A 57671-nucleotide genomic window follows, 5' to 3' on the forward strand; every position below is an offset into this window, starting at 1 on the left:
TGGCCGTGGGGTGTACTTCTCAAGGTGAAAAACCTCCACTTGGGGGCGGTCTCGGCTGCGCCATTGCAACCGCTGCGAACGGGCGCAGGGCGGGGATGCGCCATCTCGCCCGGCACCCTCACGCATGTGTGAGTTCCGTCACCCTGCTTGGCTTATGCTACAGCGCGCAGGATGCCGCAAATGCCGAGGTCCAGGCCTTGTTGGTAGCGATCAGGTAACAACTCGGGCAACGCGGGCGGGCCGGACGGGAGGAACGCCTTGAGAAACCTTTGTTGAGCCACGGTATTTTCGAGGCCCGCTGGATGCAGCCCGGCAATGACAGCGGAGCCGCCTGCGTCACGGTTGCGTTGCATAGCAGCCCGTTCGGGAACTTTCAGGGGCGTATTGGCGTGGTAATTGGTAGCGTAAACCTTAAGGTTCACATCACACCCACACGGAGGAATCCAGCAATGGCACTTGGCGGCAACCCGATCTTCAACGGAAAGAATTTCCGTGGAGCCACCCAGGCACCGCCTGTCCCGCAGGCTCCCTACGGACAAGCTCCGTACGGCCAGGCACCTTACGGACAAGCTCCGTACGGCCAGGCACCTTACGGCCAGCAGGGCTGGAACACCCAGCCGCAGGGCATGACGGACGAGCAACTGCAGCAGATGTACAGCAGGCCTTCCGCCGGCCCCGCTGACACCGGACGGATGACGTTCGACGACGTCATCGTCAAGACTGCTGCCTGCCTCGGAGTGCTGCTCGCCGGTGCCGCGGTCACCATGGTGGTGGGCCTCGGCCTGGCATCCCTGCTGATGGTGGTCGGTGCGCTGGGCGGCTTCGTCCTGGCGCTCGTGAATACGTTCAAGAAGCAGCCGTCACCGGCTCTGATTCTTGCGTACGCGGGCCTCGAAGGCCTCTTCCTCGGCGGCCTCACCCGGGTCCTTGACACCATGTACCCGGGCGTTGGGCTCCAGGCTGTCCTCGGCACGCTGTCCGTCTTCACCGTGACGCTTGTCCTCTTCAAGAGCGGCAAGGTGCGCGCCACCCCCAAGGCCATGAAGTTCTTCATGATCGCCCTGATTGGCTACGCACTCTTCTCCGTGGTCAACCTCGTCATGATGCTGACCGGCCTCACCTCCGAACCCTTCGGACTGCGAAGCGGCATCATCGGCGTCGTCATTGGCATCCTGGCCATCGGCCTTGCGGCATTCTCGCTGGTCATGGACTTCACCAGCATAGAAGCCGGTGTCCGCAGCGGCGCTCCGCAGCGCTTCTCGTGGACGGCCGCGTTCGGCCTGACCGTCACCCTGGTCTGGCTGTACGTGGAGATCATCCGCCTGCTGGCTATCCTCCGCGGCGAGGAGTAACCGGCAAGGCGGTCCCACCACAGGACCGTGACAGCAACGGAGGGCCCCACCAGATTTCTGGTGGGGCCCTCCGTTTGTCTCCGTCCGGGTATCCTGCGGCTCAGGCGATGCGCATGGCCCCGGCGGCAGGCGACACGGTGAAGATGTCCGGCGCTGTGAAGCCGGCCCGGGCAAACGCGTGCACGACGGCGTCGCGCACCTTCTGTTCGCTGGCGGCGGGGGTCAGTGCGATGGCTGCACCGCCGAACCCGCCGCCGGTCATCCGGGCGCCGATGGCACCGGCCGCCCGCGAGGTATCCACGGCGAGGTCAAGTTCCGGACAGGAGATCTCGAAGTCATCGCGCATCGACGCATGGCTGGCGTCCAGCAGATGACCAATGGCAGCGGGCCCCCGGTCGGCGAGGAGTTCAACGGTCTGCAGCACCCGGTCGTTTTCGGTGACCACGTGCCGGACGCGCCGGAACGTCACCTCGTCCAGCAACCCGCCAGCCTCCTCCAGGTCACCCACCTGCACGTCGCGCAGCGCTTTGACCCCCAGCACTTCAGCGCCCAGTTCGCATGATGCCCGCCGGGAGGCGTATCCGCCGTCGGCATGCGAGTGCGACACCTTGGTGTCGATGACCAGCAGCACCAGCCCGGCGGGTTCCGTCTCGAACGGAACAAGGCTGGCGTTCTGGTCCCGGCAGTCCAGGAACACGGCGTGTCCGCGGGCGCCGCGCAGCGAGGCGGACTGGTCCATGATGCCGGTGGGGGCTCCCACAAAGTCGTTCTCCGCCTGCTGGGTGGCCAGGACCATGTCCTGTGCTTCCAGGCCGGCCCCGGTCAGGTCGTTCAGCGCCGTGATGACGGCACATTCAATAGCGTGCGACGACGACAGGCCGGCCCCCAGGGGGACGTCTGAATCCAACAGCAGATCGACTCCCGGGACGTCGATGCCGCGCCGGCGCAGGACCCACATGACGCCAAGCGGGTACTTCGTCCAGCCCTTGGCCGACCCCGGCTCAAGGGACTCAAGCGCGGTGGCTACGACGCCCTGGTCGCCGTAGGTCGATAGCAGCCGGACAGTTGAGTCCGCGCGGACTCCGACGGCCACGCGGGCTGTCCTGTCGATGGCGAAGGGCAGGACGAAGCCCTCGTTGTAGTCCGTGTGTTCACCGATGAGGTTCACGCGGCCGGGCGCCTGCCAGATGCCGTCGGGAGCGCTCCCGAACTCTTGGGTGAAACGGGCAGCCAGGTCCCCTGCCGGGGCAAGGGCCGGCGCGGTGGAGGGATCGGGTGCGGTGCTCAAGCGGGGGCTCCTTCAGACATGCCGGCCAGGGCCGGCGACGTGGGCGACCCCGGAACGGTGACCGAACGCAGGCGCTCTGCCACGCTTTCCGGGGTGGTGTCGTTGATGAACGCACCCATGGCGGCCTCGGACCCGGCAAGGTATTTCAGCTTATCCGCAGCGCGGCGGGGTGACGTCAGCTGAAGGTGCAGGTAGCCCGCGGGCCGCAGGACAGGATCCAACGGGGCCTGGTGCCAGGCGGAGATGTACGGGGTGGGGGTGGGATACAGGGCGTCCACGCGTTTGAGCAGATCCAGGTAGACCTCCGCCAGTTCGTCCTTCTCTTCGCCGCTCAGGGCCGCCAGGTCCGGAACATGGCGGTGGGGAACCAGGTGGATCTCAAGCGGCCACCGGGCAGCAAAGGGGACGTAGGCACTGAAGTTTTCACCTTCCATCACCATCCTGCCCCCGTCCTCCCGCTCAGCACGCAGCAGGGATCCGGTCAGGGTCTCCCGGCCGTCACGGGCGTCATGAAATTCCTGCGCTGCGGTGCCGATCACGGCGGCGCGGGGTGTTACGTACGGGTAGGCGTAGATCTGCCCGTGCGGATGGTGCAGGGTGACGCCGATGTCCGCGCCGCGGTTCTCGAACGGGAACACCTGCTGGATCCCGGGCAGGGCGCTGAGGGCGGCGGTCCGTTGTGCCCAGGCCTCAATAACGGTGCGGGAGCGGGTCCGGCTGAGTCCGCTGAAGGACCCGGTGTGCTCCGGAGTGAAGGACACTACCTCGCAGCGGCCGTACGCCGGACCTTTCGTTCCCCATACTGCATCCTCCGAAACGGGGCCCAGCGCCGGTCCGAGGGAGGGAAAGCGGTTCTCGAAAACCACCACATCGTAGTCCGCGGCCGGTATTTCCGAGGGGTTGCTGCCGGTGGTGGGGCAGATGGGGCACTGGTCTGCCGGCGGGAGATGGGTCCGGGTCTGGCGGTGGGCCGCGACTGCCACCCACTCGTTGGTCAGGGCATCGAACCGGACCTCGCCCGGCTCGCCCCGGGGAGGAAGGCCGCGGTGGTCCATGGTCAGTTCGGCTGCGCGCGAAACAGTAGTGCCCGCGTCGTCGAAATAGATCAGCTCCCGGCCGTCGGAGAGTCTGGTACTGGTGATCCCTGTCATGCAGAAAAGTTTGGCATACCCGATCAAAAAAGAATAGTTAAGAACAAAAGACAACATTAACCATTGGTGCCGTGAACGGCAGCCGGGGTACGGTATGCCCATGACATCGTCTTCCCAGCAGGAATCCCCGGCCGGTTCGACTCCGCAGGCCTATGCGACGGGGCGGCAATATGAGCTGCGGCGCGGCGATGCCCTGGCGGTGGTCACCGAGCTGGCGGCAGGCCTCCGCTCCTTCCACCGCGGCGGCGTACTCCTGACAGAGACATATGGCGACGACCAGATCCCGCCCGGAGCCACCGGAATCACGCTTGCCCCCTGGGCCAACCGCGTGGAGGACGGCAAGTGGTTCCTGGACGGCAAAAAGCAGCAGCTGGACATCACCGAAGTTGCCCGGAACAACGCCAGCCACGGCCTGCTGCGCAACACTGCGTACGCCCTGGTCGACGAGTCGGAGCACTCCGTCTCCCTGGAGGCCACCATCTTTCCGCAGCACGGCTATCCCTTCCTGCTGCGGCACCGCGTCCAATACCTCCTGGACCACACCCTGGGCCTGGTGGTCCGGCAGACCCTTGCCAACCATTCCAAAGCTTCGGCCCCGTTCGTCCTGGGAGCGCATCCATACCTCCGCCTGGGTGATGCGCCCATCGAGGAGCTGGTGCTCACGGTTGCCGCGGACACCCGGCTGGTGGCCGATGAACGGCTCATTCCCCGCGGCTCAGCACCGGTGGCGGGAGACACCGATTTCCAGTCCGGCCGGCGCATTGCGGACCTCAGCGTGGATGTCGCCCTCACCGGCCTCACGCGCGTGGACGGCAAAGCCCGGCATACCCTGAGTGCTGCCGACGGACGCAGTGTCAGCCTCTGGCAGGATGCAGCCTGCGAGTATGTCCACGTCTTCGTGAGCACCGAGTACCCCGGCCGCAGCCGGGCCGTCGCAGTGGAGCCAATGACCGGACCGGCAAACGCCTTCAACTCCGGCGACGGACTCCGCTGGTTGGCGCCAGGCGAGGCCTTCACCATCGAGTGGGGAATCGACTACAGCGCAGGCGGGGACCGCTAGCAGTTTCCCATTAGGGCACCGCTGCGGAATTATTAGGCTATGACGCCAACCGGGGATGCCGTACCGCCTTCAAGCCCAGCCTCCGTACAGCAAAAACCCGTTCCAGCACCACCGACGCTGCGGGTTCTCGCTGACCGGGAGCTGGACCGGGACATTCCCTACGGAATCCGTATCGCGGCGTCATGGGCATGGCGGCTGGGCCTGATCCTCCTGGTTGGCGGTGCCCTGGTGTGGCTGCTGAGCCACATCAGCTTCCTGATCATTCCCGTCCTGGTGGCCGCGCTCCTCGCAGGGCTCCTCAACCCGGTGGTGGGCTGGCTCAAGAGCTACCGGGTGCCCGCCGGACTGGCAGTGGCCATGACCGTGCTCGGCTTCATCGGACTCATCGCCGGTGCGCTGGCACTGGTGGGTAGGCAGCTCTGGGTCGGTTTCGGAGAACTCTGGTCGGAATCGCTGGCCGGGGTCAAGAAGATCCAGGACTGGCTGGCGGACGGACCGCTCCACCTGACGGCGGACCAGATGGACCAGTACCTGAAGGAAGCCACTGCGGCCCTGCAGGACAACACCAGCAGCATTGTCAGCGGCGCGCTCTCCTTCGGCAGCACTGCGGGCCACTTTGCCGCAGGCCTGGTCCTGGCCCTCTTCATCCTGATTTTCTTCCTGCTGGAGGGCGACAGGATCTGGGTATTCCTGGTGCGGCTCCTCCCCAGGAAGGCGCGGGCGGCAGCATTCGGCGCCGGACGCAAGGGCTGGACTTCCATGGTCAGCTATGCCCGGATCCAGATGTTCGTTGCGTTCGTTGACGCGGTGGGCATCGGGGTGGGAGCAGCAATCATCGGTGTTCCCCTTGCGCTGCCGCTGGCGGTGCTGGTCTTCATCGGCTCCTTCATCCCCGTGGTGGGTGCCCTGGTGACCGGCGCCATCGCCGTGCTGCTCGCGCTGGTGGCCAACGGGCCGGTCAACGCCCTCATCATGCTGGGCATCGTCCTGCTGGTCCAGCAGCTCGAAAGCCACATCCTGCAGCCCCTGGTCATGGGCAAGGCCGTGGCACTGCATCCGGTGGCCGTCATCCTCACCGTCGCTGCCGGCTCATACCTCGCCGGCATCCCGGGTGCCCTGTTCTCGGTACCCATTCTCGCCGTCGCAAATTCGGCCATTCGCTACATTGCCGCCAGAACGTGGGAACATGAACAGGTGCCGCTAACGCCGCTGGCGGCCGGTGCCCCGGCGGACAACACCATCAAGGATGTTGCCCGGCCTGCAGTGCGCTGGCACAGCAGGGACGCCGCAGCAGGCACCACAGCAGAAGATCCCGATGTCCGCAGCTTTCCCAAGCCGGGCCCCGGGGACGAATCCAGAGGAGAATAGTCCGTGAACATCCTTGAAACCCTTCCCGTCACACTGGACGATGTCCTGGAGGCGCAGAAGCTGCTTGACGGGATTATTGCGCGCACTCCTGTTGAATCGTCGCGGGCGCTGGGAACAATGGTTGGCGGCGACGTCTACTTCAAGTGCGAAAACCTCCAGCGGGCAGGATCGTTCAAGGTCCGCGGAGCCTATGTGCGGATGGCCAGGCTGTCCCCGGAAGAGAAAAAGCGCGGCGTGGTGGCCGCCTCGGCAGGCAACCACGCCCAGGGCGTGGCCGTGGCTGCCAAGAGCCTTGGAATCAAGGCCCGCATCTACATGCCGCTCGGCGTGGCGCTGCCCAAGCTGGCAGCCACCCGCAGCCACGGCGCGGAAGTTATCCTGCACGGGCACAACGTGGACGAAGCGCTCGCAGAAGCCCAGCGTTACAGCAATGAAACGGGCACCGTGTTCGTCCACCCCTTCGATAACGTCGACGTCGTTGCAGGCCAGGGCACGCTCGGCCTCGAGATCCTCGAACAGGTGCCCAACGTGGATACCGTGCTGATGGGCGTTGGAGGGGGCGGGCTTTTGGCCGGTGTTGCCGTGGCCATCAAAGCCCGGGCAAGGGAGCTGGGCCGGGAGATCCGCATTATCGGTGTGCAGGCCGAAAACGCAGCCGCCTACCCGCCGTCGCTCGCCGCCGACGCCCTGGTACCCCTGAAGAAGGTGTCCACCATGGCTGACGGCATCGCCGTGGGCCGCCCCGGCCAGTTGCCGTTCAGCATCATCCGGGAACTGGTGGATGACGTGGTCACCGTCAGCGAAGACTCGCTGGCCCGGGCCCTGATCTTCCTGCTGGAGCGGGCCAAGATGGTGGTGGAGCCCGCCGGCGCTGTGGGCGTCGCCGCGCTGATGGACGGGAAAATCGAGAACCCGGGAACCACGGCCGTGGTCCTGTCCGGCGGCAATATCGATCCCATGTTGATGCTGAAGGTGATCCAGCGCGGCCTCTCGGCGGCGGGACGCTACATGACTGTCCGGATGATGCTGGACGACAGGCCGGGCTCACTGGCCACCATCGCCAGGATCATCGCCGAAAACGATGCCAATGTGACCGGCCTGGACCACACCAGGGTGGGCGGCTCCATCAGCATGGGAGACGTCTCCATCACGGTGAACCTGGAGACCAAAGGCCACGAGCACGGCGCCCAGGTCCTCAGCGCCCTCCGCGCCGAAGGCTTCCAGCCGATCGTGGTGCACTAGGAGGTGCCGTGGAAGGGCTGACCGGGGACGGGGGCATCAGGCAGCGCCAGACCGTGGCGGCAAGGGCTAAGGGCGGCTTGCTGGTCCTTGGTGCTTTCGTGGTCCTGCTCTTTGTCATCGAGCTCTTCAACATGGTGATGCTCCGCTCGCTCAACGCGACGTTCGGGCTCCGGCCCCGCAGCGCTGACGGGCTGCTGGACATCTTCACCTTTCCGCTCCTGCACGCGAACCTGAACCATCTGCTCTCCAACAGCCTGCCGCTGATCATTTTCGGCTTCCTGGTGTTCCTCTCCGGACTCCGGGTGTTCATGACTGCCTTGGCCTTCAGCTGGCTGGGGTCCGGCCTCACGGTCTGGCTGATCGGCGACGGCGGCATCACCGTGGGCTCATCCGGCCTGGTTTTCGGCTTGTTCTCCTTCCTCCTGGTCCGGGGTTTCTTCAACCGCAGCTGGCGCCAGATCCTCCTGGCCGTGGTTCTTTTCATGGGATACGGGAGCATCCTGCTGGGGATCCTGCCCATCGTTTCCGGATTCGTCTCGTGGCAAGCACACCTGGGCGGCGCGGCCGGGGGACTGGTGGCGGCGCTGCTGCTTCGGACGCGGACGACCCGCTGACCTGACCGGCTGCGGGATAGAACGCATAAGCGCCGGCCCCCTTGCGGGTGCCGGCGCTTTTAGTGCGTCTGGAACTAGGCCACGTACGGCTTGGCGGACAGGATTTCCACCTTGATGTCCTTGCCGTTCGGTGCCGTGTAGCTGAGCGTCTCGCCTTCCTTGTGCCCGAGGATGGCAGCTCCCAGCGGAGACTTCTCACTGAACACGTCCAGGTCGGAATCGCCGGCAATTTCACGGGAACCGAGCAGGAAGGTCTCCTCGTCGCCGGCGATCCTGGCGACGACGATCATGCCGGGCTCAACGATTCCATCGTCAGCGGGAGACTCGCCCACGTGGGCATCGCGGAGCAGGACCGTGAGCTGGCGGATGCGGGCCTCAATCTTGCCCTGCTCCTCCTTGGCGGCGTGGTAGCCGCCGTTCTCCTTGAGGTCCCCCTCTTGCCGGGCTGCATCGATCTTCTGGACAATTTCCGCCCGGCCAGGGCCGGAAAGGTGGTCCAGCTCTGCCTTCAGGCGGTCAAAAGCTTCCTGGGTAAGCCAGGCTGCAGCTGCGCTGTTGGTGGTAGACACGGACTTCTCCTCTAATGGTCCTACATGCAAAAGACCCCGCCACAGTGGCCACTTGTGGAACAGTAACCAGCTCAGCGGGGTGAAGGTATTGCTCCATTGTAGTCAATCCTGTGGACTTATCCCAACAGGGGAGCGGCGCACGTCACATCCGCTAGCCCTCTTTATCCGCTATCCAGCAATCGTCCACCACGCCGGACACGGAAGGCGATTCGGTGCGGACGGCCACGCGCTGCGTTACTGTCCTGCCGCCGTCAGCCGCTCCTTCCCGGGCATCGGCCGGGATGTCCACTACTTTCCAGCCCACTATGGCGAACTTGGAATCAAGCGCCTTGACGGCACACTGCACGTTTGTCCCCGGTTCCCTGGTCACCTGGAAGTCCACCTCGGCCAGCGTGCCGTCAGGGGTGCTGTAGCCGATGTCCTTGAACGAGATATCGGTCAGGGAATTGGACGTGGAGACCCATGCAATGAAGCCGATGCCGCCGGCCAGTGCCACCCCGGCTATGGTCCGCTTGGCGGCGGCCGAAATCCCGCGCTTTTTAGCACCATAGCGATTGGCTAGGCTAGTGTCTGCGGGCGCGGATGGGGCCGGCTGGTCCGGGGAAGTCACCCGTCCAGTTTAGTGCCCATTCCGCCGGTGCCGGTCCTGCACCAGTGGGAGGCAGCGGCCCGCCGCCGTTGAAACAGCCACAACCAAAGATGAATGAGGAGCCGTCCCTCCATGACAGCGTCCAGCAACTCCCCGGCACCGCTACGGCTGCTTGCAGTCCATGCCCACCCGGATGACGAATCCAGCAAGGGCGCTGCGACGATGGCCAAGTACGCCGCCTCCGGCGTGGATGTCATGGTGGCCACGTGCACGGACGGTTCCCGCGGGGACATCCAGAACCCTGCGGTGGAAGGCGAACCGCACCCCAAGCGGGATATGGCCGGAGCCAGGCGCCTTGAAATGGAGAGCGCCGCCAAAATCCTGGGAATCAGGCAGCGGTGGGTGGGGTTCGTGGATTCCGGGCTTCCCGAGGGGGACCCACTGCCGCCGTTGCCAGCAGGCGCCTTTGCCACGCTGCCGCTGCACCGGGCCGCGGCGCCCCTGGTGCGGCTGGTGCGCTCCTTCAAGCCGCACGTCATCCTGAGCTACGACGAGAACGGCGGATACCCCCATCCGGACCACATCATGGCCCACCGGGTGGCAGTCGAAGCCTTCGAGGCTGCAGGTGACCCTTTGCGCTATCCCGATGCAGGGGAGCCCTGGGAGCCCAGCAAGCTCTACTACGACAGGGCTTTCAGCCCGGAGCGTTTCCGTGCGCTGCACTTCGCGCTGGAGGAGGCCGGCCTGCAGTCTCCGTATGCCGAGCGGTTGGCCGCCTGGCTGGAGTCCGACGCCGAGGGGCACACGCCGCCGCCGGCACCGCATCCGACCACCACGCAGATCGATTGCGGAGATTTCTTCGAGGTGCGCGACGACGCCCTGCGTGCGCACCGGACGCAGGTGGATCCGCTGGGGTTCTTTTTTGCCGTGTCTGCGGAGATGCAGCGGCGGGCCTGGCCGTGGGAGGACTACTCGCTCATCCATTCCCGGGTGCCTTCCGAGCTCCCGGAGAAGGACCTGTTCGCAGGGCTAAGATAGTAGCGGCAGGCAATTTCTATGCCGCGTAGAAGATAGGCCAGCCCTCCGGCCGCGCCGTCCGCTGCCACCCGTTCCACAGAAGGTTTAAACGTGCATCATCTGCTCCTCAGTCTGGCCACCACCCCCACGCCGCTGCCCACCCCCACGCTGCGGGAAGGCATCTCTGAGGACCAGGTGACGCCGGGCCTCCTGGGCTTCATCATGACCGCTTTCTTCGTGGTGGCCACCGCCCTGCTGATCGTGGACATGGTCCGGCGGATCCGCCGGGTCCGCTACCGCGCGCAGGTGGAAGAGGACCGCCTGGCAGCCGCCGCAGCTGCCGATGTGGCGGCGGCTGACGCGCAGGACGGGCTGGAATCCGCTCCCAGGCAGTCCGACGGCGATGGCAACGGCATTGCCCCCGGCCAGTCCCGTCCGCAGGACTAGGCGCGCAGCCTGCTCGAAGGACGTTACCCGAGGACGGCCAGGGCGATGGCCGTGAAGTGGGCCGCGAAGGCGAAGACCGTGAAAGCGTGGAACAGTTCGTGGAAGCCGAAGTGGTGGTAGCTGAAGTTCGGCTTCTTCAGGGCATAGAACACCGCCCCGGTGATGTACAGGACGCCCCCCACGCAGATCAGCACGGCGGCCGGAATGCTGGCTTGGAAGAACTGCGGCAGGTAGACGAGGGAGCCGCAGCCCAGGGCTATATAGATCGGTACATACAGCCAGCGCGGGGCATCAGTCCACAGCAGCCGGAAGAGCACCCCGAGGATGGCACCGGACCAGATGACCCATAGCAGGAGAACAGCCTGCTGCCGCTCCAGGAGGGTCCAGGCCAGCGGCGTGTAACTGCCGGCGATGACGAGCATGATGTTGGTGTGGTCGAGCCGCTTCAGCACCATCTTTACGGCCGGGGACCAGTTGCCGCGGTGGTACACAGCGCTGACACCGAATAACAGCACGCCGGTGGCTGCATAGATGGCCGAAGTGATTTTTCGGTCCGCGGTGGGTGCAAGGGCCACCAGCAGAATGCCTGCGGCTAGGGCCAGCGGAGCGGTCACGGCGTGGATCCAGCCGCGCCATTTCGGCTTGATCATTAACAGCTCTGCCAGCCGCACTGCCGCCTCGTCGAGGGCGTCCTGCCCGGCGCCTTCTGCCGCGTTTCCGCCCTGTGGTTGGGGCAGGTGCGGGGCATCGGGGGAGTCGCTGTTCATCCTCCAAGAATAATCTACGGTCCGGTAAGTTACTCGCGGGTAATACGACGGCGGGCTGCCGCCGGCACCAGCCGGACTTCCCGCCATTCAGCGGGCGGTAGCCTAGGATGTGCAAGTACGTACAGCGAGGAAGTCAGGTGAGTCGACGCGTGGAGTTGCCCGGGTTCCTTTACGGCTTCTACGAGCGGCGGCTCCTCAAGGACCTGCCCCGCGACCGCATTCCCCGCCATATCGGCGTCATGGTTGACGGCAACAGGCGCTGGGCAAAGCAGTTCAACGCCCCCACCAGCCAGGGCCACCAGGCCGGCGCAGACAAGATCCATGAGTTCCTCGGCTGGTGCCAGGAACTCGGGGTCAAGGTGGTCACCCTCTACATGCTGTCCACGGACAACATGAACCGGTCCAGCGAAGAGCTGGACCTCCTGATGGGCATCATCGCCAACACCCTGGACCGGCTGGACGAGGATGCCAACATCTCTGTCCATGCGATGGGTGCCCCGGAGCTGCTCCCCGGCTACCTCGCCGAGCGGCTCAACAAGCTGACTGCGCGGACGCCCATCCGGGAGAAGATCCACGTCAACGTGGCTGTTGGCTACGGCGGGCGGCGGGAAATCGTGGACGCGGTCCGCGAACTCCTGCATGACGCCGTGGCCAAGGGCACCGACATTTCCCGGCTCGCGGATGAACTCTGTGTGGATGACATTTCCCGCTTCCTCTACACCCGGGGCCAGCCCGACCCGGACCTGGTGATCCGCACCTCCGGCGAACAAAGGCTCTCAGGGTTCCTGATGTGGCAGAGCGCGTACAGCGAGTTCTATTTCTGCGAGGCGCTCTGGCCCGCCTTCCGCAAGGTGGACTTCCTGCGGGCCCTCCGCGATTACGCGGGCCGGCAGCGTCGCTTCGGGACCTGACATCTCCGGTTCACGGGGAGTTCATGCCGGTGCAACAGGAATCGCCGCGTAATGGTTGCGGAAATTACCTGGAGTGGATTTACGTTATATCCATCAGCAGGCAAAACCGCCGGCTGATCGGGGAGGCCAGTACATGGAGCGAAACATCGCACCGGTTGTATGGGAGGCCGGACCCGGCCTCGTGGCCGAGCCGCCTCACCAATAACAATTCCGGGCTTGCCCGGGGCTGGAGTCGATGTGGCTACTTCTGAACAACTGCCCGAGGTCCTTTTCGACCAGGGAGAGAAAGCTACCTCTCGCGCCACGCGAGCCACTACACAAACCGGCGCAGCAACGGATGCAGCGGCCGGTTTTGCCGTCTCCGGAAGGGAAGCCCTCATCCACACGTTCGTGATCGACACGTCAGTCCTCTTGTCCGACCCGCGCGCCCTGCTTCGCTTTGCCGAACACGAAGTCATCGTCCCGGTGGTGGTCATCACCGAGCTTGAAGCCAAACGGCACGACCCCGAACTTGGCTACTTCGCCCGCAAGGCCCTCCGGCTCCTCGATGACCTCCGCGTCAAACACGGCGGACTGAACCAGCCAATCCCCATCGGTGACGACGGCGGCACCCTCATGGTGGAGCTGAACCACATCTCGTCCGAGGTGCTGCCGATGGGCTTCCGCAGCGGGGACAACGACAGCCGGATCCTTGCGGTGGCGAAGAACCTCTCCAACGAAGGCCGGGACGTCACGGTGGTGTCCAAAGACCTGCCGATGCGGGTCAAGGCCTCTGCAATGGGGCTTACTGCCGACGAATACCGCAACGAGCTGGTGAAGGACTCCGGCTGGACCGGCGTCGCCGAGGTTGAAGCCAACGAGCAGGAAATCTCCACCCTTTACGGCCACGAGCCCGTCTTCATCCCCGCGGCAGCCGAGATGCCGGTCAACACCGGCCTGGTGCTGCTGTCCAACCGCGGCTCAGCGCTGGGCCGGGTAGGACCCGACAAGCAGGTCCGCCTGGTCAAGGGTGACCGTGACGTCTTCGGCCTCCACGGCAGGTCCGCCGAGCAGCGCCTGGCCATCGACATGCTGATGGATCCCGCCGTCGGCATCGTGTCCATCGGCGGCCGTGCCGGCACCGGCAAATCAGCCCTTGCCCTCTGCGCAGGCCTCGAAGCGGTGCTGGAGCGCCGCGAGCACCGCAAGGTGATCGTCTTCCGACCCCTCTATGCCGTCGGCGGCCAGGAACTTGGCTACCTGCCCGGTTCCGAGTCCGAGAAGATGAACCCATGGGCCCAGGCGGTCTTTGACACCCTCGGCGCGCTGGTCAGCCAGGAAGTGGTGGAGGAGGTCATGGACCGCGGAATGCTCGAGGTCATGCCGCTCACCCACATCCGCGGACGCTCCCTGCACGACGCCTTCGTAATTGTGGACGAAGCCCAGTCGCTCGAGAAGAACGTCCTGCTGACCGTCATGAGCCGCATCGGCCAGAACTCGAAGATTGTCCTCACCCACGACGTCGCCCAGCGCGACAACCTCCGGGTCGGGCGGCACGACGGAATCGCCGCCGTCGTCGAAACCCTGAAGGGCCACCCGCTCTTCGGCCACGTCACCCTGACCCGCTCCGAAAGATCCCCGATCGCCGCCCTGGTAACAGAACTGCTCGAGGGATAGGTCAGCCGGACCCGTAAGGTGCGTGGGGCACCCTTCCTCTTCGTGCTGGCTCCTTCGTCGCCTTTGACGCACGCTGCCGGAAGGCTGCCCCACGCACACGTCCGGTCCCAGTGCTTCGTGTAGGAGCGCATCGCCGACCAAAAGCGGTGCGCAGGTCGCCCAGCGACCGAAGCGGCGCGACGGGAGGTGTCTAAGCGACGGCGAAGCGCTGGGGCGGACGAACCCAACCACTGCCACCTACGTGACCCTCAGGAACGCCGCCGCGGTTTCGTGGCCTTCTACCTGTAGCTGCCAGTCCGGGCGCTTGAATGTGTCTGGGGTGAGGCGGACGTGTTGGACTGTTTCCACCTTGGTGCCCCAGGCCTTGCGGGTGGTTCCGTTGAGCTCGTAACCGAGGCTGCGGGAGACGCCGAGGGAGGCCTTGTTCCAGACTGCGGCCTCGGATTCGGCCACGTCGGCGCCCAACCAGTCAAAGGCCCACAGGACGACGGCGGCGCGCATCTCCTTGCCAAGGCCGCGGCCCTGGACGGACTGCTTCAGCCACGATCCGGTGGTGACGGTCTTGAGGGCGGCGAAATCCTTGGCCCCCACGTCCTGGCAGCCGACGAACTCACCCTCGTGCCAAATGCCCAGGAGAATCATCCAGGACTCGGGGCTGCACTCTGCCCGGCAGCGCCAGTACCAGCGGGCCATGTTGGAGCCCAGCTCCTCCCCGGGAATCTCGGTCCAGGGAGTGCTGAACGGACTCTTCCCGGTCTCATGGATACCGCTGCGTGCGGCGTCGACGGCCGCGGGAATGTCCCCGTCCCGGACGGGGCGGAGTTCCAGCCGCGGAGTGGTCAGCTTGAGGTCGAAAAGTGGCCAAACGGAGCCCAGCGTAGTCATCAGCGAAGCCTAGCCGATCAGCATCACGGGGCCTGTCACATCAGGCGGGAATGTCCCAGCTGATGTGCCGCCGCACGTCCGTAAGGTTCATGGATTCGGCCAGGAACAGGTCATCGAGCATGTATTCGTCCACGGCAAGGATCCGCAGCCAATGGCCGTATTCGCCGGTGGACGGTTCCAGAGATTGGCTGGCAACGCAAACTCCGGTTCCCAGGTCCATCCGGATACGGTTGCGCCCGGCAAGGCAGAGAGGCGCAGCAGGATCGGCCGGGTGGTAGGCCGGAGTGGGGGTTACCACGGCCTCCAGCGCTGGTCTGCCTTCGTGTTCAACCGCACGGTGCTCCTCAACCAGCACGGCGTTGCTGCCCGGAAACTCAAGGGGAACGGGGGAGTTGCCCGCAAGTTCAACCGGATCCAGGGCGGCGGAGAAGCGGCCGTTTCCGAATCCCGGTTCCCCATAGGCGGCTTCGGGCCGGCGTTTGACCAAGCCGGAGCCGTCGTAAACGGGCGTGACCAGCTGCGGCGGCAGCAGCCACGATTTGCGGGTGGAGCTGACGTAGAGACCGTCACGGGAATCGTTGATTCCGGTGGTGCTGTGGAGGACCAGTCCGTCCGGGCTTTCGAGGCGGAGGGCACCGGGCCGGCGGAGCCAGGCCCGCACGAGGGGAGCCGTGGGGGACGGGGCCTCCGTGAAGGGTTCGTCCCAGTACTCAAAGCGCAGGGACTGCCACTTCCAGGGCGAGGACCGGCACAGGTTGCGGAACGTGGCGATTGGGTCTGCGGATGATGCGCCGCGCTCCGGATCCGGCCGGTGCCGGGAATCCCATGTCGCCATATCCACAGTTTACGCGGGCACGGTGCGGCAGCCACGGGAATTCCAGTAGCATCCGAGGGGTGATTGGTCGTCTGGGGGATCTGTGGCAGCACATGCCGGCTGCCTTTTGGCTGGTGCTCGCGGCGTGCCTGTACTTCGCGGTGATGGCTGTCCGGCTGACAGTAATCGACGTCCGGCACCACCTGCTGCCCAACCGGATTGTCTTCCCGTCTTATGCCGTGGCCGGCATCCTGCTGCTCGCTGCCGCCATTGCCGGCGCCGCCGCCCCGGCGGGCGGCAATCTTGGTGCCGCCTTGTTTGCCGTGCCGGCGCTCCGGGTGCTGGCCGGCGCGGCCGTGCTGTGGCTCTTCTACTTTGTGCTCCGCTTTGCCTACCCGCCAGGCATGGGCTTTGGCGACGTGAAACTGGCCGGGGTGCTGGGGATGTACCTCGGCTACCTCGGCTGGGGGCATGTGTTCGCCGGGACTTTCCTGGCGTTCCTGCTCGGCGCGCTTTGGTCTGTTGCGCTCCTGGCGGCCCGGCGCGGGACACTGAAGTCGTCCATTCCGTTTGGTCCCTTCATGCTGGCCGGGACCGCCGTCGCCATGCTCCTGCCGGCGTGAAGGCGCCGCGCTGGATAGGCTGTCCGTTTCCCCCTGCCCAAGAATCTTTGTCCAGATATGGAGGGTTTAAGGGCTGCTAAGGCGCCATATCTGGACAAAAACTCCTTAGAGTACGACGGCGGCCGGTCACCTTCCGTTCGAAAGGTGACCGGCCGCCGTCGGGCGTTCGGGGGTGGTGCGGCTCTATGCCTTGTGGGCCGGGGCCGTCATGGTGGTGACGTCCAGTGCCTTGTCCAGGTCAGCCTCGGAGACCTTGCCTTCGCCGTCTCCGACGAAGCCGAGCTTCTCGGTGGCCTGGCGGATGGTCAGGCCCTCCGCGACGGCCGTCTTGGCGATTTTGGCGGCGTTCTCGTAGCCGATGTACTTGTTCAGCGGGGTGACGATGGACGGCGAGGCCTCCGCCAGGAAGCGGGCGCGTTCCACGTTGGCGGTGATGCCGTCAATCATCTTGTCCGCCATGACGCGGCTGGTGTTGGCCAGCAGGCGGATGGACTCCAGCAGGTTGGCGGCCATGACCGGGATGCCGACGTTCAGCTCGAAGGCTCCGTTGGTGCCGGACCAGGCGATGGCGGTGTCATTGCCGATGACCTGCGCGGCCACCATGATGGACGCCTCGCAGATGACCGGGTTGACCTTGCCGGGCATGATCGAGGAACCGGGCTGCAGGTCGGGGATGGCGATCTCGCCCAGGCCGGTGTTGGGGCCGGAGCCCATCCAGCGCAGGTCGTTGTTGATCTTCATGAACGAGATGGCGATGTTGCGCAGCTGGCTGGACGCCTCGATCAGGCCGTCGCGGTTGGCCTGTGCCTCGAAGTGGTCGCGTGCCTCCGTGAGGGGCAGCCCCGTGTCCGTAGCGAGCAGTTCAATGACCCGCTCCGGGAACCCGGCGGGGGTGTTGATGCCGGTGCCCACGGCGGTGCCGCCCAGCGGAACCTCGGCAACGCGGGGGAGGGCGGCGTTGATGCGCTCGATGCCGTAGCGGACCTGTGCCGCGTAGCCGCCGAACTCCTGTCCCAGGGTTACGGGCGTGGCGTCCATGAGGTGCGTGCGGCCGGACTTCACCACGTCCTTGAACTCAACGGCCTTGCGCTCCAGCGACTCGGCCAGGTAACCCAGCGCGGGGATCAGGTCATTGATCAGCGCGGAGGTAGCTGCAACGTGCACGGAAGTGGGGAACACGTCGTTGGAGGACTGCGAGGCGTTGACGTGGTCGTTCGGGTGGACAACCTTGTCGCTGCCGGCGGCCTTCAGGGCGCGGGTGGCCAGTTCGGCGAGGACCTCGTTCGTGTTCATGTTCGAGGAGGTGCCGGAACCGGTCTGGAAAACATCGATGGGGAAGTCGCCGTCGTACTTGCCGGCAGCAACCTCGTCAGCGGCGCCTGCGATTGCCTTGGCCAGCTCGCCGTCGAGCACACCCAGTTCAGCGTTGGCCTGGGCGGCAGCCTTCTTGACCCGGGCCAACGCCTCGATGTGGGTGCGTTCCAGGGTCTTGCCGGAAATCGGGAAGTTCTCCACTGCCCGCTGCGTCTGCGCGCGGTACAGTGCGTTCACGGGGACGCGGACTTCGCCCATCGTGTCATGTTCAATGCGGAACTCTTCAGTGGAAGTCATGGGGCTAGCTTATGGCGACCAGCCACCCATCGAAAACCGTGAAGAGCATGCTACGGAGCCCTTGCCGGGCCCCGTGCGGAGGCCTTCTAGAGCTCGCCAATTCCCGAAACTAGGTTCGCACGGCCCTCTGCCAGGCTGTACGAAAGACCGATGACTGCCGTCCGGCCTTCCTCGATTGCGTCCGAAATCACACGCGAGCTGTCCGCCAGCCGCTGCGAGGTCTGCTTGACGTGCTCCACCACCATGTCATTGACCTCGGTTTCGTCGTTCCGGAGGGAGGTCAGCACGGAAGGCGTGATGCGCTCCACCAGGTCGCGGATGAAGCCGGCGGGCATCTGGCCCGTCTCCACGGCCGACTTGGTGGCGCTGACGGCGCCGCAGCTGTCATGGCCGAGGATGACGATCAGCGGCACTCCCAGCACCCCCACGCTGTACTCGAGGGAGCCCAGGACGGCATCATCGATCACCTGGCCGGCCGTGCGCACCACGAAAACGTCACCGAGTCCGACGTCGAAGATGATCTCGGCCGCGAGGCGGGAATCGGAGCAGCCAAAGATTACCGCAAAGGGGTGCTGGTTCTCCACGAGGGAGGAGCGGCGCGACGCGTCCTGGTTGGGATGGGACGTCTCGCCGCTGACAAAGCGTTCGTTTCCTTCGCGCAGACGGCGCCAGGCAAGTGCAGGAGTCAGGTAAGTAGCCACGCGACTACGTTACGGTGCAGGAGTGGCCAAGGGTGAAACTGTGACGGCCGGGCTGCTTTCCATGGACTTCACGACGGCGTCCGCCAGGATGGCGAACTCGTCCAGCTGGGCGGCGCCGGACAGGATGACGGTGGTCCCGCGGTAGTCCAGGACCAGGGATTTCTCGCCCTTGCCGGTGTCGCGGATTTCCCATTCCTGGCCTCCGGCGTTCCGGGAACCGGTCACCGGTGCGTTCCGCGTCTGCTGGAGCAGCCAGGTGGGGTTCGCCTTGCTGGTCTGCACCAGGGCGATGAATGAGTCCTTGGGCGTCAGGAAGCCGACCTCCCAGGTGGGGACCCCGCTGCCCGTGCCTGCCTCCCAGCGCGCGTAGTTGGGGCGGAAGGCGCCGCCGGTCTCGGGCGCCGCGGGTGTGAATCCTGCCACATCCGTGGCATTGCGCGAGACGGCCGCCACATCGATGTCGGGGCGGTAGCCGTCGGTCTTGGGCAGCGGATTCATGAGGATGATCGGCAGGAAGGCTGCGATGCTGACCACCAGTGCAATGATCATGCCGATGGCTGAAGCATTCGCCCGCTTGGCGGCAGCAGCCGGAATGACAGGCTTTACCGGAGCTTCGCCAGCCGGACCGGCTGCCTGCCGGCCGCCCGCAGGCTCCGCTGGCTCGGGGCTGGGACTGGTCTTCTCCTGCATGTCATTCACCCTTCTATAGTCGCCCATGCCGGCGGGCAACTTCCATTCGGCCGGCTCGCGCCGCAGAACGTCCCCTGCAGGCACATTGCGCCGCCACGTCATCCGCCGCCCGGCAGGCGGCCCCGCGACTATGATCGGAAGTAGAGGAATCACCGTCCACCTGTTCCGGCGGGCGGGTTCAATGATCGCCACTCGAAGAAGAGGTTCACGTGTCACCAGCGTCCATGACCCAGAAGTACTCCACGATCTCACCGTCCCTGGCGGTGGGCAACGACGAACCGGACCGCAACCTTGCCCTCGAGCTTGTCCGCGTTACCGAGGCGGCAGCGATCGCCGGTGGCCACTGGGTGGGTTTCGGCGACAAGAACACGGCGGACGGTGCCGCCGTGGACGCCATGCGCTCGTTCCTGCAGACTGTCCACTTCAACGGCGTGGTGGTGATCGGCGAAGGCGAGAAGGACGAAGCGCCCATGCTCTTCAACGGTGAGCGCGTTGGTGACGGCACCGGCCCCGAGGTGGACGTCGCCGTCGACCCCATCGACGGAACCCGCCTGACCGCACTCGGCATCAACAACGCCCTCGCCGTGCTGGCCGTCGCCGAACGCGGCTCCATGTTCGACCCCTCCGCCGTCTTCTACATGGAGAAACTCGTCACCGGCCCCGAAGCCGCTGACATGGTGGACTTGCGCCTGCCGGTGAAGCAGAACCTGCACCTGATTGCCAAGGCCAAGGGCGTGAAGGTCAACCAGCTCAACGTGATGATCCTTGACCGTGACCGGCACCGTCCGCTGGTGGAGGAAATCCGCGAGGCCGGGGCGCGCACCAAGTTCATCATGGACGGTGACGTGGCCGGTGCCATCGCCGCGGCCCGCTCAGGCACCGGCGTGGACGCCCTGATGGGCATCGGCGGTACCCCCGAAGGCATCGTGGCCGCCTGCGCCATCAAGTCCCTGGGCGGCGTCATCCAGGGCCGGCTGTGGCCCACCAGCGACGAAGAGAAGCAGAAGGCGATCGACGCCGGCCACGACCTGGAACGCGTCCTCTCCACCAACGACCTCGTCTCCAGCGACAACTGCTACTTCGCCGCGACGGGAATCACCGATGGCGACCTCCTCAAGGGTGTCCGCTACTCCAAGGACAAGGTCCTGACCCAGTCCATCGTGATGCGCTCCAAGTCCGGAACCATCCGGTTCGTGGACGGCGAGCACCGCGCAGACAAGTGGGAAGGCTACGCCCGCAAGAGCTGAGCCACCCAGCTGGACCGCCGGAGTCCCGGAGCACTGTGCTCCGGGACTCCGGCGTTAAAGCCTTGGTATAGGGTTTAAGCCATGATTCCAGCTGTTGTTCCCTGTACTGACCGCGCCCTTTGGGATGACCATGTAGACCGGTTCCAGGGACATCCGCAACAGCTCTGGGGCTGGGGCGAGACCAAGGCAATGCACGGCTGGTCCGTCGACCGCGTGCTCCTTGAAGCCGGCGGCACCACCATCGGCTGTGCCCAGCTGCTGGTCCGGCGCCTCCCGGTTCCCTTCCGCGCCCTGGTCTACATTCCCCGCGGCCCGATGTGTTCCGTGGAAGACACTCCGGCCGTGCTTCGCAGCCTGGCCGACCACGCTGCGTCGCGCCACCACGGCGTTGCCTTGAGCATCGAACCCGACTGGGACCGGGATTCCCCCTATGCGGAGGCCGTTGCCGGAGCAGGCTTCCGAGAGACCACCAACACCGTCCTCATCCCGCGCACCCTCATCCTCGATCTCACCAAGTCTGATGACGAGCTGATGGCGGACATGTCCAAGACCACCCGCGCAAACATCCGCAAGGCCATGCGCAGCGAGGTGGAGTTCCGGAAAGTCAAGAACGAATCCGAGCTCGAACAGGTGCTGGGCATCTACCACGAGACGGCTGTGCGGGCCGGCTTCGGTATCCACGAGGACCAGTACTACCGGGATATTTTCCGCAACCTGGGGGAGGGCTCACCCATCATTGGTGCGTTCGACGGCGAGCAGCTGCTGGCCTTTGTCTGGCTGGCACGCAGCGGTGCCACTGCGTTCGAGCTCTACGGCGGCGTTTCCGCGGAGGGCCAGAAGAAGCGAGTGAACTACGGCGTCAAGTGGGCAGCACTGCAGGCCATGCGCGAGGACGGGTGCTCACGGTACGACTTCAACGGGCTGCTCAACGATGGCATCTCGGACTTCAAGAAGCAGTTCGGCAAGCATGAAAACATGCTCCTGGGAACCTGGGAAAAGCCGCTGTCGCCGTTCTACCCGGCCTACTCCCGGGCAATGCCGCTGGCGCGGAAGGGCATCCAGGCGGCGCGCCGGCTGGCGAAAACCGCAGCCGGCCGCGCCCGTGCTCTGCTCCGCCGCTAAAGGCCCGTAGTCACCGCGAACGCCAGGGCAGGCTCCGCGCTGCCCGCCACCGGGTGGACGTTCACAGGCGCTTCGGCGGCAGCGAGGAATGCGCTGCCGCCACGCGCGAGCTGCAGGTCGCCCTTCGGCGAGTCCAAGTACACTTGGCCCGCAACCACGATCACCACCGCGGCACCTGACTGGGCCAGCGGGACGGGGGCGGCGTCTGGCTGCAGTTCGATGCGCTGAAGCTGGAACTCTGCGAAAGGCGGGCGGTAGAGCTCCTGGTCAAGGACACTCTTCTCGGCATCGAGCATCGGCACGGCCACCGGGTGGAAATCGATGGTGCGCAGGAGCTCGGGCACGTCGACGAACTTGGGTGTCAGCCCGCCGCGCAGCACGTTGTCCGATGATGCCATCACCTCCACGCCCAGGCCATGGAGGTAGGCGTGGACGTTACCGGCGGGCAGGTAGACGGACTGGCCCGGCTGCAGCGAAATCCGGTTGAGGAGCAGCGAAATCAGCACCCCGGGGTCGCCCGGATACTTCTCGTTGAGGCTGATGACCGTTCCCAGCTCGGCCTCGTAGGGTGCAAGGGATCCGCCGGCCAGAAGCGATGCCACCACCTGGGCGGTGGCATCGGACACGGACTGTCCGCCGGTGATGAGGCGTTCAAAGGCCTTCCGGAGGCCCGTCCCCTCATCGGCCTCGTCCAGGTCCACCAGCAGAGCAGGCAGCAGGGCGGGAACCTGCCCCTCCACTGCCTCAAAGGCCGACGCAACGCGCTGCAGTACGTTCCGGGTCTCGGCTACCGGGCGGAAACCGCACAAGGCCTCAAAGGGCGTCAGCGCGAAGATCATCTCCGGCTTGTGGTTGTCATCGCGGTAGTTGCGGTGGGGCGCATCGGGGGCCACGCCGTCGGCGTTTTCGCGGGCAAAACCGGCCTTGGCCTGTTCCAGGCTGGGGTGGACCTGCAGCGACAGCGGCTGGGCTGCGGCGAGGATTTTTGCCAGGAAGGGCAGCCGGGGGCCAAACCGCGACACGGACCCGGCGCCCAGGAAGTGTTCCGGATCCTTGGCGATCAAGGCGTCCAGCGGGGTGGAACTGCCGTCTTCAGGCACATGGGCTACGGACGGCGAATCGGGGTGGGCACCGATCCAGAGTTCCGCTTCGGGCCTGCCGGATTCGGGCCGGCCCAGGAGCGCCGCGATGGCCGTTGTGGAACCCCAGGCGTAATCCCGGAGGACGTTGTCAATCTCGTACAAAACCGGTTCCGTTTCTTTAGGTCTGATTGCGGGGGCTAGAGCGCCGCGCACATGCCGTTGCTGGCCACGAGTTCGCGGATGGCCTGCTCGTTGCCCTCACGCTTGAGCTGGTTCAGCATCTCTTCGGTGATCGGCTCGCCGTCGGGCGTGGTGGTCACCGGGGTGAAGTCCGACGGCGTGGGCTGCCGTACGGCGCTGCCCGCAGCCAGCGGGATGGCCGGGAAGGCTCCTGCCGCCTGGATGGAACCGGCGCCAGAGGCCGGGACAACCATGACGTCGTCGGCAGCTCCTGCCGACTGGGCGTCCTGCGCCGAGGCCGAGGCCAGCAGCTCGTCCACGCGATCGTGGATCTGGTCGAAGTCCGGCACGGTGGAGAAGGAAGCGTCGAAGTCGGGCGGGCCGATGGTGAGCCGCTTAATATCCTGGCCCTTCGCCTTCATGGCGAGGTCCACGAAGCTGCCCAGCTGGGAGGAGGAGATGTTGGAATCGACCACCTTGGTTCCCGCGTTGGCGATGTCCTCGAACTTGGACAGCAGTGTGGCAGGGTCAAGCTGTTTGAGCATTGCCTGCTGGACGCACTGCTGGCGCTGGATCCGGGCGTAGTCGTCCACGAATTCCCTCGAGCGGCCGTACCAGAGGGCGAGGTCGCCGTTGAGCCGGTGTTCGCCGGCCGGGATCCAGCCGAGGGGCATGCCGTGGATGCCGTTTGCCTCGTCGATGACGTCGCCGCTGATGGGGACCCAGCCGCCGGCCTTGATCCTGATGCCGCCCATGGCGTCGATCAGCTTTGCGAAGCCTTCCATGTCCACCAGGACGTAGGCCTGCACGGTAATGCCCAGGGTTCCGGAGACGGCCTCCAGCGTTGCCTGGGCACCCGGATCGGCCACTCCCGGGTAGAGGTCCGCGTACTCGTTCGTAACCTCGGTGTTGATGGCGTTGATCAGGCATTGGTCGCCGCAGTTGTACCCGTCAGGGTAAATGGACCGCATCGGTGAATCCTCGCTGAACTGAGCGTTCTGGAGGTTGCGGGGCACTGAGATGATGGCTGTCTGGCCGGTTTCGGCGTCCACGCTCAGCACGGAGAGGCTGTCCGGGCGCCTTCCGGTGCGGTCGTCGCCGGCGTCGCCGCCCATCATCAGGAAGTTGTAGCGGCCGTCCACGGGATCGATTGCCGGGCCGGAGGAGAAGATGCTGCCGATGGCATTGCGGCTGACGTTGAGCAGGTATGCTGCGTAGCCGAGTGAGCCGCTGCCGGCCACCAGGGCCAGGACCAGGGTCACGACGACGGCCGGCCGGGTCCGCGGCGCCAGCAGCACGGGACGGATGAGCCGCAGGGTGTTGATGAACAGGACGGCCCAGCCCGCCGCGAGGGCCACCAGTGCGATGACGATCACCAGCGAGGCAAACGGGTTCGTGACAATGGTCACCAGCGCTGTCCGGTTGGCAACGAGCAGGAGGACCGCCAGCAGCAGGGCAGCCCAAACGCAGAGCGTTACGCGGAGGGCAGCCCGGCCCAGCTTGCGGTCGCCCGCCACCAGTTGCGCACTGCCCGGGACCAGGAGCGTCAGCAGGATCAGGACGAATGCACGCTTGGTCCGGACCGGAGCGGAAGCGCTGACCGGGTAGCGGACCGGGTCCGTCAACGCGGTGTCGGACGGCGACTGCGGAACTTTGCTGCTGGACATGCCGGCGGTCCTAACGGCTGCCCCGCTGGGAGCTGTTGCCTTCAGCGAAGACTTCGCTGACTTTCTGCCGGAGGCTGGCCCCCTTACGGCTGGCCACGGCGTTCAGGTCGGAAGCGAAGTCCAAAAGGTCGGTGCGGAGGGACACGGCAAACTCGTCCGTTCCCGCGGCAAGCATCCGGACAGCCAGGAGTCCGGCGTTGCGCGCGCCGGCGATGGACACCGTGGCTACTGGCACGCCGGCAGGCATCTGGACAATGGAGAGCAGTGAGTCCATGCCGTCCAGCGTTTTCAGGGGAACCGGAACACCGATGACCGGCAGGGGAGTGACGCTGGCCAGCATTCCCGGCAAGTGCGCGGCGCCGCCGGCTCCGGCGATGATCACCCGCAGTCCGCGCTCATGGGCTGTCTGCCCGTACCGGATCATTTCGGTCGGCATCCGGTGGGCGGAGACTACGTCCGCTTCAAAAGGGATCCCGAATTCGGCCAGGGCGTCGGCAGCGGCCTCCATCACCGGCCAGTCGGAGTCGGAGCCCATGACCAGGCCCACCAGGGGGCTTGCGGCGGCACCGGCGGCGGGGTTTGCTGGGGTGCTCATGCAGTCTCCTCGAAAGTGTGTGGCGCTTCATCCGCCGCTGCCCGCCCGTCGCGGATGATGTTGGCCACCATGGCGGCGCGGCGCCGGACAGAATCGACGTCGGCTGTGGACGTGCCTACGAGGTTCACGTGGCCGATCTTGCGGCCCGGACGCACCGACTTGCCGTAGCAGTGCACCTTGGCGGCCGGTTCGCTGGCCAGCGCGAGCGGAAACGCGGAATACAGGTCCTGGTTCTCGCCGCCAAGGAAGTTCTTCATGACCGTCACCGGGGCCAGGGCATCGGTTGCACCGAGGGGCAGGTTCAGGACGGCGCGCAGGTGCTGCTCGAACTGGCTCGTCACGGCCCCGTCCTGGGTCCAGTGTCCGGTGTTGTGGGGGCGCATGGCCAGTTCATTGATCAGGAAGCCCGCACCGACCCCAGGGGTTTCGAACATCTCCACGGCCAGCACTCCGGTCACCCCCAGTTCGCCGGCGATCCGCAGGGCTGCGTCCTCGGCTGCCGCGGCAACCTCCACGGGGATGTCCAGGGCAGGGGCAATCACTTCGTCACAGACACCGTCCACCTGGATGGTGTGCACTACCGGCCATGCGCGTGCCTCGCCATCGGGAGTCCGGGCGACCAGCGCTGACAGTTCCCGGGTGAACTCAACCTTGGCTTCGGCCAGGAGGGGCCTCATCGCCTGGAACCAGTCCTCGGTGCCGGCTGCTTCCTCTGCCGAATTGATGACCCGGACGCCCTTGCCGTCGTAGCCGCCGCGCGGCGTTTTCAGGACCACCGGCCAGCCGGTGGCGTCACCGAAACTGACGAGGGCGGCCACATCGTCCACCGGGGCCCAGGCAGGGTTGGGCAGTTCGAGCCGGTCGATCGCGGCGCGCATCACCAGCTTGTCCTGTGCGTGCACCAGGGCGTCGGGCCCCGGCTGGACGTTCACTCCTGCTTCCTGCAGGGCCCGAAGGTGGTCCGTGGGCACGTGTTCGTGGTCGAACGTCAGCACGTCCAGGCCCTGGGCGAAGTCAACCAGGGTCTGCAGATCCTTGTAGTCGCCCACCGGGGAAGTGGAAACCGCGGCTACTGCCGACACGTCGTCGCCTTCAGCCAGGACACGGAGTTCGAAGCCGAGTGCAGTTGCGGCTGGGGCCATCATTCGCGCAAGTTGGCCGCCGCCAACCACACCTATTACTGGAAAAGTCACATGGGCCAGCCTACCGAAGACCGCCCGGTATCCCGGCCTCCGGCAGCGGTGGTGGAGGCGATTTTGTGTAACGTGGGGCTGCCCCGTGCATCCTTGGGAGGCTGGCTCCATGTTTTGGGGGCTAAAATAGGCCTCTGGCCAGGTGGCCCATAGTTGAACGGCCATGGAGGGTCATGTATACCGCAGTAGCAGATCGTATCCGGGGACTGGCCTCGCTTTTTTGGCGCGAAGTGGCCAAGTTCGGCGCAGTCGGCGGTGTGGCGTTCGTCATCGACAACGGCATGACCTACTACCTGATGCATGGCCCGATGTCGGACAGCGAAGCCAAGGCCCGCTTTGTGGGTGCATCAATAGCCACGGTCTTTTCCTGGATTGCCAACCGGTTCTGGACGTTCCGGCACCGCCGCCAGGACAATGTCCTGCGCGAATTCCTCATGTTCATCCTGATCAACGGCATCGGCATCGGCATCTCCACGGGCTTCACTGCGGTGGCCAAGTACGGCCTGGGGATCACGGACAAAAACCTGCTGTTCTTCGCCGGCGTGTTCGGCATCATGGTCGCCACAGTGGTGCGCTTCTTTGCCTACCGCTTCCTGGTCTTCAACAAAGAGCTGGACCAGGAGCCTGAGTTCTCGCACGACCACGAACTCATCGAAATCCTCCACCACCACAAGGAATCCGCGGCCGCCGCCGAGCGCGAGCCTTCGCCGGACAGGTCAACCCAGCCGTAGGGATCCCGGGACTGCCCTGGAGCGCCCTGGACGAACAGCTGTCAGCTGCCGTGGATGCGTTCCGCTGCCAGCAGCTTGTCCGTCAGTTCCACATCAGGATGGGTCAGCACGACGGAACCTCCCCGCTTCCAGGCGCCGAGGGCATGGGCCAGGGCTTTTTCCAGTCCGTCCGAGGCAGGGATGTGCAGCCGCACGCCCTCCTCGTGGGCCAGGGCGAAGGTATCGAACAGCTCCCCGTGCAGGTGTCCCCGGCCCTCGCTGTCCACGATGGCACAGGCGCCGGGGTCGGCATCGGCGTGGGACATGAAGACGTCGCCGTGGCTGCGGACTTCTGCCGCGTAGTCAATGCAGCCGGGCGCGAGTTCTCCCGACCAGCGCATGGCCAGGGCGGGGAGCGCAACGGCGATGACGGCGTCGTAGTTCCCATCTGCTGACTGGGGATCGGCGGTGACCAGGAAATCGGCGTCGGGTCCCGCGATTACCGCCTCAAGGCCAAGCTGCCACGCGGAAAGCGCCCAGACCAGTGCCTTCCAGTGGGCCGGCAGCTCCAGCCGCAGCCGCATCCCCGGTTCTGCGTCGAGTTCGTCCTGCAGCAGGTTGCTGGTCTTGGCCACCCAGTTGTCCAGGACCCGGCCGGAGAGTTCCACGCGTTCGGCGTCCGGGCCGTACCACGTGAGGCGGGGAGCCGTGGAATTTCCTGAGCGAAGGTTCGCCATCAAATCGAGCGCGGGTGTAGTCATGGCACCATCCTGCCACTGCTTCGGCACACGGTCATCGGGTGCTGATGCTATGGAAACGCTCAGGCTCCCGAAGTGATATTTATCACAAGTAAAGGTAAGCGTGCTTGCTATTTATCCCTTTACGGGGTATTTTTCGCGCAACTACGGGTTTTTTCGGCCATTTTCCGCAAGCAAAGAGGTGCCTGGCGGGCTGTTCCCGTGATGGGGAGGAAAAAATCCCGGGCGTGGCGTGACCATCGTTGGGGAAGTTCACTGATTATTATCCCGGCAGCGGCTTGACTCGCCCTAGTTACACACGTGTAATTAGGTATCTAAAGCGACTGCGTAAATACCGGCACACAACCGAGTGCCTGCGTATCCAGGCATGGGCTGCAACATCAGGAGGGTCGCCGTGGGGCATGTAGAGCGTATCCAGGAAGATGCCGTCGTGGCCGGTCAGGCAACGGCAAAGTACCGTGCACGGGGGGTGCCAGGTGACTGGTTCGTGGACCCTGCGGATCCTGGGGCCGCGGAGCGGTATAACCGCGATGCCGGCGGCCTCCTGGAGGACCAGGCCACGGCATTCCTTGCGGCGCATGAGGCCCTTCTGGCCGGGGGACAGGACGCCGAAGACGAACTTGATCCACCCATGGAGCTGCGCGCCCCTGACTCCGTCCAGCCGGTATGGATAGGACTGCCGTTCCAGCAGGACTTCGACGACGAAGGCGAACTTGGTTGGCAGACTGACGCCTTGTGCGCCCAGACGGATCCGGAGGCGTTCTTCCCCGAAAAGGGCGGTTCCACCCGTGACGCCAAGAAGGTGTGCGGTGCCTGCAATGTACGGTCGCAGTGCCTCGAGTATGCCCTGGCCAACGACGAACGGTTTGGCATTTGGGGAGGCCTTTCCGAGCGTGAGCGCCGGCGGCTGAGGAAGCGAGCAATCTAATTCACCAGGATGTCCTTGTCACTGCCGTTGTGGTCGCCCACAACGGCAATGACTACCTGCCCAGAACCCTGTCAGCTTTGGCGGACCAGACCCGGCCCGTGGACCGTACCATTGGTGTGGACGCAGGCTCCCGCGACAACTCCCGCGCCCTCCTTGAGCGGGCTTTGGGCGCGGCCAGCGTGGTCAGCCATGACCGCGGCAAAGGCGGCATGGGGGCAGCGGTTTCCGCGGGACTGGCGGCGCCGGCCGCTCGGAAGGGCAGCGCCCAAGACAGCAGGCAGGAATGGATCTGGCTGCTGCATGACGACGCCGCCCCCGCCCCCGAAGCACTTGCCGAGCTGTTGGGTGCCGTGGAGCGGGCACCCTCCGTGACCGTCGCAGGCTGCAAACAGCTGGACTGGCACTCGGAACGCCGGCTGATCGACGTCGGCCTTTCCACCAGCCGCTGGGCCGAGCGGCTCACCCTGATTGACGCCGACGAACTCGACCAGGGGCAGTACGACGGCCGCAGCGATACTTTCGCCGTCAACTCCGCAGGCATGCTGGTCCGCCGCGACATCTGGGAACAGCTCGGCGGCTTCGACCCCGCACTCCCCGGCAGCGGTGACGACGTCGACTTCTGCTGGCGCAACCGCCTGGCCGGCCACCGCGTGGTGGTAGTTCCTGCGGCGCGGATGTTCCACGTCAGCCACAGGCCGCACGCTTTGGGGAACCCGGCAGCGGCACGGAAGGCGCAGGTCCACCTGCGGCTCAAGCACGCCCCGGCATGGATGGTTCCCGTGCACGCCGTCGGCGCTCTCCTTGGCTGCCTCTTCAGGCTGGTCGTGAGTATTGCGCTGAAGGACCCGGGCCACGGTATTACCCAGTTCCTTGCCACCGTCGCTGCCCTGGCCCGTCCGCGGGCTGTGCTGCGCGCCAGGCGGACGGCCCGGCAGACGCGCCGGATCCGGCGGTCTGTCATCCGGAAGCTTCAAACTCCCCGCCGCGAAGTCTGGAGCCACCGGCGGTCCCTGATGGAAGCCATCGGCTCGGACGGCAGCCAGGCTGACGACCTCGAGCAGGACCCGCTGGCACACCAGCCCAGCGGTGATGCTTCCGACGATTTCGCTGCCCTGGCAACCACCAAACGGGGCTGGGTGGGCAACGGCGCCCTCGCGGCGGTCATCATTGCTTCCGTAGCAGCCCTGCTCGGCCTGGCCGGCCTCTTCAGGGCAGACGCGGTGGCCGGCGGTGCCCTGATCCCCGTTTCCTCCGGGCTCGGGGACATCTGGAACCATGCCTCCAACTGGTGGATCACCCTCGGCGCAGGTCTTCCTGGCAAGGGAGACCCGTTCGGCTATGTCCTGTGGCTCCTCGGCGTCCTCGGCGGCGGTGACGCCAACGCGGCCATGGCCTGGCTGCTGCTCCTCGGCACGCCCCTGTCCGCCCTCACTGCCTGGTTCGCGGCCGGAGGACTGACGGTCCGGCGCCGGCTCCGCCTCGCGGCGGCCCTGTTCTGGGCGGCCGCCCCTGCCCTGCAGGTAGCCCTGAACCAGGGGCGGGTTGGCGCCCTGGTGGCCCATGTGATGATCCCGCTTTTTGTCCTCGCGTTGTTGCGTGCCACCGGGTCGGCGGTGGGCCATGGGCGCTTTTCGCTTCCTGCCCCGGCCGAACGGCGTGGCGAGAAACCCCCGGTCCGGCCTGGAATCAACGGCATGCCATCATGGACGGCTGCCGCGGCAGCCGGCCTGGCCATGGCCATCGTTACCGCCGCTGCCCCCTCACTCCTGGTCCCCGCCGCGGCAGTGATTGTGTTCTGCGGGCTCGTGCTGGGCCGCCGCGGCCGCACCGTCTGGTGGGCACTGCTGCCAAGTGCCGCGCTTTTCATCCCGTTCGGTCTGTCCGTGCTGGACAAGCCGCGGGCGCTCCTGGCCGACCCCGGCCTGCCGCTCGGCTTTGATGCTGCACCGCTTTGGCAGCAGCTCCTGGGCCAGCCGTTGGAGTTTGCGCCGGACAAGGGCCTGGATGGACTGCCCTACTTCCAGGACGGGACCCTGCCATGGGCCCTGCTGATGGCCCTCCTCCTGGCCGTCCCGGTCCTGGCCCTTGCCGTGGCGGGGCTGTTCAGCGGCCACCGCGCCGCGAAGGCGAAGTTGCTGTGGGCTGTTGCCCTGGTTGCCCTGGCAGGTGGCTGGCTCGGTTCACACGTCGCCGTCGCCATGGACGCTGACACCCTGGTGGTGCCTTTTACTGGTCCCGTGGTCTCCGCCGCATCGTTCGCCCTCCTGGGCGCCGGACTCCTCGGCGCCGAACAACTCCTCAGCGTGGCGGACAAAGCGGTTGCCGGCCCGGCCAGGCAGAAGACGGCCGTACGCTCGGCCGTGGCTTTCGGCATGGTGCTGCTCCTTGTTGGCCCGTTGGCCGGGATGGCCGCCTGGTCCGCCCGGAACCTGCTTCGTCCGGCAGCTGTTTCGGCCGCCGGTTCCCCGGTAGAACCGGCCACGGTGGCGGACGCCTCCGAATCAGGAGGTTCCGGATGGGGTACCCACCGGCTTGTCGAGGCTGCCAGCCCGCGCACCCTTCCGGCCACAGCCATTGACCGTGGAACGGGGCCGGAGCAGACGCGCACGCTCCTTATCGAAACGGGCGAAAACGGCACGTTTGACGCCGCCCTGATGCGTGGCGCCGGCACCACGCTGGACAGCCTTTCGGCCGTGGCAGCTGCGCGCAACATCCTGGGTGCCCCCGGGGCCGAAACGGTCCGCGATGATGACGACGTCACCACATCAGTCCGCCGGGCGGTCGCAACGCTGGTGGCCGGGCAGGGAGTGGACCCCCGCAGCGACCTCGAACAGCTCGGCGTGGGCTTTGTGGTACTCCGCTCCGCTGACACGGCAGCCCAGTTGACCGCAAGCAGGATGGACGCCGTGCCGGGCCTGGTGGCTGTGGGGCAGACCGACGTTGGATGGCTTTGGCGGGTCGCCCCCCTCAACCAGCCGGTGCTGCAACCCGCGGACATTGCCCACCGGGTCCGGATCGTGGACGCCCAGGGCTCCACGGTGTCGCTGGTCCCGTCCGCGTTCGACGGCGTCGACGCCCCGGTCCCGGCAGGACCCGAGGACCGCCTGGTGGTCCTCGCGGAACGGGCCGATCCCGGCTGGAGCGCCTGGCTCGACGGCCGGAAGCTGACCTCCACCACGTCGGATTGGTCGCAGGCCTTCACGCTGCCCGCTTCCGGCGGCCAGCTGACAGTCCGATATGAAAACCCCTGGGCCCCCTGGGCGGGAATTGCGCAGGGCGTCGTGTTCGGGCTGACCATCATGCTGGCCATACCCATGCCCGCCCGGAGGCCGAGAACCGGCCTTTCCCGTGGCGAGGGCTCCCTGCGTAAGGAACAGCAGAATGCGTGAGCACACCATGTCAGCCGACACCACCGGGGCTGAACAGATCCCCGGCCGGCCGGACGCAGGACGTCCCGGCCGGAAACGCCGTCCTGGTACCGTGGCCGGCGCCGCCACGGCAGCACTCGTCCTTGCTGGTACCGGCGCAGTGGTGGCAGCCGGATCACTGCTCCCCGCTCCCCAATCCGCACGGAGCGTGCCTGCTGCCGTGGCAGCCGTTCCCGCAGGTGAAAGCGTTGGGGTATGCCCCGGACCGGCCCGGCTGCTGGAAGGCACGGAGGCAGGAACCGATTCGCAATTCAGCCCGGTATCGGCCACGGCCGCAACCAGTGTGACTGCTGCCGTCCTTGGCGCCTCCGGTGTGCTGCCGGCCAGCCGGTTGTCGCAGCTGGACGGGACAACCGCCGTCGACATCGCCAAAGACAACGGACAGCCACCGGCCGAAGGCGCCCGCCAGGAGTTGCTGGCAGGGGCCGTGGCCAACCGGCCGGTAGACCAGGTGACAGTGCTTAGCGCCGATGCCCTGGCCAACCAGCAGGCTTCCGCCGCTGGTGCCATGAAGTTCAGTGCCACCGACGGCGACCTGCAGGGATCCGCTGCGGCCAACTGCCAGCAGCCCTCCACCGACCAGTGGCTGGCCGGAGCCAGCACCACCGTGGGGCGCGCCTCGGTGTTGCTCCTCACCAACGCCTCCACCACACCGGCCACCGTCAGCCTGGAACTCTTCGGCGGCGGCGGACAGATCCAGGCCCCCGGCAGCCGCGGGCTACTGGTGGCTCCCGGCACCACAAGATCCGTGGTGCTGGCCGGCCTGGCCCCGGGAGAGGAACAGCTCAGCGTCCGGGTGCGGAGCGCCGGGGGTCCCGTGGCGGCTGCCATCCAGCAAAGCGTCCTGCGCGGCCTGACACCGGGAGGCGTGGATTTCATTGCGCCCGGTGCCGCTCCGGCCGTGCGTCAGGTCATGACCGGCGTGGATATCCAGGACCCGGCGGGAATTTCCGCCCTCACAGGAAAATCGGGCTACGAGGACGCCGGGCCCGCCCTGCACGTCACTGTTCCCGGTGCCTCTGATGCGGTAGTGGAAGTGAAACTGTACGGCCGCGACGGCCAAAAGACACTCCCCTCCGGCGGGGTGATCACCGCCAAAGCCGGATCCGTCACCGAAGTTTCCCTGGCGGGCATACCGGCGGGCCACTACACGGTGTCGGCGGAATCGGACGTCTCCTTCGTCGCCTCCACGCGCATCAGCCGTGGCCTCCAGGCGGACCAGCCGGCCGACGTCGCCTGGGCCGCCTCCGGAGTACGGCTTGGCAGCCAGCACGTGGTGCCGGTCCCGCGGGCCGGGAGCCGCCAGTTGGTTTTTGGCGTCCTTGGCACCCGGGCCACCATCAGCTACTCGGCCATCACGGCGGACGGGAAGGTCCGCGCACCGGCCACCGCCGATATCGCCGGCGGAACCACCGCGTCCATCGCCGTCCCGGACAAGGCAGACGAAGCCGACGTGGTGGGCTATGTCGTGTCGGCGTCGGGTGACGCCGCTTACGGCGCAGTGCTGGTCCAGCAGGACGGCCGGAACGACGTCTCCACCCTCGCTTTCCAGCCGGCAGCCGCCGGGCAGGAAACCGTCCCGGTGACCATCAACTATTAGAAGGCTGCCGTCCGGCCCGGCCGACGTGCGGCGGCGGCGGACCACCCAAAGGGAGAGGGGCGTCAGTAGCGGCGCCGGTACACCGGATCCAGGGTCTCGGGGGCCACGCCCAGCATTTCGGCGGTGTGCTCCACCACCACGTCATGGACCAGGTCCTGCAATTCTTCAACTCCAGGACACGCCTGCTCCACCACCCGGCGATACACGGTGATCATCGGTCCATCCTCATCCGTCGCGGGCGAGTAGGACCCCATGGGGACCGGCGCTGAACTGGCGGCCAGGAGTTCCAGGTCCGGGGGAATCTCGTCGACGCCAAACCTGACACCGTCCAGGGTCTTTCCCCAGATATCGTGCAGCCGCTGGGCGGAATCCAGGACCATGTCATCAAAACGGTCCGAGCGGGTGCGGTACCCGGGATGCGTGGGCAGCATCACTTCACCGCGAAGCCCGCGCCCGTGGCGGTTCCGCCGGCGCTGCATGAAGCTCCTGCCAGTGGACTCTCCGCCCTGGTCCGCGCGGGCGTCCGGGTCAGCCAACCGGACCGTAAAGCCTGATTTCTGGTTCGATGACTGCATACATCGACTGTAAACCCGGGAAATGATTAACGCGATAGATTCCCCTTGAGGCGAAGACGCGTCCCGTACCGGGCGACAATGCGGCGTTTTGGCGGCAACAGCGAGTAGTCTGGGATGTCGTGGGAGCTATCCGTCAGTGTTCAAGATCTGCCTGCCGCCAGTCGGCGGTGGCCACCCTGACGTACGTGTATGCAGACTCCACCGCTGTCCTCGGCCCCTTGGCCACCTACGCTGAACCGCATTGCTACGATCTCTGCGAGCAGCACGCCGATTCCCTCACCGTGCCCCGGGGCTGGGAGGTGCTGAGGCTGGCCATGCCGTCCACGCCCCAGCAGCCCGGCCCTGATGACTTGCTCGCCCTGGCGAACGCGGTCAGGGACGCGGGGGCACTGCCCGTCCGGGCGCAGCAGCAGCCTGCGCAGCGGGGCCCCCACGCAGCACTGGAAGCCCCGGCGGGTACCGAAGGGACCCGCCGGGGCCACCTGCGGGTCCTGCGCGAGCCTTCCTGAACCCCGTCTGGCGGTACGCTGGAACCTGCACACAAGTCCGCTACCGGCGCCACCGCGCCCGCCAGGGAGCATGAACCCAATGCCAAAGATCAGTCCTGAGCTGCTGTCCGTCCTGCGTTGCCCCGTGACGGGTTCACCCCTGGTCCAGGACGGCGACGAACTGGTGGCCACCGCCGCCGCGGAAAGCGGCGCAAAGCCCCGCTACGCCATCGAGGACGGCATCCCCCTCCTCCTGCCACCGGAGTTGCTGGCCGCGGCAACATCGGCCGGCTCAGACCAGCACGATTCCGCCCGGCACCAGCCTGGGCAGGGAACCGGTTCCCCCGCCTAGCGCCAACACGGCTTTCCTCCACTCTCCCTAACCGGCGCCGCAAGCGCCAGCACACAGCGCCGTCCAGCACGGACACAGCAGCACCGGATACAGCAAAGGACCACCCATGACTTTCGACTACAAAGTTGCCGACATCTCCCTGGCTGAAGCAGGGCGCCACCAGATCCGCCTGGCCGAGCACGAAATGCCCGGCCTCATGTCCTTGCGCGAGGAATTCGGCGCCAGCCAGCCGCTGAAGGGTGCCCGGATCGCCGGCTCGCTCCATATGACGGTGCAGACCGCCGTCCTGATCGAAACACTGACCGCGCTGGGTGCGGAGGTCCGCTGGGCCTCATGCAACATCTTCTCCACCCAGGATGAAGCCGCGGCGGCCGTCGTCGTGGGCAACGGCACCCCGGAGGACCCTCAGGGCGTGCCGGTCTTCGCCTGGAAGGGCGAAACGCTTGAGGAATACTGGTGGACCGCGGAACAGATCCTCACTTGGCCAGGCGCGGAATCCAACCCAGAACTGGGACCCAACATGATCCTTGACGACGGCGGCGACGCCACCATGCTGGTGCACAAGGGTGTGGAATTCGAAGCGGTGGGCAACGTCCCGTCCGCGGGTCCCACGGACTCGGAGGAATACGGCATCTTCCTCGAGGTCATCCGCCGTTCCATCGCAGCAGACCCACAGAAGTGGACCCGCACCGCCTCCACCATCAAGGGCGTCAGCGAGGAAACCACCACCGGTGTCCACCGCCTGTACCAGCTCGCTGAGCAGGGCAAGCTGCTGTTCCCCGCCATCAACGTCAATGACTCCGTCACCAAGAGCAAGTTCGACAACAAGTACGGAATCCGGCACTCCCTGCCCGACGGCATCAACCGGGCCACGGATGTGCTCATGGGCGGCAAGGTCGCCGTCGTCTGCGGCTACGGCGACGTCGGAAAGGGAGCCGCTGAGGCGCTGCGCGGCCAGGGCTCTCGCGTGATCGTCACCGAAATCGATCCCATCTGCGCCCTGCAGGCGGCGATGGACGGCTACCAGGTGGCCAGGCTGGAATCCGTCCTCGCCCAGGGCGACATCTTCGTCACCACCACGGGCAACAAGGATGTCATCATGGCCGAGCACATGGCCGGGATGAAGAACAAAGCCATCGTCGGCAACATCGGGCACTTCGACAATGAGATCGACATGGCCGGGCTCGCAAGGATCCCCGGCATCAAGAAGGTGGAGATCAAGCCCCAGGTCCACGAATGGGTGTTCGAGTCCGGAACCGACGCGGAGCGTTCCATCATCGTGCTGTCCGAAGGCCGCCTGCTTAACCTGGGCAACGCCACGGGGCACCCGTCCTTCGTGATGAGCAACTCGTTCGCCAACCAGGTCATCGCCCAGGTTGAACTGTGGACCAAGAAGGACCAGGACGCCGGCCAGCGGGAGTATGAGAACCAGGTGTACGTCCTGCCCAAGGTCCTTGACGAGAAGGTTGCCCGCCTGCACCTCGATGCCCTCGGCGTGGAGCTGACCGAACTGACCAAGGACCAGGCCGAATACCTGGACATCGACGTCGCCGGTCCGTACAAGCCCGAGCACTATCGTTACTAAGAAGTGAAGCACCCGGGTGCCCCGAGCACCCGGGTTGTTACTTCCAAGCCCTAGGATCGGAACATGGAGCCCGAAGCCCAGCCGCGCCGCGCGCGGACAGCAAAAAAGATTCTCATCGTCGCCGTCGTCTGCCTCCTGGCAGCTGCCGGCGGTGTTTTCGCTGCCGTCGCACCCGGACTCGCCGGCGCGGCGCTGGAATCCGAAGCCGGCTCCGCCGTCCGGACCTCCCCGGGCCTCGCCGCGCCCGTCATCGCCCCGGTGAAGTCGGACGCAGCACCCGCTAACGGTGCCAAGCAGGTCAATCCCGCGGCCCCAGTGTCGCTCAAGGTCAGCAACGGCACCATCGAGCGTGTGACGCTCACCAGTACCTCTGGTGAAACGGTGGAAGGAAGCATCGACGCCGCCGGCACCGGCTGGACGGCTTCCGGCCCGCTTAAGTTCAACACCGACTACAGCTACACGTACGTCGTGAAGGATGGCGCCGGACGGGAAACAAGCACCACGCAGTCCTTCAGCACCGTGTCCAGTTCACATGAGGCCGACGCCGCCATCTATCCGCTGGACGGCATGAAGGTGGGCGTGGGGCAGCCGCTGCAGATCATTTTCAGCGAACCCGTCCTCAACCGTGACGCCGTGGAAAAGGCGATCAGGATCACCAGCAGCGCCGGCCAGGTGGGTGCTTTCCACTGGCACAGCGACAAGATGGTCCGGTACCGTGCGGAGGGGTTCTGGGTTGCCAACTCCACGATCTCGATGGACATGCAGCTGTTCGGTGTGGACCTTGGCAATGGGCAGATCGCAAACTTCAACAAGAAGGTAAACATCGCCATCGGCGACAAGAAGGTGGCCGTCGCGGACGCCGCAGCCCACACCTTCACCCTCAGCATCAACGACCAGCCGGTCAAGACGCTGCCGGTAAGCATGGGTGACAAGCGCTTCCCGTCGGCACGGGGCTACGGGGTGCTGATGGAGAAGAAGCGCTACGACCATTTCCGCGCCTCAAGTATCGGCTTGAAACCGGACGATCCTGCCTACTACGGGGACGTGGATGTGGAGTACACCATCCGCCTCACGCTCAGCGGCGCGTACATCCACCAGGCCCTCGAGTCGGCCTACCCCTTCATCGGCAACGCAAACGTTTCACACGGCTGCATCGGGTTTGCTCCCGACGGCGCCGCCTGGGTCTTTGACAACATGGGCACCGGGGACGTGGTGCATATCGTAAACACCGAGGGCGACTACGCGGCGCACGACGACGGCTTTGGGGACTGGAACATCCCCTGGAACGAGTACGACAACTGACCTCAGCCGCTGAACGGCAGCCGCTGCAGCCGCTCGCCCACTTCCGTGTTGCGCCTCCGCTGCTGCGTCAACCTGGCGAGTTCCCGGGTACGGCGTTCGGCAACGACGGCAGCAAGGAAATCGTCCGCGCTGGTCCCCGCAGGCGGGGGAGGGGCCACATGGGCAGCGAGCTCCGTGGCAATTGCTGCCGCCATTCCGGCCCGTGACAGCGGTGCCATCCGCTGTGCCTGGCGGATGAACTGGGAGGCCCGGCGGGCGGTTGCGTCCGGAATTCTTCCAATGTCCGCGTGGGCAGCCCACGCGTGCAGCCGCGGGGGGACGAAGACGGGAACTGCTTCTTCCACCGGCACCCGGCTGCGGATGGCATAGGTTCCCGCCAGCAAGTCACCGAGCCGGCGCGATTTGTCGTTGAAGAGAGCCACCGCCAGCGCGAGTCCGCCCAGGGTCAGGTAGATTTCCAGGAACCCGGTCAGTCCCCGGATCAGGGCATGCCGGAAACGGATGGCACCGCCATCGTCCCGGACCACCCGCAACCCTGCTGCCAGCTTGCCCAGCGACAGGCCCCGGCTCAGCGTTTCCACCGCTACCGGGAGGACTACCAGGCAGAAGACAACGCTGGACAGGACCAGCGCACGCATGGCTGCCTCATCGAGGTCTTCGCCGGCCGCAGCCAGGCCAATCAGGATCACCACCAGCAGCACGGCGTGGAAGAGGACGTCGAGGACCAGCCCAAGCGCACGCGCCGCAAACGACGCGGGGCGCAGTTCCAGGACAACTGCCTCGCCGGTGACGATCGAACCCACAGCAGGTACCCCCTCGCGGCTGATGGTGCGGACGGTCAAAGTCTAGTGCCGTGCCGTTAGGCTGGTCCCGTGGATATGGACGCCTTCTCCGCGGTGAATGCGGACAAGTGGGCACGGCTGAACGAACTCGCCGCCAAGGGCAGGCTCAGCGGACGCGAAGCCGACGAGCTGCTTGCCCTCTACCAGTCCGCGTCCTCGCACCTGTCCCTGATCCGTTCGGTTGCCCCCGAGAGCGGTCTGTCCGCCTCGCTTTCCGCCACGCTTGCGTTGGCCAGGACCAGGTTCACCGGCGCGCGGTCCAATCCGATGGCCGACCTGGCACGGTTCTTCGTGGTGGCGCTCCCGGCCGCCTTTTACCGGCTCACCTGGCTCACCCTTGCCTGCGGACTGGCGTTCGTTGCCATTGGTGCCGCCTTCGCGCTGTGGATTGGAACGTCCCCCGAAGCCCTGCGGGCGGTGGCTTCAGAGGCCGCCGCCAGGCAGTACGTGGAGGAGGACTTCATCGACTACTACTCCGAGAACCCGGCAGCTTCCTTCGCCGGCGCCGTGTGGACAAACAACGCCTGGATCAGCGCCCAGGCGGTGGCGCTGGGCATCACTGGCATCTGGGTACCCATGATTCTATTCAGCAACGCGCAGGGCGTGGGGGTCGCGGCAGGAGTCTTCGCCGCGGCCGGAAAGTCCGACGTCTTCTTCAGCTACATCCTGCCGCACGGCCTGATGGAACTCACCGCCGTCTTCATTGCCTGCGCTGCCGGCCTGCGGATCTTCTGGGCCATGGTCTCGCCTGGTCCGCGGACCAGGGGACGGGCGGTGGCCGAGGAAGGCAGGTCGCTGATCACGGTGGCGCTGGGCCTGGTCCTGGTGCTCTTTGCGTCCGGCCTCGTGGAAGCGTATGTCACGCCCAGCCCGCTCCCGGTGTGGGCCAAGATCGGCATCGGCGCCGGCGTACTGGCGGCCTACTGGGTGTACGTCCTGGTGTGGGGACGGCGCGCCTACCTGGCCGGGGAACGCGGCGACCTCCGCCGCGAAGATGCCGGGTATGCGGAAATCGCTGCCTGAATCGTTGTAATCCGGCCGGGGTGGTTCCTCGCTCCGTGTTACCCCCGGACTGTAGGCTCGTCAACAGATAAAACGTGCGCCAGCAGACCCTGGCGCAGCGTGTCAACCCTACGGAAGTGACGCTGCTGTGAAAGACGAAACACCGGCCCGCGCCAAGAGCACCGCGCCGCAGCCGGAACCGTTCCTGGATACGTCCGGCGACTCCGACGAACCCGCCTTTTCCTGGCTGACCCCGGCCGTCACCGACACCGCCCGGTCCGCAGACGGGAGCGGCACCGCCGGGAACCCGTCCGCTGCTGCCGGTTCATCAGCTGTGCCGGGGAATTCCGGCGGGCCGGAGGCCGGAAATTCCCAGCCGGACAGCAGGGCCGGCCGAAAAGCGGCGGAGGCAGCAGCCCTGCCTTCCGACGGGACTGCTCCTTCCCACGGGAGGGAACCTTCTGCGACTGCACCTTCCGACGACGCTGACGCATCCGGCCGTGAAAGCACACCCGTCTTCCGGGAAACCCTCGAAACCTCGGCCCTGCAGGTGCGTCCACCGCAGGAAGAGGTGGAGCGGCGCAACGCGGAGCGGGAGAGTGCTGCCAATGCAAAACCGGTTGCACCACGTGTCATGCAGGTCGTGCTGGCCATCATCTTCCCGGTGGTGCTCCTGGTCCTCGCCGTCCGGGCGGTGACCAGCCCGCTGTTCCTGTGGGTGGAATACAACCGTCCGGGTTTCCCCGGCGACGGGTACGGCTTCAGCACGGATGACCGGATGACCTACGGCTCCTATGCCGTCGACTACCTGAGTAACTGGTCAGGCCCCCGGTATCTTGGTGACCTGGTGCACCGCAACGGGGACAAGCTGTTCAAGGATGGCGAAGTCAGCCACATGGCGGACGTCAAGCTGGTCATCCTGTCCACTTTCGGCGCAGGGGTTCTCCTGCTCGTCCTTGGCCTGGTCGCTGTCCTCTACCTCCGAAAGCGCAGCACCGGGGGAGTCCGCCGCGGCCTGTTCGCGGGTTCCATCGCTACCCTGGTCCTCATCCTGGGCCTCGGAACCCTGGCCTTCCTGGGCTGGCAGCAGTTCTTCACCGAGTTCCACCGGATCTTCTTTGCGGATGGCTCCTGGACCTTCAGCCTGGACGACACCCTGATCCGGCTGTTCCCCGGCCAGTTCTGGATCGACGCCGGCATCGTCATCGCCGGGCTGGTTCTGCTGACGGCGCTGGTGACGCTCATCCTCACCTGGCCGACGCGCCGCCGCCGCGGCCTGCCAGCCAGGGACGCGGCGGCCGATCAGGCGTAGAGCCTGTCGATTTCCGCCTGGAAGTCCTGCACGACGGCGGACCGCTTAAGTTTCAGTGACGGTGTCAAATGGCCTGATTCAACGGTGAACTCCGCGTCCAGCAGTGAAAAGGAACGGATGGATTCGGCCTTGGACACCAGCTGGTTGGCCTGATCCACTGCATGCTGCACTGCCTCCAGCACGCCGGGATCGCACGTTGCGTCCCGGACCGCGAGGGGCGGAAGCCCCCGTTCGGAGCGCCAGTTCTCGAGTCCTTCAGGGTCCAGTGTCACCAGCGCCGAAATGAAGGGCTTGCCGTCTCCGACAACCACCGCATGGCCCACCAGTGGATGGGACCGGATCACTTCCTCCAGGGGCCCCGGAGCCACATTCTTGCCGCCCGCTGTGACCAGCAGGTCCTTTTTCCGCCCGGTCACCGTGAGGAATCCGTCGGCGTCCAGCACCCCAAGGTCCCCGGTGCGGAAGAAGCCGTCCACGAAGGCTTCGGCGTTGGCGGCCTCGTTCCCGTGGTAGCCCTTGAAAACCCCGATTCCCTTGACCAGGATCTCCCCGTCTTCGGCCACTCGGATAGTGGTGCCGGGAATGGGGATACCCACCGAACCCACCCGTGTACGGGAGGGGGTGTTGGCCGTGCACGGCGCGGTGGTCTCGGTCAGGCCGTAGCCCTCCAGCACCGGGATGCCCGCGCCGCGGAAAAAGTGCGCGTCCTCATGTGCCAGCGGGCTCGCCCCGGACACGGTGTATCCCACCTGGCCGCCGAAGGCCTGCCTGAGCCGGGGATACAGGAGCCGGTCGAACATTCCGTGCCAGACCCTGGACACCAGTCCGGGGCCGGTACCCTCGCCGCGGCTCTGCCGGTCCAGCTCGCGGGAGTAGGCGATGGCAGCGGCCGAGGCGGCCTGGAACAGCTTGCCCTTGCCCGCCACCACTGCCTTATGGGCCGCCGTCGCCCGGACCTTTTCAAAGATCCGCGGAACCACCAGCAGGAAGGTGGGCTTGAAGGTCCCCAGATCCTCCAGGAGCCGGGCGGCGCCCGGGGTATGCCCCAGCGTTGCGCCCGCGGTCAGGCACACCACCTGGACGGCCCGCGCCAAAACATGGGCCAGAGGCAGGAACATGAGCGTGCGCGCCTGGTCCTGGATCAGCAGTTCCGGAAGGAACGCGACGATATTCTTGGCCACCAAGGCAAAGTTCCCATGGGTGATCTCGCAGCCCTTGGGATTGCCCGTGGTACCCGACGTGTAGACGAGGGACGCAACGTCGTCCAGGCCGGCGCGGCTGCGGTGCCGCTCGAGCTCGGCGTCACTTACCCCGGCCCCTGCAGCGGCGAGGCTGGCGAGGTTGGGGGCCGGGCCGTCGTTGTCCATCCGCACCACGTTCACCAGCCGGTCCCGGAGCGGGGGTGAGCCGGCAACAACGCCGGTGACCAGGTCCGCCACCGCCAGGTCCTGGGCGAAAACGCGCCGGACGCCGGCATCCCGGATGATCCACTCAACCTGGCGGGCGGATGACGTTTCATAAATGGGGACGGTCACGCCGCCCGCGAACCAGATGGCGAAGTCCACCAGCGTCCATTCATAGGACGTGGCGGACATGACGGCCACGGTGTCGCCGGGCTCAAGTCCGCCGGCAATCAGCCCTTTGGCCAGTGCGCTGACATCCTGCAGGAACTTTGCCGCCGGAACATCCACCCAGCCGTTGGGGCCCTTGCGCCGGTAGAGGGCGTGGGCGGGGTTGGCGGCGTGCTGCTCCAGCAGCAGGTCCGTGACGTTGCTGCCGGCGTCGAGCCCCACCAGCAGTTCCGTGCTTGCTTCTCTCACAGCAGGTCTCCGTTCCGCTGCCAGGCCGCGGCAGCGGCTTCGATCGGGTCTGATTGCAATCCTGCCCTAGATCCAGGACGGCATCCACATCCGTACCCGCCAGGCGTCGTAGGGGATGACCTCGGCTGCCCAGACGGGGTAGAAGAAGGCCGAGAGCAGGACGGCCGCCGCCACGAACAGGGCCACGAGGTAGAGGCCCGCGCGGCGCCGCCATGGAGGGTCCGCCGCCCGCCCCAGGACCAGTCCCAGGCAGTACACGAGGGCCAGGACCAGGAACGGCTCGAAGGAGACCGCGTAGAAGTAGAACATGGTCCGCTCCGGGTAGAGAAACCACGGAAGGTACCCGGCGCCGACGCCGGCGAGGACCGCCCCGGCCCGCCAGTCCCGCCGCCCCGCCCACCAGAACAGCAGGACCACCAGGGATATGACGGCGCCCCACCAGATGAGCGGGTTGCCCACGGACAGGATGGCCGATGTACATTTCGCCACGGCACATCCCGGCGTGCCCTGCTCCGGGGATTCATAGAAGAACGACGTCGGCCTGCCGAGTACCAGCCAGCTCCAGGCAGTTGCCTCGTACGGGTGGTCGGAGCCGAGGCCTTGGTGGAATGTGTAGGCCTCGCGGTGGTAGTGGGCGAGGGACCTGATGGAGTCCGGCAGCCAGCCCCATTCAGCGGACGGGTTGCCCTCCGCCCAGCGGCGGAAGTAGGCGTCCTCCGAGCGGAACCAGCCTGTCCAGGTTGCCGCGTACGCCAGGCATGCCACGGGAACGGTGCTGAGGAACGCCGGGATGCCGTCTTTGATGGCGCCGCCGCTGATCCAGCCGCGGATTCCTGCCACGCGCCGGGCACTGAGGTCCCAGATAACTGTGAGGAGGCCAAAACCGGCCAGGAAGAACAGCCCGGACCATTTGGTGCCGACCGCGAGTCCCAGGCAGATTCCTGCCGCCACCCGCCACCAGCGGATCCCGAGCCAGGGACCGGACAGCAGCATTTCCGCCGGCGGCTGTCCGCCGTTCCGGGCCGCCGCCTGTGCCAGGCGTGCTGCGAGCCGGCGCCGCCCGTCGTCCCGGTCCAGCAGCAGGGCGCCGAAAGCCGCGAGGATCCAGAACATCAGGAAGATGTCCAGCAGGGAGGTCCGGGACATCACCAGGTGGTGCCCGTCCACGGCCAGGAGCAGGCCGGCGGCGCCGGCCAGCGGCAACGACCGGAACAGTTTCAGGGCTATCAGGGCAAGGAGCAGGATGGAGAGGGTTCCGGTGAAGGCTGCAGCGAAGCGCCAGCCAAAGGAATTGTCCACGCCGAACAGAGCCATCCCGGCGGCGATCATCCACTTGCCCACCGGCGGATGGACCACGTACTCGGGGGAGGGGAGCAGGACCGATGGATCGCCGGCGTTGAAGGAATCGTTCGCTTTGTCCGGCCAGTTGCGCTCATAGCCGCTGACCAGGAACGAGTACGCGTCCTTGACGTAGTACGTTTCGTCAAAGACCAACTTGTGGGGAGCGTCCAGCCGGACGAACCGGAGGATCCCGCCGGCCACGGCTGTCAGGACCGGAACCAGCAGCATCCACAGCCGCAGCGACGGCGGGTAGTCCCGCCAGGAGCGCACTCCTCCGAGAAGCCGTGCGTGCAGCGCTTCACGCGTGAAGGCCTCGGCCGGGCGGCTGATCCATGGCCGGGCCGCCCTGCCGCCTGTCCGGGAGTCCCCGCCGCTGCCTGGCGCCTTCTTGGCGTCCTGGCCGGGGGTGGGGGGAGCTGGTTGTCCGGCTCCGGGCGGCCGCGTGGAGGTCTGCGTCACGAGCCCCATGCTACCTTTTTGCGGCCGGCAGTCCCCCCGGCAGTAGGCTTGAGGCGTGGACCCTTCCCCCAGCACCCCGCCAGAATCCGGCCCGGCAGCGGCAGGACGCATCATCCTTGCCGCCACTCCGATCGGGAATACGGGTGACGCCTCCGCCAGGCTGGTGGAACTGCTGGCAACAGCGGACATCGTTGCCGCGGAGGATACCCGCCGCCTGCACCGGCTGGTGCAAAGCCTGGGCATCACGGTGGCGGGGCGGATCATCAGCTACCACGAGCACAACGAGGCGGCCAAGACATCGGAGCTGCTGGACCAGGTCAGGGCCGGCAGCACGCTGGTGATGGTCACTGACGCCGGCATGCCGTCAGTGTCCGATCCCGGTTTCCGGCTGGTGGAGGGCGCCGTGGCTGCCGGCATGACCGTAACGGCGGTTCCCGGCCCTTCCGCTGTCCTGACAGCGCTGGCCCTCTCGGGCCTGCCCACGGACCGTTTCTGCTTCGAAGGTTTCCTCCCCCGGAAAACGGGCGAACGGGCATCCCGGCTGGCCGAGCTTGCCGGGGAACGCCGCACCATGGTGTTTTTTGAGGCGCCGCACCGGCTTGAGGCCATGCTCCGGGCGCTGAAGGAACGTTTCGGCCCGGACCGGCGGGTGGCCGTCTGCCGCGAACTGACCAAGACCTATGAGGAAGTACTCCGGGGACCGCTCGGCGAGCTTCTGCAATGGGCGGAAAGCTCCGAGGTCAGGGGTGAGATCGCCGTCGTGGTGGCAGGTGCGCCCGAACAGGCGGCAGGCACCCCCGAGGACCACGTTGCGGCGGTGAACGATCTGGTGGCCCAGGGCATCCGGCTCAAGGAAGCTGTGGCCGCTGTCGCCGAGGACGTCAGGGTAAGCAAGAGGGAGCTCTATTCCGCCGTGCTGGCGGCCCGCTGACAGCCGCCCGCAGGCCTTCAAGGACTGCTGTGCAGCTGCACAGCAGAAGGCGGGTTCGGCAGTGCGCAGCGGCGTAGACCCCGGGCGAACCCCGGCAGTAGTCTGGCACTTAATCAGCCTGATGGGCCCGGTCGTTCCGGCCGCAGCGAAGGGCTGCCAACAACCCTACTGACGAGGGAGTCATCGTGACTGTCACCGCACAGCCGGCCGTAACCGCGGACCGCGAAAGCCAGCTTCTGGCCTCTGTCCCCACCGGATTGCTGATCAATGGCGAGTGGCGGGTCGCCGCTTCCGGCAAGACGTTCGACGTCGAGGATCCCGCCACCGGCAAAGTCCTGTTGAGCATCGCCGACGCCGGCGCGGAGGATGGTGCCGCAGCACTGGACGCTGCCGTGGCCGCACAGGAATCCTGGGCGAAGGTGCCCCCGCGCGAACGCGGCGAAATCCTGCGCCGTGCTTTTGAAATGGTGACCGAGCGGGCCGAGGACTTCGCGCTCCTGATGACCATGGAAATGGGCAAGCCGCTGGCCGAAGCCAGGGGTGAAGTGACCTACGGCGCCGAATTCCTGCGCTGGTTCTCCGAGGAAGCCGTCCGCGCCTTCGGACGCTACTCCGTCTCCCCGGACGGCAAGTCCCGCCTGCTGGTCACCAAGAAGCCGGTGGGCCCCTGCCTGCTGATCACGCCGTGGAACTTCCCGCTCGCCATGGCCACCCGCAAGATCGCGCCCGCCGTGGCCGCAGGCTGCACCATGGTGCTGAAGTCCGCGAACCTCACGCCGCTGACCTCGCAGTTGTTTGCCGCCGTCATGCAGGAGGCGGGCCTGCCCGCCGGAGTCCTGAATGTCATCCCCACCTCCACGGCAGGGGCCACCACCGGTCCGCTGATCAAGGACGCCCGGCTGCGCAAGCTCTCCTTCACCGGTTCCACCGAGGTAGGCCGCCGCCTGCTGTCCGATGCTTCGGAGACCGTCCTGCGGACCTCCATGGAGCTGGGCGGCAACGCACCGTTCGTCGTTTTCGAGGACGCGGACCTGGACGCCGCCGTCGCCGGGGCGATGCTGGCGAAGCTGCGCAACATGGGCGAGGCCTGCACCGCGGCCAACCGGTTCATCGTGCACGAGTCCGTGGCAGCCGAGTTCGCGGAGAAGTTCGCCGCGAAGATGAAGGAAATGACCACCGCCCGCGGCACCGAACCCGAGTCCAAGGTGGGCCCGCTGATCGATGCCAAGAGCCGGGACAAGGTCCACGAACTGGTCTCGGACGCCGTCGCCTCCGGCGCCAAGGCGGTCCTGGGCGGCGCTCCGGTGGACGGGCCGGGCTACTTCTACCAGCCCACCATCCTGGCGGGCGTTACCGAGGGAACCCGCATCCTTTCGGAGGAAATCTTCGGACCCGTCGCCCCGATCATCACCTTCTCCTCCGAGGATGACGCCGTGCGGCTGGCCAACAACACCGAATACGGGCTGGTAGCCTACGTCTTCACCAAGGATCTGAACCGCGGCATCCGGATGGGCGAACGCCTTGAGACCGGCATGCTGGGCTTGAACGCCGGCGTCATCTCCAATGCCGCAGCACCCTTTGGCGGTGTCAAGCAGTCCGGACTGGGCCGCGAGGGCGGCCTGGAAGGCATCGAGGAGTACCTCTACACCCAGTACATCGGCATCGCCGACCCCTACGCGGGATAAGCACCCGGGTACTTTGGCCCGGGCAGTCGCGCCCGGGCCGCCGGCCGCCGCCCGCCCTTACCGTGAACGCACGGGCAGGGTGCGGGTGGCGGCCTTTGCCGTTGCGGCGAGGAGCCGGCGTGCCGCGTTGAAGGGTGCCGCAAGCATCCGTCTTAGCCGCCCCATGACCGACGGCGGAAGCCAGGCGGCACGGAATCGTTGCCACCGGGTGGCGTTGGCGCGCAAGGCGAGCTCCAGGGCTTCGATGCGTGCCGCAGCGCCGGTGCCGCCCGCATCCTGCCGCTCCCGTCCGGCGTCGCCCGCCTTAGGGCCAGTCGGGGGCCGGCCGTACCTGTGCCGCTCGAAATCCGCGGTGATCACGCCCGCGGCCTGGTGCGCCGCTGCGTCCATCCCGCCGGGTTCCCCGAAGCGGGCGCGAAGCCGCCCGGCATAGGCCCGCGGGGTCTCGCTGGGGTCCGGGGACACCCCAAAGTCGGTGCCCAGGTCCAGCAGTTCGCTCCAGGCCAGCGGGACGGCTTCACCCGGGTCCCTGGGCCGGAGGCGCCGGGCCCGGGTAGTCGCCCGGACCAGGTGCGGTGACGCGGCCAGCAGGACCGCGCCCAGGACTGCGCCGGCAACGATCAGGAACGGCAGGAGCTGCAGGCCGGACTCCGTGCCGCCACCTGTGCCGGGAGCCGGAATCGGGGCAGCGCTGGGCGCAGGGGCCGGCGCCGGAGTAGCGTCGGGAACCAGGTCAGCATTATTTTCGACTGCACCGGGGGCGGACGGGGACGAGGACTCGCTCGCGTAACCAGGAACCACGCCGCGGGAGGGAGTGGGCTCGAAAGGCACCCAGCCCACGCCCTGGAAGTACAGTTCCGGCCAGGCATGGGCGTCGCGCGCATCCACCTCGAACTCGGGAAGCGCGCCCTGCCCGGCCACGGTGACAGTGGCCCCGGTCAGCCTTCCCGGAGCGTAGCCCACCGCAATCCGGCTGGGAATACCTTCCAGCCGTGCCATGACGGCCATTGCCGATGCGTAGTGAATGCAGTAGCCGCTCTTCTGCTCCAGGAAGTCAGCCAGCACGGAGAGTCCGTTCCCGTCGTATCCGCCCTGCACAGGCGATTGCAGGGAGTAGGTGAACTCGGCCGAGCGGAGGTACCGCTGGATGGCCATCGCCTTCTGGTACGGGGTATTGCTGGCGCCTGCCACGGTCCCGGCAGTGGTCCTCACGATCTCCGGGACGTTGCCGGGGATCCTGGTGAACTCCTCGGGAATGTTGTTCCGCAGCGGGGCCGAGGACTGTGCCAGGAGGCCGGCGGAAAGGTTCGGCACCGATGACGTGACCACGTACTCCTGCCGCCGGGAGGTGGTGTCCGAGCCCTTGATGCTGAGGGTGGCCGGATCCCAGGTCCACCGGCCGTCCAGCCCGCGCACCGATTCAGGAGCGTAGGGTGCCGGAAGGTAGGGGCTGCTGAAGGAGCCGGTATCAATGGCAGTCACCTGCTGCACCTGGTCGCTTGCCGGGGCGGCGTAGCCGGGGTCAAGCTGCCCCACGAGCGGAAGCCGGGAGGCGTTGCGGTCGTCCGGGCCCCAGGATTCGCCGTCGAAGTTGTCCACCGTTACGGACCGCAGGTAGAGCGGGCTGGCCGCATTGGTGGCGTAGGTGATCCTGCCGCTGCCGTCAGGGGTCCGCAGGCTGTTTCCCAGGGTGATCATGGGGTTCAGCCCCGTGGAGGTACCCCAGGGATTGAGCCGGGAGCCCTGCGGAAATGTTCCCTGGTCGAATCCGGGGATGGCCAGGGCAACCAGCTGGGTGGCCAGCAGCGCAGCGGCGCCGGTCAAGGCGGCCCGCCTGATCTGTCCGGGGGTCCGGACGGAATCGGCCTGGGTCCGTGGGTCAGGGGCGAACCATTGGCTGCAAGCGAGGATCATCAGGTAGCCGGCAACGGCACCGGTGAAGCCCCAGAAGCCGACGCTTTGCGGCTTGATCACGGCCGGCACCACCAGGATGGCGAACAGTCCCACTCCGGTAGCGGCGGGCATGCCCAGGGGTACGGCAAGTGCGTCCACGAGGATAACGGCCAAGCCGAGGAGGGCACACATCACCATGACGATTCCGACGTTCGGCGCCACCGGCGCAGTTTCGGAAAGAACGGTTTCGCTGGCACGCCGGATGAGCCGGCCCAGGTCGGTGAAAGTGGCAGGGGTGGGGATGAACCCCAGGATGCTCGACCCCCGGAAGAACGTGAGGGTAAGGATGGCGGCAAGGGACAGGAACCCGCCGGCAGTCACCAGCAGCGGCTGGGCCCGGACGGCCCGCAGCGAAGCCAGGGTGAAGCTCACCACCAGCACAGTGGTGAACACGGGCCAGTACCAGCCCCAGCCCCGCAGTACACCGTTCAGCGAGAGGGCAGCACCGCAGACCGCCACGGATACCGCAGCCGCCATCGCCCATGGAAAGGGACCAACACGGGACCGGGCCGGGGATATTCCCACAGCCGACTGGTGCTGCCCGGTCTCCGGCGGCCGGGCCGGGGCGATGGTCACCGGACCACCCCCGCCCCGCGCCGGACTTCCGCGGCCGGTGCCGGAAGCTCCACGTCCTGGTCAAATTGTCCCCACGCCGAGGCCACCGGAACCGACGGCGGTACGGCCACCGCACGCCACCCTCCCTGGCGCAGCGCTTCGAGGACAGGGCCGAAGTCGGCGGGCCTGTCCGCCACCAGGATGGCAAAGGCATTCGTGCCGTAACCGGCGGCAGGGGCGAGGGCCAGCGCCTCCTCGGGTGAGATCCTCCCGAGCACGGCAATCAGGGGCCCCCGCATGCGGTGGGCTGACAGCTTGTCCATCAGCCGGTCGTCGAAGGGGGGAGGCCCGGAATCCTGGCCCGTGCGGTTGCGGGGGCCGGAAAGGGGGATATCGCGGGCCACGGCGTCCAGGAGCCGGCTGTCACGGTGATGGTGGTGTGGGCCGGTGAGCTGGATCGCGGCAAGGCTTTCGCCGATGGACTGGAGCCCGGAGGTGCCGCTGTATTCCTCCGACTCCGGGTTGGGCGCGGACGGGGAATGGAGGAACGCCGGTTCCCCGCGGACATCCAGCAGCCGCAGGCCGTAGTTGCGCTCGGACAGATGCGTGCTGATGGACATCGCCGCCACCACGGCCCACTCGAAGGTGCCGCTGGTGGCCATCGCGGGCCCGTCCTGTCCCGAGAGCCCGGCAGGCACCGCCGTGGAGCCGGCGGAAAACGCCGGAAAGCGGTGGTCCAGGATGATGGTTGCCTCGGGCGTGGTGACGGATTCCTCCTGCCTGACCATGAGGGCACCGTGCCGGGCGGTGGCGGCCCAGTGGACCCGGCGCATGGGGTCGCCGTGGCGGTATTCGCGGGTCATGACGTCGTCGTCGCTCGGGTTGGCCCGGATCCTGGTCGCTGTGACCCCGTCGTTGCCGCGTGCCCCGGCGAGCCCCGTCAGGGGAAGAACGACGGCGGCAGGCGTCACGGTCAGGATGTCGCCGTCGTCAATGGCCTGGCGGTGCAGGGAAAGCCCGAACGGATCCGTGAACTCAGCAGTGACCGGCCCAATGCGGAACTGGCCCCGCCGGGCAGAGCGCAGGGTGTACTCGTAGCGGCTGGTTCCGCCTGTGGCTGAGCGGGAAGGGAACCGGAAAGCAGGGGATTCACCGAACCGGGACGGCAGGCGCTCCTCCATGGTGGCCCGGCCGCTCCCGTTTCCGGTCCGGGAAACGGCCAGCCGCACGGTGGTGGGGGCCGACGTTTCCACGGGGGAGGGGTTGAACTCGCGGTAGACGCGGAAGCGGGGCTTGACCAGGCGGATGCCTGCCAGCGAAACCATGGGAAGGACCAGCAACAGGACGCTGAGCGTAAGCAGGTCGCGCCGGCCCATGATGTAGGCCGCGGCCATGGCGGCGGCGCCGGCACCCAGCATCCCCCAGCCGCGCTGGGTGAAGAGATGCCGCGGAAGCCTGTCCAACAGCGCCATGGTTCCGCCTAGCGGTTCCTGCCGAGGCCGGCCACGGATGCGGTGCTCCTGCCGGCAGGAGCTGGGTTGGGATCCGATGGCGCATGCGGAACCGGCAACCGCGACAGGATGCCCCGCAGCACGCTGTGGGGAGTCTCGCCCGAGCCTGCTGCCTTCCGGTCCAGGATGATCCGGTGCGCCAGGACTGCCTCCGCGACGTGGACCACATCATCCGGCAGGACGAAATCGCGGCCGTCAAGGGCGGCCGTGGCCTTGGCAGCACGCAGCAGCTGCAGCATGGAACGCGGACTCGCGCCCAGCCTGAGGAGGGGGCTTTCCCGCGTGGCCCTGCCCACCGAAACCGTGTACTCCTTGACTGCCTGGGACACGTACACCTGCTGGACCGTGGAAATCATGGCCGCCACTTCGGCCGTGCTGACCACTGCCGTCACCGTGGCCAGCGGTGACGCCGCCTGGTGCGTTTCAAGCATCTCGATCTCGGCGTCCTTGTCCGGATAGCCCATGGAGATCCGCGCCATGAAGCGGTCCCGCTGGGCCTCGGGCAGCGGATATGTCCCCTCCATCTCAATGGGGTTCTGGGTTGCCACCACCATGAACGGCTCGCCCAGGCGGTACGAGTTCCCGTCCACCGTCACCTGGTGTTCTTCCATGCACTCCAGCAGGGCCGACTGGGTTTTGGCGGAGGCGCGGTTGATTTCGTCGCCGATGACGATGTTGGCAAAGACCGCGCCCGGCCGGAACTCGAACAGCCGGGAGGCCTGGTTGTAAATGGACACCCCTGTGACATCGGAGGGCAGCAGGTCGGGGGTGAACTGGATGCGGTTGACGGTGCAGTCGATGGTCCGCGCCAGCGTCTTCGCCAGGAGCGTCTTTCCGACGCCGGGCACGTCCTCAAGCAGCAGGTGGCCCTGCGCCAGCAGGACGGTCAGCGCGAGCTTGGCGGCATCAGATTTCCCGTCGATCACGGTATTGACTGTGGTCAGGATGCGCTGGCTGGCGGCGTGGAAAGACTCACCGTCCATCGCGGCCGCCTGCCGGTGGCCGTTCAGCCGGCTGACGGGCTCTGCGACGCCCGCAAAACCACCCGCGGCAGCGCTTCCCTCGGTGGCAATACGTCGGTGGGGTTCCATCGGCAACCTTTCAGCCCGGGTTTCACCTGGACGTGACAGCAAGCCTGCCTTCGCCCCTCGGTGGGCGTTCGCATCTGTTCGTACCAGACTACTAACACAACTGCACCGGCAGACAGAGAGTTCCGACAAATATGGGGCACCCGGCCGCGGTTAGGCTGGATGGATGTGCACTTCGCTGATTCCCGATGCCTACCGCACCACCGCCGCCGGGGAAGCCCCGGATGACGAGGGCGGCCGGACGCGGGATTTCCCGCCTGCACCGGAACCGCTGCCGGTGCCGGTGATGGACAACCACACCCATCTCGATTTCCCGGACGGGAAAGCGCCGGTTGGAATCCGGGCGGCCCTTGACGCCGCCGCCGCGGTGGGAGTCCAGGGAGCCGTCCAGGTGGGATGCGACCTGGAATCCTCCCGTTTCACCGTCCAGGCGGTGGAGCAGGACGAACGGCTACTCGGAGCCGTTGCCCTGCACCCCAATGACGCACCCCGTTATGCGGCCAGGGGTCAACTGGAGGAGGCGCTTGACGAGATCGAGGAGTTGGCTGCCCATCCCCGGATCCGTGCCATCGGCGAAACCGGGCTCGACTTCTACCGGACCCGGGGCGAGGGCCTGGCCCACCAGAAGTACTCGTTCCGGCGCCACATCGATATCGCAAAGCGCCTGGACCTGACTTTGCAGATCCACGACCGGGATGCGCATAACGAGGTGGTGCAGGTCCTGCATGAGGAAGGCGCACCGGAAAGGGTGGTGTTCCATTGCTTTTCGGGAGACGAAGAGTTGGCGGAGATCTGCAACCGGGAGGGCTGGTGGATGTCCTTTGCCGGCACGCTGACTTTCAAGAATGCGGCGAACCTGCGCGCTGCCCTCACGGTAGCGGATCCCGCCCTGGTCCTGGTGGAAACTGATGCGCCGTTCCTCACCCCCCATCCGCACCGGGGGCGTCCGAACGCCAGTTATATGGTGCCCTACACCGTACGTGCCATGGCCGAATTGACAGGATCCGACCTTGGCGTATTGTGCGGCCGAATCAGCGAGAATACCCTGCGGGCATACGGATCCTGGGCTTAATGCCATCGCGACCTTGGAGCCCGGTCTGAATACCTGGTATGTAGAATTCTTGGCCGCTTTATAACGCTACGGTTACAGTGGACAACTGTTAGCCGGGGTCGGGGAAGGCCATCGGGTAATTCACTCAACCTGCAACATGTTCTGACGGGGCCTGGTCCCGCCCAGGCCGTTGCGCAGAGTGTGGCGGCGCAACGGTGCCCGGACTGCTGTTACCACAGTGGTGCCGGGCATTTTATTGCGCAATCCCCGTGCCCGGAAGAACCTAAAGTTACGGGCAAACGTGGTCAAGTTCTTCACAACGGACGGCAAGATCAGCTTTTTCAAGGTTGGTGCCCAGATGCTGGTGCTCTGCGCGCTGGTGGTGGGGCTCGTAGCCTTCGTCGGCAATAACAAAACCGTCACGGTGAACGTGGACGGCAAAGTCACGTCCGTGCAGACCTTCGGCGGAACGGTCGGCCAGGTGGTCAAGAGCGCCAACCTTGAGCTCAAGCCGACGGACCGCGTTTCCCCCGCGATTGACGCCTCCGTCCGGAACGGCACCGTCATTAACGTGAACCAGGCCAAGGAAGTCACCGTGAGCCTGGACGGGGCGGAGAGGACTGTCAACACCACCGCCCAGGACGTGGAAGACCTGGTGACGGAACTCGGAGTTGCCAGTGCCTCGTCGGTATCCGCTCCCAAGGACGCGCAACTCGCCGTTGAAGGTTCCTTCGTGTCCATTTCCACGCCCAAAACCGTCAGCATCGTCGCCGACGGCAAGGTGGACACCACCACCACCACGGCTGCCACTGTGGGCAACGTCCTGGAAGATGCCGGCCTGGCCCTTGGCGCCAATGACCGCACCTCCCAGCCCGCCAACGCGCACGTGGTGAACAACATGGTGATCAAGGTTTCCCGCGTCGATAACGGCCAGACCGCCGTGGCCACCGAGGACATCGATTTTGACACGGTGACCACCGAAAGCGCCGAACTGCTGAAGGGTGAAAAGGAAGTCACCCAGGCAGGTTCCGCCGGCAAGTTGGAGAAGACCTACAAACTGGTCCTGGTGGATGGCCGCGAAGCCTCCCGCACCCTGGTGTCCGAGACGGTCACGGTGCAGCCGGTGGCGGAAAAGATCACCGTGGGCACCAAGCCCAAGCCCGTCGCCCAGGCAGCCCCGGCAACTTCGACGGGCAGCAACGCCGGTGCTTCCGCACCGACCATGATGAACGAGGCCATGTGGGACAAGATTGCCCAGTGTGAGTCCGGTGGAAACTGGAGCATCAACTCGGGCAACGGCTATTACGGCGGCCTGCAGTTCGATATCCAGACCTGGATTGGAGCCGGCGGCGGTGCCTATGCCCCCAACGCCAGCCTCGCCACCAAAGCCCAGCAGATCGACATTGCCAACCGCGTCTACGCACAGCGTGGCCTGCAGCCCTGGGGCTGCGGCTGGGCAGCCAGCAGCTGACTTTCACCTGCGCCACCCCTTGGCGCCCGCGGCCGGGTCCGGACTTTCCGGGCCCGGCCGCAGCCGTTAACCGGCCGGCGCGGTTCTTTCAGGGCAGGTTGGCGTGCAGAGCTGTCCCGGACGGATTCCCCGCGCGGGATAGGATACCTAGGTGACTGAACCCATCCCCGCCGCGCCCGCACCGCTGTTTGGTGCCTCCGATATACGCCGGCTGGCGGAGGAAATAGGGGTCCGGCCCACCAAGACCCTGGGCCAGAACTTCGTCATCGACGGCAACACCATTCGCCGGATCGTGGCCGCCGCGGACGTGCAACCGGACGAGACCGTACTGGAGGTGGGCCCCGGCCTCGGGTCCCTGACGCTTGGGCTGCTGGACGCCGCTGCCGCCGTGGTCGCCGTCGAAATTGATCCCGTTCTCGCGGCGAAGCTGCCCGAAACCGTGAAGGAATGGCGTCCCTCCGCCGCAGCTGCCTTCCACCTGGTGCACGCCGACGCCATGAAGGTCACCGGGCTTCCGGTCCAGCCCACGGCACTCGTGGCCAACCTGCCCTACAACGTGGCGGTGCCCGTGGTTCTCCACCTGCTGGAGCAATTTCCCAGCCTGCGACACGGGCTGGTCATGGTGCAGGACGAAGTGGCGGACCGCCTCGCGGCCGGCCCCGGCTCTAAGACCTACGGTGTTCCATCGGTGAAGGCCGCCTGGTACAGCCATATGCGCAAGGCCGGCGTCATCGGCATGAACGTCTTCTGGCCCGCGCCAAAGATCCACTCCGGCCTGGTCGCCTTCACCCGCCGCGAGCCGCCGGCCACCACGGCAACCCGGGAACAGGTGTTCGCGGTCGTGGACGCCGCCTTTGCGCAGCGCCGCAAAACCCTGCGTGCCGCGCTTGCCGGTTGGGCCGGGGGAGCGCCGGAAGCTGAACGTTGCCTGGTGGCAGCCGGAGTGGACCCCACGGCCCGCGGTGAAGTCATTGACATCGCCGCGTTCGCCCGGATCGCCGAGGCCAAGGACACCGGGGCGTGACCGCCGCGCGCCCGGGCCGGTTCACCGCCAGGACCGTCAGGGTGAAGGCACCCGGCAAAGTCAACGTGTCCCTCGACGTCGGGCCCCTCCGCCCCGACGGGTACCACTCCGTAGCCAGCGTTTACCTCGCGGTCTCCCTGTATGAGGAAGTGGCCGCCACCAGCAAGGAGACGCCCGGCATCACGGTCAGCATCAGCCCGGAGAGCACCTTGGACCTGGACGCCGTTGACATTCCCCTGGACGGCAACAACCTGGCGTACAAAGCCGCCGCGATCATGGCGGACGTTTCCGAACATGCCACCGGCGTGCACTTGGAGATCACCAAGCGGGTTCCGGTGGCCGGCGGCATGGGCGGCGGGTCCGCCGACGCGGCGGCTACGCTCCTTGCCTGCGACGCACTCTGGAACAGTGGCCTCTCCCGGGAAGAACTGGCCCACTTGGCCGCCGAGCTCGGCGCCGATGTCCCGTTCTCCCTCCTGGGCGGCACCGCCGTCGGCCTGGGCCTGGGCGATAAACTGTCCCCGGCCCTGGCGAAGGCACAAACCCATTGGGTCCTGGTGACAGCCGACTACGGCCTGTCCACCCCGGAGGTGTACCGGACCCTGGACCGGCTGCGTGAAGCTGAAGGGGTGCAAGCGGCCGAGCCCACCGGCGTCGACCCGCAGATCCTCACGGCCTTGCGCGGTGGCGACGCTGAAGCGCTGAGCCGGGTCCTGGTCAACGACCTCCAGCGGGCGTCCATTGAACTTGCCCCGTCGCTGCGCGATACGCTGGGCATCGGCGAATCCCACGGCGCCATTGCCGGCATCGTGTCCGGCTCCGGTCCCACGGTGGCCCTGCTCGCGGACGATTCCGTGGCCGCGGAGGCCCTGGCAGAGGCCCTGCAGCGCTACGGCTTGTCCGCCCTGGCCGTGCACGGTCCGGTTCCGGGGGCGCGCATCGTCTCCGACACCCTGATCTGACACCCTTTATCAATCCCACCCGAGCAGCAGAAAGCAGTTCCCTTTGGCACACCTTCTTGGCGGCGAAAACCTGACGGTTTCCTACGCAACCCGCACCGTCCTTGACGGCGTCACCCTGGGACTTGAGGAGGGCGACAGGATCGGCATGGTGGGCCGCAATGGCGATGGCAAGTCCACCCTGATGAGGCTGCTCGCCCTGCGTTCCACGCCGGATTCCGGCCGGGTCACCAAGCGCGGCGACGTCAACATCGGCTACCTGGACCAAAGCGACGTGCTCGACGGCGACCTGACAGTGGGCGCGGCAATCGTGGGGGACCAGGCCGACTACGAGTGGGCACGCAACCCCCGGATCCGCGAGATCATGGGCGGTCTTGTGTCCGACGTCGACTGGCACGCCAACGTCCATGCCCTTTCCGGCGGCCAGAAACGGCGCGTGGCCCTCGCCAAGCTGCTCATCGAGGACCACGACGTCATCATGCTGGACGAGCCCACCAACC

General features: G+C 66.5%; 52 protein-coding genes (1 of these 52 only partly in view). 29 read left to right on the forward strand and 23 right to left on the reverse strand.

Going from position 1 to position 57671, the window contains the following annotated elements; all coding sequences use genetic code 11:
• Positions 1-152: 152 nt before the first annotated feature.
• The gene (locus tag AC5RU7_RS05280) at positions 153-422 is read right to left on the reverse strand and encodes a hypothetical protein (protein ID WP_494051410.1); all 270 of its coding nucleotides are present in this window, start codon (positions 420-422) and stop codon (positions 153-155) included.
• Positions 423-449: 27 nt separating this feature from the next.
• On the opposite strand from AC5RU7_RS05280, the gene AC5RU7_RS05285 reads away from it, so the two are divergent.
• The gene (locus tag AC5RU7_RS05285) at positions 450-1352 is read left to right on the forward strand and encodes a Bax inhibitor-1/YccA family protein (protein ID WP_494010635.1); all 903 of its coding nucleotides are present in this window, start codon (positions 450-452) and stop codon (positions 1350-1352) included.
• A gap of 100 nt (positions 1353-1452) precedes the next feature.
• Here the strand turns inward: AC5RU7_RS05285 and galK are convergent, their stop codons facing one another.
• Positions 1453-2640, reverse strand: a complete 1188-nt coding sequence (galK, locus tag AC5RU7_RS05290) for a galactokinase (RefSeq protein WP_494051411.1) — start codon at positions 2638-2640, stop codon at positions 1453-1455.
• Positions 2637-3791 (reverse strand): galactose-1-phosphate uridylyltransferase, encoded by a 1155-nt coding sequence (gene galT, locus AC5RU7_RS05295; protein WP_494051412.1) that lies wholly within the window; start codon positions 3789-3791, stop codon positions 2637-2639. The genes galK and galT overlap by 4 nt, the downstream gene beginning before the upstream one ends.
• Before the next feature lie 100 nt (positions 3792-3891).
• Here galT and AC5RU7_RS05300 point away from each other — a divergent pair, with 100 nt between their 5' ends.
• The 4 genes from AC5RU7_RS05300 to AC5RU7_RS05315 are packed head-to-tail and all read left to right on the forward strand — an operon-like array spanning position 3892 to position 8075.
• Entirely contained in the window at positions 3892-4851 is a 960-nt protein-coding gene (locus AC5RU7_RS05300) for an aldose 1-epimerase family protein (RefSeq protein ID WP_494051413.1), read from the forward strand.
• Between the two features lie 39 nt (positions 4852-4890).
• Positions 4891-6219, forward strand: coding sequence for an AI-2E family transporter (locus AC5RU7_RS05305; RefSeq protein ID WP_494051414.1), 1329 nt, complete (start codon positions 4891-4893; stop codon positions 6217-6219).
• Positions 6220-6222: 3 nt separating this feature from the next.
• The gene (ilvA, locus tag AC5RU7_RS05310; protein ID WP_494051415.1) at positions 6223-7461 is read left to right on the forward strand and encodes a threonine ammonia-lyase; all 1239 of its coding nucleotides are present in this window, start codon (positions 6223-6225) and stop codon (positions 7459-7461) included.
• Between the two features lie 8 nt (positions 7462-7469).
• Positions 7470-8075, forward strand: coding sequence for a rhomboid family intramembrane serine protease (locus AC5RU7_RS05315; RefSeq protein ID WP_494051416.1), 606 nt, complete (start codon positions 7470-7472; stop codon positions 8073-8075).
• Between the two features lie 74 nt (positions 8076-8149).
• On the opposite strand, the gene greA is transcribed toward AC5RU7_RS05315, so the two are convergent.
• The gene (greA, locus tag AC5RU7_RS05320; RefSeq protein ID WP_494051417.1) at positions 8150-8644 is read right to left on the reverse strand and encodes a transcription elongation factor GreA; all 495 of its coding nucleotides are present in this window, start codon (positions 8642-8644) and stop codon (positions 8150-8152) included.
• 151 nt (positions 8645-8795) lie between these two features.
• Entirely contained in the window at positions 8796-9140 is a 345-nt protein-coding gene (locus AC5RU7_RS05325; RefSeq protein ID WP_494051418.1) for a DUF4307 domain-containing protein, read from the reverse strand.
• A gap of 225 nt (positions 9141-9365) precedes the next feature.
• On the opposite strand from AC5RU7_RS05325, the gene mca reads away from it, so the two are divergent.
• The gene (mca, locus tag AC5RU7_RS05330) at positions 9366-10271 is read left to right on the forward strand and encodes a mycothiol conjugate amidase Mca (RefSeq protein WP_494051419.1); all 906 of its coding nucleotides are present in this window, start codon (positions 9366-9368) and stop codon (positions 10269-10271) included.
• Between the two features lie 90 nt (positions 10272-10361).
• Entirely contained in the window at positions 10362-10697 is a 336-nt protein-coding gene (locus AC5RU7_RS05335) for a hypothetical protein (protein ID WP_494010625.1), read from the forward strand.
• Between the two features lie 23 nt (positions 10698-10720).
• Here AC5RU7_RS05335 and trhA read toward each other — a convergent pair whose 3' ends face one another.
• The gene (trhA, locus tag AC5RU7_RS05340; RefSeq protein ID WP_494051420.1) at positions 10721-11464 is read right to left on the reverse strand and encodes a PAQR family membrane homeostasis protein TrhA; all 744 of its coding nucleotides are present in this window, start codon (positions 11462-11464) and stop codon (positions 10721-10723) included.
• A 149-nt stretch (positions 11465-11613) separates the two neighbouring features.
• Here trhA and AC5RU7_RS05345 point away from each other — a divergent pair, with 149 nt between their 5' ends.
• The gene (locus AC5RU7_RS05345) at positions 11614-12375 is read left to right on the forward strand and encodes an isoprenyl transferase (RefSeq protein WP_494010704.1); all 762 of its coding nucleotides are present in this window, start codon (positions 11614-11616) and stop codon (positions 12373-12375) included.
• A 237-nt stretch (positions 12376-12612) separates the two neighbouring features.
• Positions 12613-14031, forward strand: coding sequence for an RNA 5'-3' helicase PhoH2 (gene phoH2, locus AC5RU7_RS05350; RefSeq protein WP_494051421.1), 1419 nt, complete (start codon positions 12613-12615; stop codon positions 14029-14031).
• Between the two features lie 237 nt (positions 14032-14268).
• On the opposite strand, the gene AC5RU7_RS05355 is transcribed toward phoH2, so the two are convergent.
• Positions 14269-14916, reverse strand: a complete 648-nt coding sequence (locus AC5RU7_RS05355) for a GNAT family N-acetyltransferase (protein WP_494051422.1) — start codon at positions 14914-14916, stop codon at positions 14269-14271.
• A gap of 40 nt (positions 14917-14956) precedes the next feature.
• A complete protein-coding gene (locus AC5RU7_RS05360) occupies positions 14957-15751 on the reverse strand; it encodes a hypothetical protein (RefSeq protein WP_494051423.1) in 795 nt (264 codons plus the stop codon).
• A gap of 59 nt (positions 15752-15810) precedes the next feature.
• Between AC5RU7_RS05360 and AC5RU7_RS05365 the strand changes: the two genes are divergently transcribed.
• Positions 15811-16353, forward strand: a complete 543-nt coding sequence (locus AC5RU7_RS05365) for a prepilin peptidase (RefSeq protein WP_494010620.1) — start codon at positions 15811-15813, stop codon at positions 16351-16353.
• A 183-nt stretch (positions 16354-16536) separates the two neighbouring features.
• Here the strand turns inward: AC5RU7_RS05365 and AC5RU7_RS05370 are convergent, their stop codons facing one another.
• The 3 genes from AC5RU7_RS05370 to AC5RU7_RS05380 form a co-directional block, all read right to left on the reverse strand.
• Positions 16537-17964 carry a class II fumarate hydratase gene (locus tag AC5RU7_RS05370; protein ID WP_494051424.1) on the reverse strand — a complete coding sequence of 476 codons (1428 nt, stop codon included), beginning with the start codon at positions 17962-17964 and terminating at the stop codon, positions 16537-16539.
• Positions 17965-18050: 86 nt separating this feature from the next.
• Positions 18051-18665, reverse strand: coding sequence for a carbonic anhydrase (locus AC5RU7_RS05375; protein WP_494010619.1), 615 nt, complete (start codon positions 18663-18665; stop codon positions 18051-18053).
• A 9-nt stretch (positions 18666-18674) separates the two neighbouring features.
• Positions 18675-19355 carry a DUF4245 domain-containing protein gene (locus AC5RU7_RS05380; protein ID WP_494051425.1) on the reverse strand — a complete coding sequence of 227 codons (681 nt, stop codon included), beginning with the start codon at positions 19353-19355 and terminating at the stop codon, positions 18675-18677.
• A 224-nt stretch (positions 19356-19579) separates the two neighbouring features.
• Here AC5RU7_RS05380 and glpX point away from each other — a divergent pair, with 224 nt between their 5' ends.
• Positions 19580-20602, forward strand: a complete 1023-nt coding sequence (gene glpX / locus AC5RU7_RS05385) for a class II fructose-bisphosphatase (protein ID WP_200859118.1) — start codon at positions 19580-19582, stop codon at positions 20600-20602.
• 81 nt (positions 20603-20683) lie between these two features.
• A complete protein-coding gene (locus AC5RU7_RS05390; protein WP_494051426.1) occupies positions 20684-21724 on the forward strand; it encodes a lipid II:glycine glycyltransferase FemX in 1041 nt (346 codons plus the stop codon).
• Here AC5RU7_RS05390 and manA read toward each other — a convergent pair.
• From manA to AC5RU7_RS05410, 4 genes are read right to left on the reverse strand one after another with little or no spacing between them, the layout of a single operon-like run.
• A complete protein-coding gene (manA, locus tag AC5RU7_RS05395; protein WP_494051427.1) occupies positions 21721-22968 on the reverse strand; it encodes a mannose-6-phosphate isomerase, class I in 1248 nt (415 codons plus the stop codon). The genes AC5RU7_RS05390 and manA overlap by 4 nt on opposite strands.
• A gap of 35 nt (positions 22969-23003) precedes the next feature.
• The gene (locus AC5RU7_RS05400; RefSeq protein ID WP_494051428.1) at positions 23004-24653 is read right to left on the reverse strand and encodes an LCP family protein; all 1650 of its coding nucleotides are present in this window, start codon (positions 24651-24653) and stop codon (positions 23004-23006) included.
• A gap of 10 nt (positions 24654-24663) precedes the next feature.
• Entirely contained in the window at positions 24664-25248 is a 585-nt protein-coding gene (gene purE, locus AC5RU7_RS05405; RefSeq protein WP_494051429.1) for a 5-(carboxyamino)imidazole ribonucleotide mutase, read from the reverse strand.
• Complete coding sequence (locus tag AC5RU7_RS05410; protein WP_494051430.1) at positions 25245-26441, reverse strand: 5-(carboxyamino)imidazole ribonucleotide synthase; 1197 nt, start codon at positions 26439-26441, stop codon at positions 25245-25247. The genes purE and AC5RU7_RS05410 overlap by 4 nt, the downstream gene beginning before the upstream one ends.
• A gap of 173 nt (positions 26442-26614) precedes the next feature.
• Between AC5RU7_RS05410 and AC5RU7_RS05415 the strand changes: the two genes are divergently transcribed.
• The gene (locus AC5RU7_RS05415; RefSeq protein WP_494051431.1) at positions 26615-27172 is read left to right on the forward strand and encodes a GtrA family protein; all 558 of its coding nucleotides are present in this window, start codon (positions 26615-26617) and stop codon (positions 27170-27172) included.
• 41 nt (positions 27173-27213) lie between these two features.
• On the opposite strand, the gene AC5RU7_RS05420 is transcribed toward AC5RU7_RS05415, so the two are convergent.
• On the reverse strand, positions 27214-27912 hold the full coding sequence (locus AC5RU7_RS05420) for a TIGR03089 family protein (protein WP_494051432.1): 699 nt from the start codon (positions 27910-27912) through the stop codon (positions 27214-27216).
• A gap of 391 nt (positions 27913-28303) precedes the next feature.
• On the opposite strand from AC5RU7_RS05420, the gene AC5RU7_RS05425 reads away from it, so the two are divergent.
• Genes AC5RU7_RS05425 through AC5RU7_RS05435 form a run of 3 tightly spaced genes read left to right on the forward strand, consistent with a single transcriptional unit; the run spans position 28304 to position 33865 of the window.
• A complete protein-coding gene (locus tag AC5RU7_RS05425; RefSeq protein ID WP_494051433.1) occupies positions 28304-28837 on the forward strand; it encodes a WhiB family transcriptional regulator in 534 nt (177 codons plus the stop codon).
• A 29-nt stretch (positions 28838-28866) separates the two neighbouring features.
• Entirely contained in the window at positions 28867-32226 is a 3360-nt protein-coding gene (locus AC5RU7_RS05430) for a glycosyltransferase family 2 protein (protein WP_494051434.1), read from the forward strand.
• Positions 32219-33865 carry a DUF5719 family protein gene (locus AC5RU7_RS05435; protein ID WP_494051435.1) on the forward strand — a complete coding sequence of 549 codons (1647 nt, stop codon included), beginning with the start codon at positions 32219-32221 and terminating at the stop codon, positions 33863-33865. Before AC5RU7_RS05430 ends, AC5RU7_RS05435 begins: the two co-directional genes overlap by 8 nt.
• Before the next feature lie 62 nt (positions 33866-33927).
• Here the strand turns inward: AC5RU7_RS05435 and AC5RU7_RS05440 are convergent, their stop codons facing one another.
• The gene (locus AC5RU7_RS05440; RefSeq protein ID WP_494051436.1) at positions 33928-34440 is read right to left on the reverse strand and encodes a metallopeptidase family protein; all 513 of its coding nucleotides are present in this window, start codon (positions 34438-34440) and stop codon (positions 33928-33930) included.
• 119 nt (positions 34441-34559) lie between these two features.
• Between AC5RU7_RS05440 and AC5RU7_RS05445 the strand changes: the two genes are divergently transcribed.
• The 4 genes from AC5RU7_RS05445 to AC5RU7_RS05460 all read left to right on the forward strand — a co-directional run bounded on the left by AC5RU7_RS05445 (position 34560) and on the right by AC5RU7_RS05460 (position 38167).
• The gene (locus AC5RU7_RS05445) at positions 34560-34949 is read left to right on the forward strand and encodes a DUF3499 domain-containing protein (protein ID WP_494051437.1); all 390 of its coding nucleotides are present in this window, start codon (positions 34560-34562) and stop codon (positions 34947-34949) included.
• 79 nt (positions 34950-35028) lie between these two features.
• On the forward strand, positions 35029-35280 hold the full coding sequence (locus tag AC5RU7_RS05450) for a Trm112 family protein (RefSeq protein WP_494010606.1): 252 nt from the start codon (positions 35029-35031) through the stop codon (positions 35278-35280).
• A gap of 106 nt (positions 35281-35386) precedes the next feature.
• Entirely contained in the window at positions 35387-36865 is a 1479-nt protein-coding gene (gene ahcY, locus AC5RU7_RS05455) for an adenosylhomocysteinase (protein WP_494010605.1), read from the forward strand.
• 63 nt (positions 36866-36928) lie between these two features.
• The gene (locus AC5RU7_RS05460) at positions 36929-38167 is read left to right on the forward strand and encodes a L,D-transpeptidase (RefSeq protein ID WP_494051438.1); all 1239 of its coding nucleotides are present in this window, start codon (positions 36929-36931) and stop codon (positions 38165-38167) included.
• A 2-nt stretch (positions 38168-38169) separates the two neighbouring features.
• Here AC5RU7_RS05460 and AC5RU7_RS05465 read toward each other — a convergent pair whose 3' ends face one another.
• Positions 38170-38970 carry an RDD family protein gene (locus AC5RU7_RS05465; RefSeq protein ID WP_494010701.1) on the reverse strand — a complete coding sequence of 267 codons (801 nt, stop codon included), beginning with the start codon at positions 38968-38970 and terminating at the stop codon, positions 38170-38172.
• A gap of 69 nt (positions 38971-39039) precedes the next feature.
• Here AC5RU7_RS05465 and AC5RU7_RS05470 point away from each other — a divergent pair, with 69 nt between their 5' ends.
• Both AC5RU7_RS05470 and AC5RU7_RS05475 read left to right on the forward strand, forming a co-directional pair.
• Positions 39040-40032 carry a stage II sporulation protein M gene (locus AC5RU7_RS05470; protein ID WP_494051439.1) on the forward strand — a complete coding sequence of 331 codons (993 nt, stop codon included), beginning with the start codon at positions 39040-39042 and terminating at the stop codon, positions 40030-40032.
• A 127-nt stretch (positions 40033-40159) separates the two neighbouring features.
• Entirely contained in the window at positions 40160-41323 is a 1164-nt protein-coding gene (locus AC5RU7_RS05475) for a TIGR01906 family membrane protein (protein ID WP_494051440.1), read from the forward strand.
• On the opposite strand, the gene AC5RU7_RS05480 is transcribed toward AC5RU7_RS05475, so the two are convergent.
• Together AC5RU7_RS05480 and AC5RU7_RS05485 are read right to left on the reverse strand one after the other, a co-directional pair.
• Positions 41314-43143 (reverse strand): AMP-dependent synthetase/ligase, encoded by a 1830-nt coding sequence (locus tag AC5RU7_RS05480; protein ID WP_494051441.1) that lies wholly within the window; start codon positions 43141-43143, stop codon positions 41314-41316. The two genes, AC5RU7_RS05475 and AC5RU7_RS05480, sit on opposite strands and share 10 nt — an antisense overlap.
• A gap of 66 nt (positions 43144-43209) precedes the next feature.
• Positions 43210-44952 (reverse strand): dolichyl-phosphate-mannose--protein mannosyltransferase, encoded by a 1743-nt coding sequence (locus AC5RU7_RS05485; RefSeq protein ID WP_494051442.1) that lies wholly within the window; start codon positions 44950-44952, stop codon positions 43210-43212.
• A 46-nt stretch (positions 44953-44998) separates the two neighbouring features.
• Between AC5RU7_RS05485 and rsmI the strand changes: the two genes are divergently transcribed.
• Together rsmI and AC5RU7_RS05495 are read left to right on the forward strand one after the other, a co-directional pair.
• A complete protein-coding gene (gene rsmI / locus AC5RU7_RS05490; protein WP_494051443.1) occupies positions 44999-45874 on the forward strand; it encodes a 16S rRNA (cytidine(1402)-2'-O)-methyltransferase in 876 nt (291 codons plus the stop codon).
• Between the two features lie 185 nt (positions 45875-46059).
• The gene (locus tag AC5RU7_RS05495) at positions 46060-47559 is read left to right on the forward strand and encodes an NAD-dependent succinate-semialdehyde dehydrogenase (protein ID WP_494051444.1); all 1500 of its coding nucleotides are present in this window, start codon (positions 46060-46062) and stop codon (positions 47557-47559) included.
• Positions 47560-47616: 57 nt separating this feature from the next.
• Here AC5RU7_RS05495 and AC5RU7_RS05500 read toward each other — a convergent pair whose 3' ends face one another.
• Genes AC5RU7_RS05500 through AC5RU7_RS05510 form a run of 3 tightly spaced genes read right to left on the reverse strand, consistent with a single transcriptional unit; the run spans position 47617 to position 52669 of the window.
• The gene (locus AC5RU7_RS05500; RefSeq protein ID WP_494051445.1) at positions 47617-50088 is read right to left on the reverse strand and encodes a transglutaminase TgpA family protein; all 2472 of its coding nucleotides are present in this window, start codon (positions 50086-50088) and stop codon (positions 47617-47619) included.
• Positions 50085-51539, reverse strand: a complete 1455-nt coding sequence (locus AC5RU7_RS05505; protein WP_494051446.1) for a DUF58 domain-containing protein — start codon at positions 51537-51539, stop codon at positions 50085-50087. Before AC5RU7_RS05505 ends, AC5RU7_RS05500 begins: the two co-directional genes overlap by 4 nt.
• An 8-nt stretch (positions 51540-51547) precedes the next feature.
• Positions 51548-52669 carry an AAA family ATPase gene (locus AC5RU7_RS05510; RefSeq protein WP_494051447.1) on the reverse strand — a complete coding sequence of 374 codons (1122 nt, stop codon included), beginning with the start codon at positions 52667-52669 and terminating at the stop codon, positions 51548-51550.
• Between the two features lie 163 nt (positions 52670-52832).
• On the opposite strand from AC5RU7_RS05510, the gene AC5RU7_RS05515 reads away from it, so the two are divergent.
• From AC5RU7_RS05515 to AC5RU7_RS05535, 5 genes are all read left to right on the forward strand, one after another.
• Positions 52833-53738 (forward strand): TatD family hydrolase, encoded by a 906-nt coding sequence (locus tag AC5RU7_RS05515; RefSeq protein ID WP_494051448.1) that lies wholly within the window; start codon positions 52833-52835, stop codon positions 53736-53738.
• Positions 53739-54018: 280 nt separating this feature from the next.
• The gene (locus AC5RU7_RS05520) at positions 54019-55188 is read left to right on the forward strand and encodes a resuscitation-promoting factor (protein ID WP_494051449.1); all 1170 of its coding nucleotides are present in this window, start codon (positions 54019-54021) and stop codon (positions 55186-55188) included.
• A 151-nt stretch (positions 55189-55339) separates the two neighbouring features.
• Positions 55340-56212 (forward strand): 16S rRNA (adenine(1518)-N(6)/adenine(1519)-N(6))-dimethyltransferase RsmA, encoded by an 873-nt coding sequence (rsmA, locus tag AC5RU7_RS05525; protein ID WP_494010592.1) that lies wholly within the window; start codon positions 55340-55342, stop codon positions 56210-56212.
• Positions 56209-57174, forward strand: coding sequence for a 4-(cytidine 5'-diphospho)-2-C-methyl-D-erythritol kinase (locus AC5RU7_RS05530; protein WP_494051450.1), 966 nt, complete (start codon positions 56209-56211; stop codon positions 57172-57174). Before rsmA ends, AC5RU7_RS05530 begins: the two co-directional genes overlap by 4 nt.
• A 43-nt stretch (positions 57175-57217) precedes the next feature.
• Positions 57218-57671: the start of an ABC-F family ATP-binding cassette domain-containing protein gene (locus AC5RU7_RS05535; RefSeq protein WP_494051451.1), read on the forward strand. The gene runs 1376 nt beyond the window's last position; only the first 454 of its 1830 coding nucleotides appear in the window; the start codon lies at positions 57218-57220; its stop codon lies off the right edge, out of view.

It is taken from the genome of Arthrobacter sp. K410C, from assembly GCF_059090105.1.

What these genes read in the sequence shown, in the direction of transcription:
- AC5RU7_RS05285 (WP_494010635.1), top strand. Translation starts at nt 450, where the DNA reads ATGGCACTTGGCGGCAACCCGATCTTCAACGGAAAGAATTTCCGTGGA.
- galT (WP_494051412.1), bottom strand. Translation starts at nt 3,791, where the DNA reads ATGACAGGGATCACCAGTACCAGACTCTCCGACGGCCGGGAGCTGATC.
- AC5RU7_RS05300 (WP_494051413.1), top strand. Translation starts at nt 3,892, where the DNA reads ATGACATCGTCTTCCCAGCAGGAATCCCCGGCCGGTTCGACTCCGCAG.
- AC5RU7_RS05305 (WP_494051414.1), top strand. Translation starts at nt 4,891, where the DNA reads ATGACGCCAACCGGGGATGCCGTACCGCCTTCAAGCCCAGCCTCCGTA.
- mca (WP_494051419.1), top strand. Translation starts at nt 9,366, where the DNA reads ATGACAGCGTCCAGCAACTCCCCGGCACCGCTACGGCTGCTTGCAGTC.
- trhA (WP_494051420.1), bottom strand. Translation starts at nt 11,464, where the DNA reads ATGAACAGCGACTCCCCCGATGCCCCGCACCTGCCCCAACCACAGGGC.
- AC5RU7_RS05355 (WP_494051422.1), bottom strand. Translation starts at nt 14,916, where the DNA reads ATGACTACGCTGGGCTCCGTTTGGCCACTTTTCGACCTCAAGCTGACC.
- AC5RU7_RS05360 (WP_494051423.1), bottom strand. Translation starts at nt 15,751, where the DNA reads ATGGCGACATGGGATTCCCGGCACCGGCCGGATCCGGAGCGCGGCGCA.
- AC5RU7_RS05370 (WP_494051424.1), bottom strand. Translation starts at nt 17,964, where the DNA reads ATGACTTCCACTGAAGAGTTCCGCATTGAACATGACACGATGGGCGAA.
- AC5RU7_RS05380 (WP_494051425.1), bottom strand. Translation starts at nt 19,355, where the DNA reads ATGCAGGAGAAGACCAGTCCCAGCCCCGAGCCAGCGGAGCCTGCGGGC.
- glpX (WP_200859118.1), top strand. Translation starts at nt 19,580, where the DNA reads ATGACCCAGAAGTACTCCACGATCTCACCGTCCCTGGCGGTGGGCAAC.
- AC5RU7_RS05390 (WP_494051426.1), top strand. Translation starts at nt 20,684, where the DNA reads ATGATTCCAGCTGTTGTTCCCTGTACTGACCGCGCCCTTTGGGATGAC.
- AC5RU7_RS05400 (WP_494051428.1), bottom strand. Translation starts at nt 24,653, where the DNA reads ATGTCCAGCAGCAAAGTTCCGCAGTCGCCGTCCGACACCGCGTTGACG.
- purE (WP_494051429.1), bottom strand. Translation starts at nt 25,248, where the DNA reads ATGAGCACCCCAGCAAACCCCGCCGCCGGTGCCGCCGCAAGCCCCCTG.
- AC5RU7_RS05415 (WP_494051431.1), top strand. Translation starts at nt 26,615, where the DNA reads ATGTATACCGCAGTAGCAGATCGTATCCGGGGACTGGCCTCGCTTTTT.
- AC5RU7_RS05420 (WP_494051432.1), bottom strand. Translation starts at nt 27,912, where the DNA reads ATGACTACACCCGCGCTCGATTTGATGGCGAACCTTCGCTCAGGAAAT.
- AC5RU7_RS05435 (WP_494051435.1), top strand. Translation starts at nt 32,219, where the DNA reads ATGCGTGAGCACACCATGTCAGCCGACACCACCGGGGCTGAACAGATC.
- AC5RU7_RS05440 (WP_494051436.1), bottom strand. Translation starts at nt 34,440, where the DNA reads ATGCAGTCATCGAACCAGAAATCAGGCTTTACGGTCCGGTTGGCTGAC.
- AC5RU7_RS05450 (WP_494010606.1), top strand. Translation starts at nt 35,029, where the DNA reads ATGCCAAAGATCAGTCCTGAGCTGCTGTCCGTCCTGCGTTGCCCCGTG.
- ahcY (WP_494010605.1), top strand. Translation starts at nt 35,387, where the DNA reads ATGACTTTCGACTACAAAGTTGCCGACATCTCCCTGGCTGAAGCAGGG.
- AC5RU7_RS05460 (WP_494051438.1), top strand. Translation starts at nt 36,929, where the DNA reads ATGGAGCCCGAAGCCCAGCCGCGCCGCGCGCGGACAGCAAAAAAGATT.
- AC5RU7_RS05485 (WP_494051442.1), bottom strand. Translation starts at nt 44,952, where the DNA reads ATGGGGCTCGTGACGCAGACCTCCACGCGGCCGCCCGGAGCCGGACAA.
- AC5RU7_RS05505 (WP_494051446.1), bottom strand. Translation starts at nt 51,539, where the DNA reads ATGGCGCTGTTGGACAGGCTTCCGCGGCATCTCTTCACCCAGCGCGGC.
- AC5RU7_RS05510 (WP_494051447.1), bottom strand. Translation starts at nt 52,669, where the DNA reads ATGGAACCCCACCGACGTATTGCCACCGAGGGAAGCGCTGCCGCGGGT.
- AC5RU7_RS05515 (WP_494051448.1), top strand. Translation starts at nt 52,833, where the DNA reads ATGTGCACTTCGCTGATTCCCGATGCCTACCGCACCACCGCCGCCGGG.